Below are 55659 nucleotides of genomic sequence, written 5' to 3'. Positions count from 1 at the left end.
TGCCGCAGCGTGTGGTTGCCGATAACCGGCGGCACACCCAGCGGCAGCGGTACTTCCTTGCCCCAGGTGCGCTGCGGGCTAGAGCTCCAGGTGGCCTGCCAGTGTCCTTCTTCGGCCTGCGCCTGCGGCAGGGCCAGGGTGATCAGGGCGGCGAGCAGCAATCTTTTCATGGTGGTCCTCGACATCAGTGGTGGGTTAGGCCATAGGCTCGGCCATTCCCAATCACCACGGTAGACGGCATATTTGCAGACCCGCCATTCGATAAGCGAATAGGACATGGATACCCTCAAGGCGTTGCACTGTTTCGTCCGCGCGGTGGAGTTGGGCAGTCTTTCCGCTGTGGCCCGCGAGGCCGGCAGCAGCCAGCCGACGGTGAGCAAGACCATGGCGGCGCTGGAGCGCCAGGTCGGCGCACAACTGCTGATCCGCAGCACCACCCGCGTGCAGCCTACCGAGCAGGGCCGGCGCTTCTACGAGCACGCCCGGCAGACGCTGGAGAGCTATGCCGAGGGCGTCAGCGAAGCCCGTGGCGAGACCGAGCAGGTGCGCGGCCGCCTCCGCGTCAGCGCACCAGTAAGCCTGGGCGTGCTGCGCCTGAACGCACTGCTGCTGGAGTTCATGCAGAGGCACCCGGAAGTCGAGGTGGAGCTACTGCTCAACGACCGCTTCGTCGACCTCGCCGAGGAAGGTATCGACCTCGCCCTGCGCCTGGGTGGCGAACTGCCCGATCACCTGATCGCCCGCCCACTGGCCCGCTCGCCACGGTATCTGGTGGCCGCTCCCGCGTGGCTCGCCCGTCTGCCACAACTGAACGGTCCCGAAGACCTGCCGCTGGCCGACTATCTGCGCTTCGCCTGGCTCGACGCCGGGCAGAACCTGCTGCTGCGCCACGTCGATGGCCGCGAGCTCAATCTCGCCACCCGCAGCCGCTACACGGTGAACAGCTCCCTGGCGATCCGCGAGAGCTACTGCCAGGGCGCCGGCTTCGGCCTGACGCCCGCCTGGCTGGTGGCCGACCTGCTGGCCGACGGCAGCCTGCGACGCATCCTTGCGCAGTGGCACGGGCCAACCCAGGAGGCCAGCCTGCTGTTTCCTTCGCGGCAATTTCTGCCGGCCCGAACCCGCGCGCTGATCGATTTCCTCATCGAGCGCCTGCCGCGCCTGCCCGGTTTCGAAGCTCTCTGACGCGTAGCGGCTATGCTGTTCGCCAATGAGCAGAACCGGCGCGCCCACTGCCCGGTCGCCCCCCTGACACTCGCCCCCGAGGGACTTGCATGGGCAAGCCACACACCCCTTGTATTCTGGCCGCTCTGGCCCTGCCACTGCTGTTGGCCGGCTGCTCCACATCCGCCACCAGCCCCTGCGACGAACCGCTGAGCGGCGAGGCCTGTCGCCAGGAGCGCCTGCTCTACCAGAACGACATGCTGCAGGCGAAAATGCTGATCGCCAGCGGCGACCTGGCCAACTACGAACTGGCCGATGCCCTGCTCAGCCGCGCCCTGGAGAGGGACAAGCGCGGCGAGGCGAGCTTCTACATGGCGCTGCTGAAGATCAAGGAAGGCCCGCAGGTGGACGAAGTGCTGCCGCTGCTGGAGAAGGCCGCCGATGCCGGCCAACCCTACGCCGTGGCGCTGCTCTACAAGATCTGGTCGGAACCCTTCCTGGTGGACCAGGCCAATCCGCAGAAGGCCCAGCGCTACAAAAACGCCTACGGCAGCCTGGATGTCGCCCGGAGCGGCTACCCGTCCTTCGAGAAGGCCACCGCGCTGGTCGACGCCCTGCTCAGCGAGCCGCCCGCCGTCGCAGGCCAATCGGTACGACCCTAACCCTCCTCCGGCGCCGGCGCGGCCGGGTCGAAGGTCTTTTCGCCGGCATCCTTGCCGTGGGGCAGATGGTGCTCGATCACCGCGTTGAGTTCCGCGCCCAGCAGCAGCACCGCCGACGAGATGTAGAAGTACAGCAGCAGCACGATGATCGCCCCGACGCTGCCGTACATGGCGTTGTAGTCGGCGAAGTTCTTCACGTAGTAGCCAAAGCCCAGCGAGGCGGAAATCCACAGCACCACGGCGAGCACCGAGCCGGGGGTGATGAAGCGAAAGCGTTGCTGCACGTTGGGCGTGACGTAGTAGATGATCGCCACCGCCATCATCATCAGCAGCACGATCACCGGCCAGCGCAGGATGCTCCAGAGGATCACCACGAAGTCCTCCAGCCCCACCTTGGCGGCGATCCAGCCCATCACCTGCGGCCCCAGGATCATCAGCGCGGCGATCAGCATCAGCATGGCCACCAGGCCGAAGGTGTAGAACAGCGACAACGGAATGCGCTTCCACGCCGGGCGCCCCTCGCGCACGTCATAGGCGGCGTTGAGGGCGATCATCAGCGAACGCACCGCCGCCGAGGACGACCACAGCGCCACCACGATACCGATGGACAGCAGCCCGCCCTGGCGCTGCTGCAGCTGGTCGATCACCGGATTGACCAGCTCCAGTGCCTGACTCGGCAGCACGTAATTGGCCTGCTGGCGGAGGAAGTCGAAGAACTCGGGCAGGTGCAGGAAACCCAGCAATGCGATGAGGAACAGCAGGAAGGGAAACAGCGAGAACAAGCCCTGGTAGGCCAGCGCGGCGGCATAGGTGGACATCTCGTCATCGAGAAATTCCTTCACCGTCAGGCGGATCAGTTTCCAGGGCCCCAGACTGAGCCCGCGCATGTCCATGAATCGCATCCCGCACCGTCCTCCCGATGAGCGTCCCGCCCGCCGGCGGCTGCAGGGTGGACCCGCGCAACGCCGGCAAAGTTGCAACAAAAGTGCGACGCAGAGCGCCGGCCAGCACAGACCATAGCCGTTGACGGCCGATGGAGGCCAGCGCGGGGAAGGATTACTCGGCCAGGCGATAGACCTTGGCGAAGCGCTCGGCCTTCACCACGCCGTAATCGCCGGGAGCGTACTGCATGACCCAGTCGCCGGCCGCGCCGGTGAGGCGGTCGCTACCCGCCGAGCGCAGCAGGGTGAAGGGCTCGTCCATACGCCGGGCGAGCACCGGGCTGGGGATGTTGCGATAGGCGCCCGGCTCGCCATGGGCGAGCGTCGCCTCGGCAGGCCGGTACTTGGGATCGAAGCGCTCGCGGGAGACGACCCAGCGCTCACCGGTCGCGCCGCTGATGATCGCGTCACCCACGGCGTACCGGTTAGGGCCTTCCAGGCTGATCAACTCTCCCGCTGCGGTGGCGAATTCGACGGTGACGGTTTCGTCCTTTACCACGCGTTGCGCAGCGGAGTCAGTGGTGAGGTCGAGTTGGCTCAGTTCGATCATGACGGGACAGAAACCTGCGGGAAAGTTGGGGGAAAGTTGGGGGAAATGACCGCGCGAAAGCCTACCCGGAAAAGAATGGCCCCGCGAGCGGCCAGCGGCTGACGGTGCTCTACACTCACAGACCATGAGCGCGCCGTCACCGCACGCTTGTCAGTACCCGGCCATACCTTGGCTTCGCACCGACTGAAACCCTCCTTCGCAGCACGCCCATCAGCCGTACAGGAATCCCCCATGCCGTTTGCCCGCCTCGCCCTGCCCTTGCTGTTGCTCGCCAGCCTTGCCGTTCACGCCGAAGATTCCGCCGAAGAGGCGAAATTCCTCAAGGACTCGGTGGACTATTTCGACCAGGTGACCAAAGCCAACCTGCCGCGCCAGGTGGACAAGGTGACTACCCTCAACAGCGTGCAACTCGACCCGGCGAAGAAGATGCTGTATTACCGCTACGGCATCTCCAACCTGAGCCTGGCCAGCATGGACCTGGGCGCCCGCGCCAAGTTCGAGAACGGCCTGAAGAAGCAGCTCGAAGACACCACCTGCCAGCAGACCGAGCTGCTGCAGCGCTTCCGCGAGCACCACCTGAGCGTCACCCACGAATACACCGGCAGCGACGCCAAACCGCTGGCCAGCATCACCATCGACCCGCAGACCCTGAGCTGCTCCAAAACCTGACGCTCTGCCGAAGCCCCGTACCGATGAGCCGTGCCGACTACCACCAGGAACACGCCCAGCGCGCCGAGGCAGAAGCCCGGCGCCTGCTGGCCGAACGCGAACACCTCGGCTCGCGCTGGCTGCCCTGGGTGGCCAGCGAGCTGTACCACCTGAGCCCGCCTCCCTACGCCAACATGGTGCGCCGCGAGCTGGAGCGTCTGACCGCCGGCTGAACGGCCGCCTGCCACGGGACTATGCTGAAGCAGTCAGCTCTCGGCCCGAGGGCGTCTGTCGGAGGACAGGCTCATGAAAGGTCTCGACGCGAAGAAACAAGCGAAGAAGAAGCCGCTGAAAACCGCGCACGAAAAGCGCATGTCCAAGCGGCAGAAGAAAACCGGCAAGTCGCTGCTGGGCACTCCGCAGCAACCGTCCTGAGGGTTCGGCCCTCGTCCTGCGGATGGCCTCGGCGAGGGGCTGTCCGCGCTCATCGTCTCACCCGAAACGACACAGCGCTCCTTGAAGCCTCACGCCAGGGCCTTTCAGAGGAAAGCAGTGCTTGCCGAATCAGCTCCACGCCTGCTTTTCGCAGGAGATTCTTTGTCTACCCCAGCGCCGATCTCGCCGACGGGCCTCCAACGTAGGATGTGGTGGAGCGCAGCGATACCCATGCTGTCGGTGCCCGGAATCGATGGGTATCGCTGCGCTCCACGCCATCCTACGACGTGTTCCTCCTGACGCTTGTGTGAAAGGCGACACCCTTCAATCAAACGCCACAATCGCCTCCAGCTCGTGTAGTGCGTAGGGCGGATAACCCGGAACGGGTTATCCGCCGATGCCACGGCGGCGAATAACGCTGGCGCGTTATGCGTCCTACGGTCTGTAGGAGCGAGCTTGCTCGCGAATGAGCTCGCCGCGTATGACAGGGCCAAGCGGTTCGCGAGCAAGAACTAGGCGTCCCCCTCGCTCCTACAGCCCGGCCCACCGACGGCAATTAACCGATCAGACCAACCCCGCCCGCAGGTTCAGCAGCATCCGCTCACCCTGGGCAAGAATCAGCCCGCCGGCGCGATAGCCGGCAGCGCCGATGCACAGGAAACGCTCCGCCTCGCCCGGCTCCACCTGCTCCACCGCACGGCTGCCGGGGTGCCAGATGACACTACCGGCGCTGGTGTTCTTGTCGATGCGCAGGCGGCGCTGCCAGCCGGCATCTTCCAGCACCAGGGAACCGGTGTTGTAGAGCACCTGCTTGACCGCGCCACGGGGCGCCCAGGTGTTAGGCAGGCCGCTGGCCTTGCCGTCCAGCTCCATTCCGTGGACCACCGAACGACGCAGGGAACCCACGCGCCAGTAAGGCTGCAGGGCAAAGCTGAAGAGGCAGTCGCTGTCATCCTCGTGGTAGCTGGAGAGTTCCATGTCGAGCTCCTGGCCCAGGCGCGCTTCCAGGCGCACATGCCAGTCCTCGATATCCAGCTGCCAGCTGACCACCACTTTCTGGTCGTCCGCCCAGGCGTCGAGCATGCGCCACTCGCGCTGACGCGCCCAGCCGTGCTGCGGCCAGTCGGCTTCCACTGGGTGGCTACCGAACCAAGGCCAGCAAACCGGGATACCACCACGGATCGGCGCCGTGCTCAGGCTCGGCCACTGGCTGGAGCACCACAGCAGCGGGCGCGCGCCGCGTGGCTGGAAGTGCAGCAGTTGCGCGCCCTGGCGGCTGAAGACCGCCTGGCATTGCGGGTGATCGATGAGCAGCAGGTCGCGACGCTGGAAGCGCACCCAGTCGAAGGGGCGCTTGCCCCGCATGGAATGAAAAAAGCGCTGCAGCGGATGCTCGAGCATTATCTGGATGTCCTGATCCAATCCCTGCCCGGACATTCCGGGGCGTGAAGTTCTCTGTAGTTTCACTACATCGTACAGAAAAGGCCGCGATTCTAACCGCAAAGCCTAGTCACGCGCAGCGCTTGCGCCAACGGAAAATAAGATCCTCACGCGCTCCATGTCCGAGCGTTTTCTGCGGATGCAGGAGCGAGCTTGCTTGCGAACAACCCGTGGCACAGGTGCCAAGCGGTTCGCGAGCAAGCTCGCTCCTACAAAAAGCTGTCTCCTCAATCCGCGCACTCGCCCCTTGAAGCTGGCAAAAAAGGCCCGTCACAAGGACAGGCCAGGTTCGCACCAGGGAGCAATCAGAAACTGGACTGGATCTTCAGGCCGGCCACCACGGCGTTGTTGACCTCGTCCACCCCGCCCGGATGGCGGATGTACTGCAGGCTCGGGCGCACGGTGAGCCAATCGGTCGCATGCACGCCGTAGTACAGCTCGGCGTTGTACTCGGCGTCCTGAATGGGCTGGTTCACCCGGCGCTGGCGATGGTGTCGCGATCGAGAATCTGCCGGGGATTGTCGAGGAATACGGCGCCGCTGAGGAAATGCTCCTCGCCATCTTCGTGGAACAGCCGGTGGCTGATGGTATCCAGCCGCCAGTCGTCGAAGGCGATGATCTCGCCACCGCGCACCTGGGTGAACTGCGCGCGGCACAGGCTGAAGCCATCCTCGTCGGGCAGCATCACGTCGAGGATCGCCAGGGCGGCGTCCTCGTTTCACAGCGCGCGGCGGAAGCTCTCGCCATCGGCGACGCTGCGCACCTGGAAGACGGCGCGGCTGAGGTAGGTTTCCAGCAGCTCGCGGATTTCCTGGTCGTCATCCACCAGCAGGATGGAGCGGGCAGGCTGGTTCACTTCGGGCGTCCCTTCTTGTTGTTATTCAGGGGTGGAGCGACAAATCAGCCTTCGTTGCGCAGTGCCTGCTCCAGGGCCACACCGGCACCGAACAGCCCCGGATGATCCGCCGTCATGACCCACACCGGCACCGGATCGAGGTACGGCCCGCTGGTCTTGCCACGGCTGCGGAAGGCCTCGGCGAAGCCGCTGCGCTGGAAGCGTTCGAGGAAGCGCGGGACGATGCCGCCGGTGATGTACACGCCACCCAGCGCGCCGACCGTCAGCACGGCGTTGCCGGCGACCCGCGCCAGCCAGACGAAGAAGTGTTCCAGCACCGCGTCGGCGTAGGTGTCGCCGGCCATGGCGCGCTCGCCGATTTCGGCGGCGCTGGCGCATTTCGGCTCCACGCCATCGAGCTGGCAGCTCATGCGGTAGAGGTTTTCCAGGCCGCTGCCGGAGAGCACGCGCTCGGCCGAGACATGGCCGTACTTCTCGCGCAGCAGTTGCCAGATAGCGAAGTCGCGCTCGGAGGTCACCGGCAGGTCGACGTGGCCGCCTTCGCAGGGCAACACTTCCCAGCCACCGCCCGGCAGCGGCATCAGGCTGCCGACGCCCAGGCCGGTGCCCGGCCCGATGATCAGCCGGGCGCGACCTTCCAGCGCCTGGCCAGGACGCACCTGCACCAGGTGTTCCTCCGACAGCCGCGAAGCGGCCCAGGCCATGGTGCTGAAGTCGTTCACCAGCAGCAGGTGGCTCAGGCCCAGCTCGGCGCGGAAGGCGTCGCGGCGGATCACCCAGTGGTTGTTGGTGAACTTGAAGTCGCCAGCGCCCACCGGCCCTGCACAGGCCAGGCACACGTTGTCGATGGCCGACAGCGGCTGACCGACGCGCTGCAGGTAGTCGCGCACGGCATCTTCCGGGCGCGGGTAATCGGCGCAGGCCAGGACCTGGATGGATTCGAGGACTTCACCGCGCCACAGGGCGAAGCGGGCGTTGGTGCCGCCGATGTCGCCGACCAGGGCGAAACCGTTCGAGGCGTGCTGAGCATTGTTGGAATTCATGGCGAGCTCGGGCCTGGACGTGGGGAAAAAAGCGCTGCGCGAAGTCATGCCGACAGGGGCGGCGCGGTGAGCGCTCCCACGCGGCGGACAGGCAGTCACACCGCGCGGAAGATTCCATCAGGTAGGCGTCTTAGCGCAAGCCGTCGAGCTCGGCGGTGAAGCTGCACGCGCCCTGCTCGGCTGAACTGAAAGCATTGCGCATGAAGGCGAACAGCTCGCGGCCCATGCCGATGTTATCCAGCGCCGGGGTATCGACGAGCGGACGGGCATCCCATTCCGCCGCTTCCACCAGCACGCGCAGTTCGCCGGTGGTGCCATCGACACGCACCACGTCGCCGTCGCGCAGCTTGGCCAACGGGCCGCCGTTGAGTGCTTCGGGGGACACATGGATCGCCGCCGGCACCTTGCCGGAAGCGCCGGACATGCGCCCGTCGGTGACCAGCGCCACCTTGAAGCCACGGTCCTGCAGTACACCGAGGAACGGCGTGAGCTTGTGCAGCTCCGGCATGCCATTGGCGCGCGGGCCCTGGAAGCGCACCACGGCGACCAGGTCACGCTCCAGCTCGCCGGCCTTGAAGGCGGCGGCCAGGCTCGACTGGTCGTGGAAGATACGCACCGGGGCCTCGACGATCTGGTGCTCCAGTGCCACGGCGGACACCTTCATCACGCCGCGACCGAGGTTGCCTTCCATCAGGCGCAGGCCACCTTCGGCGGAGAACGGCTTGTCGATGGGGCGCAGGATGTTCTCGTCCAGGCTCGCCGCCGGGCCTTCGCGCCAGACCAGCTTGCCATCGTCGAGGAAGGGTTCCTGTAGATAGCGGCGCAGGCCCTTGCCGACCACGGTCTGCACGTCTTCATGCAGCAAGCCGCCATCGAGTAGCTGGCGGATGAGGAAGGACATGCCGCCCGCCGCCTGGAAGTGGTTGATGTCGGCCTGACCGTTGGGATAGATGCGCGCCAGCAGTGGCACGACTTCGGAGAGGTCGGCCATGTCCTGCCAGGTCAGCTGGATGCCGGCAGCCTGGGCGATGGCCAGCAGGTGCAGGGTGTGGTTGGTCGAGCCGCCAGTGGCGAGCAGCGCCACCACCGAGTTGACCAGGGCCTTCTCGTCGACGATTTCCGCCATGGGCACGAACTGGCCGTTCTCCGGCGCCAGTCGCGCGGCCTGGCGAGCGGCTTCGCGAGTCAGCTCGTCGCGCAGCGGGGTGTTCGGGTTGACGAAGGAGGCGCCCGGCAGGTGCAGGCCCATCACTTCCACCAGCAGTTGGTTGGTGTTGGCGGTGCCGTAGAAGGTGCAGGTGCCCGGCGCGTGGTAGGAGGCCATCTCCGAGGTCAGCAGTTCCTCGCGGGTGGCCTTGCCTTCGGCGAACAGCTGGCGCACCGCGGCCTTCTCCTTGTTGGAGATGCCGGTGGGCATCGGCCCGGCGGGCACGAACACCACCGGCAGGTGGCCGAAGCGCAGCGAGCCGATCAGCAGGCCGGGAACGATCTTGTCGCACACGCCCAGGCACAGCGCGGCGTCGAACATGTTGTGCGACAGCGCGATGGCGGTGCCCATGGCGATCACGTCGCGGCTGGCCAGGGACAGTTCCATCCCCGGCTCGCCCTGGGTCACGCCGTCGCACATGGCCGGTACGCCGCCAGCGAACTGGCCGACCGAGCCGATCTGCCGCAGGGCGTCCTTGATCAGCTCGGGGAAGCGTTCCAGCGGCTGGTGCGCGGAGAGCATGTCGTTGTAGGCGGAGACGATGGCGACGTTGGCCTGGTTCATCAGCCGCAGCGCCTGTTTGTCGGAATCACCACAAGCCGCGACGCCGTGGGCGAGGTTGCCGCAGGGCAGCGTGCCACGGTGCGGGCCCTTGGTGGCGGCTGCCTTGACCAGGTCGAGGTAGCGCTGGCGGGTGGCCGCGCTGCGGGCCTGGATGCGCTGGGTGACTTCAAGCACACGAGGGTGCATGGCAGCATTCTCCTACCGACTATCGGTTGTTGTTTTTACAACATAATCATCGATTACTGGGCGTTTACTTTTCATCGACAGCGAAATTTAATGGTTTTTACCACAACAAAAGAAAAGAGACGACCTTCATGACTATACGCCTGGCAATCAACGGATTTGGCCGCATCGGTCGGAACGTCCTCCGCGCGCTCTACTCGGGCCCCTACCGCCAGCACCTGAAAGTGGTAGCGATCAACGATCTGGGTGACGCCGCGATCAACGCCCACCTGTTCCAGTACGACAGCGTGCATGGGCGTTTCGCCGGCCACGTCGAGCATGACGCCGAAAGCCTCAGGGTAGAGGGCGACCGCATCGCCGTCACGGCGATCCGCAATCCGGCGGAACTGCCGTGGGAAGCCCTGGGGGTAGACATCGTGCTGGAGTGCACCGGTCTCTTCACCTCCCGCGACAAGGCCGCCGCGCATTTGCAGGCCGGCGCCCGCCAGGTGCTCATCTCCGCTCCCGGTCAGGGCGTGGACGCCACGGTGGTGTTCGGCGTCAATGACAGCATCCTGCGCGCGGAACACCGCATCGTCTCCAACGCTTCCTGCACCACCAACTGCCTGGCGCCAGTGGCCCAGGTGCTGCAGCGCGAGCTGGGCATCGAGCACGGGCTGATGACCACCATCCACGCCTACACCAACGACCAGCACCTCACCGACGTCTACCACAACGACCCGTATCGGGCGCGCTCGGCCACCCAGTCGATGATCCCGACCAAAACCGGCGCCGCCGAAGCGGTGGGCCTGGTGCTGCCGGAGCTGGCCGGCAAGCTGACCGGGCTGGCGGTGCGGGTGCCGGTGATCAACGTATCGCTGGTGGACCTCACCGTGCAGGTCGCCCGCGACACCAGCGCTCAGGAAGTGAATGCACTGCTGGAGCGCGCCAGCGAAGGCTCGGCGATCCTCGGCTTCAACCGCCAGCCGCTGGTCTCGGTGGACTTCAACCACGACCCGCGCTCCGCCATCTTCGACGCCAGCCACACGCGGGTGAATGGCCGGCTGGTGAAGGTGATGGTCTGGTATGACAACGAGTGGGGGTTCTCCAACCGCATGCTGGATACGGCGCGGGCGATGGTTTCGGCGCGGAGTTGAACAGGGTTCGCGAGCAAGCTCGCTCCTACGAAGAGCGCGTCTGCCGCACCTGTAGGAGCGAGCTTGCTCGCGAACATCCACCACGCCGCCGTCTCATCAGCGATAAAGCCTTTTCCCCTGCGCCTCCAGCACCAGCAGGCGCATGTCCGCCTCGGCCAGGATCGCTTCCTGGCCCAGGTGATCGACACGCTTCCACTCTTTGATTTCCTCGCGGCTGCGGCCGCAGCCCAGGCAGATGCCCTGTTCGAACTCGCAGACCTTGATGCACGGACTCTTCACTGACTTCCTCTCGACTCGATGGGTGAACGTCAGTGGGCCTGCACAATGGACACCCGCGCGGTGCCAAGGTCCAACTCGATTTCCCCATCGACGCCATCGAGCCAGGCAATCGAAGCGGGCAATCGAAGGCTGCGCGCCTTGCTAGAATCCGCCCTCCACGCTTTTCGACTGCGCCCATGCTCGCCCTCAAGCTCACCCTGGTTCCGCTGTTCCTGCTGCTGGTATCCCTCTCCGGGCGCTGGTGGGGGCCGACCGTTGCCGGCTGTCTGGCCGCCCTGCCCGCCATCGCCGGTCCCATTCTCTACCTGATGACCGTGGAGCACGGCCGCGACTTCGGCACCCAGGCCGCGTTGCTGGCGCTGGCGGCGATCTTCGCTTCGGAAGCGTTCAACTTCGCCTATGCCTGGCTGTGCCGGAAGCACCGTTGGCCGCTGGCCCTGGGCGGCGCGATGCTCGCCTGGCTGGTGGCCGCCTGGGCATTGACGCAACTTCCCGCTCAACCTATTTCAAGGGCAGCCGTCTGGGCTCTTCTCGCCGCAACACTGGGCGCACTGACCAGCCAGCTGTTCATGCCCCGCGCCGAGCTGCCGGGCACCGTCGCCGCGCTGGGCCGCTTCGAGCTGGGCCTGCGCATGCTCGCCGGTGCGCTGCTGACGCTGGCCGTCACGGCCCTCGCCGGCCGGGCCGGGCCGAGCTGGAGCGGCCTGCTGGCGGTGTTCCCGCTGCTCTCCATCGTGCTCTGCGTTTCGTCGCAGCGGCTGCACGGCGCGGGCTTTGTTATCGCCCTGCTGCGCGGCATGGTCAACGGGCGCCCGGCCTTCGCGGCGTTCTGCCTGTGGCTGGCGCTGCGCCTGCCGGCCAACGACACCCTGCCGAGCTTCGCCGAGGCGGCGCTGCTCGCCGTGCTGGTGCAGGGCGCAGTGCGCTGGCTGATCGGGCTGCGCTCCCGACAACCAGCCAAAGCCGCCTGAAAGTAAAACGCCACGGCTGGATCAGCCGTGGCGTTTTCGTTTGCAGCAGCGAATGACGCTTAGAGCAGCGTGAAGCTCTGCTCCTTCACGTTGTCCGAGTCCAGGCCGACGTAGACCTTGAACTCGCCCGGCTCCGAGGCGTAGCGCAGTTGGCTGTCGTAGAAGCGCAGGTCTTCCTCGCGGATCGGGAACTGCACCACCTTCGACTCGCCCGGCTGCAGGAGGATCTTGCTGAAGCCCTTGAGCTCCTTGACCGGGCGGCTGATGGACGCGGCGACGTCGCGCAGGTAGAGCTGCACGGTGGTTTCGCCGGCGACCTTGCCGGTGTTCTTCACGGTCACGCTGGCGGTCAACTGGTCACCCTTCTTCAGCTTGCTGCCCGACATCTTCACGTCCGAGACGCTGAAGTCGGTGTAGCTCAAGCCGTAGCCGAAGGGGTACAGCGGGCCGTTCTGCGAGTCGAAGTAGCGCGAGGTGTACTTGTTCGGGTGCTCGTGGTCGAACGGGCGGCCGGTGTTCAGGTGGTTGTAGTAGATCGGCACCTGGCCCACCGAACGCGGGAAGGTCATGGTCAGCTTGCCCGACGGGTTGTAGTCGCCGAACAGCACGTCGGCGATGGCGTTGCCGCCTTCGGTGCCGCTGAACCAGGTTTCCAGCACGGCGTCGGCGTTGGCGCTTTCCCAGCGCAGGTCCATCGGCCGGCCGTTCATCAGCACCAGCACCAGCGGCTTGCCGGTCGCCTTGAGGGCCTTGAGCAGCTCGATCTGGCTCTGCGCGATGTGCAGGTTGGTCTTGCTCGACGCTTCGTGGGCCATGCCCTGGGACTCGCCGACCACGGCCACCACCACGTCAGCCTGCTTCGCCTTCGCGACCGCTTCGTCGATCATGGCCTTCGGGCTGCGTGAGTCGACCTTCACGTCCTCGCTGTACTCGTTGAGGTATTTGACGATCTCCGGATCGTCGGTGACGTTGGCGCCCTTGGCGTAGAGCAGCGCCGCATGGCCACGGGTGGCGGCGCCCATGCCTTCGAGCACGGTCACGGCCTGGAAGGCCTTGCCGGCAGCGGACCAGCTGCCCATCACGTCGCGCTTGCTGTCGGCCAGCGGGCCGATCAGGGCGATTACGCCGTCACGCTTGAGCGGCAGCACGCCACCTTCGTTCTTCAGCAGGACCATGCCCTTGCGCGCGATCTCGCGGGCGTCGGCGCGGTGCAGACGCTCCTCGGCGTCGGTGTCGACCGGGTCCTGGCCCTGCAGGTAGCGGTACGGGTCCTGGAACAGGCCCATGTCCCACTTGGCGGCGAGCACGTCGCGGCAGGCACGGTCGATCTCGTCCTGGCTGATCAGCCCGGCCTTGAGCAGCTCGGGCATGTGCTTGCCGTAGAGATCGTCGTTCATGTTCATTTCGACGCCGGCGTTGATCGCCGCCTGGGTGGCGTCGCGCTCGGTGGCGGCCACGCCGTGCTTGATCAGCTCCAGCACCGCGCCGTGGTCGCTCAGGGTCAGGCCCTTGTAGCCCCACTGGCCGCGCAGCAGGTCCTGCAGCAGCCACTTGTTGGCGGTGGCCGGCACGCCGTTGATGCTGTTCAGCGAGACCATCACCGCGCCGGCGCCGGCGTCGATGGCCGCGCGGTACGGCGGCAGGTAGTCCTGGAACATGCGCTGCGGGCTCATGTCCACGGTGTTGTAGTCGCGTCCGCCTTCGCCGGCGCCGTACAGGGCGAAGTGCTTGACCCCGGCCATGATGGTTTCCGGCTGGTTCAGACCCTTGCCCTGGTAGCCCTTGACCACTGCGGCGGCGACCTTGCTGGTCAGCCAGGCGTCCTCACCGAAGCCTTCGGAGACACGGCCCCAGCGCGGGTCGCGGGCGATGTCGACGGTGGGCGAATAGGTCAGGTTGAGGCCGTCGGCGCTGGCCTCGATGGCCGCGACACGGGCGCTGCGCTCGATGGACTCCATGTCCCAGCTCGCCGCCAGGCCCAGACCGATGGGAAACACGGTGCGGTGGCCGTGGACCACGTCATAGGCGAAGAACAGCGGGATCTTCAGCCGGCTCTTCATGGCCGCGTCCTGCAGGTCGCGGATGCCCGGACGGACCACGGTGTTGAACACCGCGCCGGTGGTGCCCTCGGCGATTTCCTTCAGCAGTACCGGCTTGGGATGGTCCGGCCCGACGCTGACCAGGCGCAGCTGGCCGATCTTCTCTTCCAGCGTCATGCGCTGCATCAGGCTGTCGATGAAGGCGTCCTTCGACTGCCCGGCCAGCGGCACGGCGGGTGCGGCGGCAGGCGCCTGGGCGGCGGAAAGCGAAGCGCTGCTCAGGCCCAGCAGGAGGCCGAGCCAGCAGATACGGCTGATTGGAGTTCTTTTCATATGGGTACTCAGCAGCCTGCGCGAGGCGCCAGGCCACTGTGGATTGTTATCGAGAGGCATCGCGGGACGGGTAAATGGGCGGCATCCCCGGGTGTTGCCGCCTGCGCCCTGCGAACGCGGCACATAAGGTCGTCGCGCCCGAGGCGGAAGTCAATCACCGAACGGCTGGAAAGCCTCGGTCGGATACGCAAAAGGCTGGGCTCAATGGTCGCGATTGCGCGCGTTGAACTCCATTTCCTCGAGCATCGCTTCGCGCAGGGCGCGCTCTTCGTCCCACTCTTCTTCCTGCGCGGTAACCGGCGGTGGCGGAGCAGCCTCAGGCGGCACGGGCGCTGCGGCTTCGGATGCGTCTTCGACGGCACCCTCGATTGCATCGGGCGACTCGACCTCGGGCAACGCATGCACGCCACTGAAGTCGGCGTCCACGCCGGTGTCTTCGTCGTCACTCGGCGGGCGGTCGATCAGGTCGTCGAAGTCAGTCTTCAGGCCTTGCTCCATCTCGTCCAGCTCAATGAGCAGGCTGCGGAAGCTGGTTTCCTCCTTCGGCTCTTCCGGCGGCGCAGGTTCGGGCTCTTCGCCGGCATCGCGCACGGCCTGGTCGGCCAAGGCCTGAAGGGACGCGGGCACGTAATCCTCGTCGTACTCCTCGGGGTTCGGCAGGCTGGCCACCGGTGCCATGTCCTCGAGGATCGGCTGCGGCTCAGGCTCCATCAACTTCAGCTCGGCCAGCGGCGGCAGCTCTTCCAGGCTCTTGAGGTTGAAGTAGTCGAGGAAGGTGCGGGTGGTGGCGAGCATCGCTGGGCGGCCGGGAACTTCGCGGTAGCCGACGATGCGGATCCACTCGCGCTCCATCAGCGTCTTGACGATCTGGGTGTTCACCGCGACGCCACGGATCTCCTCGATTTCGCCACGGGTGATGGGCTGGCGGTAGGCGATCAGCGACAGGGTCTCCAGCAGCGCACGGGAGTAGCGCTGCGGGCGCTCCTCCCAGAGCCGGCCGACCCAGGAGGCGAACTTCTCGCGCACCTGCAGGCGGTAACCGGTGGCAACTTCCTTCAGCTCGAAGGAACGCCCGGAACAGGACAGGCTCAGCACCGCCAGCGCATCGCGGAACTGCTGCGGCTCGGGGCGCTCGGCCTCCTCGAACAGCTCGCCGAGGCGCTCCAGCGACATGGGCTTGCCGGCAGCCAGGAGGATGCCTTCGAGCAGGGTCGCCAGTTCTTGCGGGTCGGAGAGATTCATCGGGGGCTCGGGTCAGGGTCGGAATACGAAGGTTTCACCGTTCAGGCGGGAAAGCTACTCAAAGCGCGGCGCCAGGGCAACGCTGGCGGATCAGAGCGGCTCGTCTTCCGGCTCGCCATCCAGGGCCTGGTCGAGCACTGCCTCACCTTCCGGGCCGTCGAAATGGCCGTCCTCGAAGGTCAGTTCGGCCGGCGCTTCCTCGCGCGGCTCGAACGCGCCTTCACCGCCGTCCTCCAGCACCTCTTCCGACACTTCGCCAAAGCGTGCACCGCCCTCCTGCACTTCCGTGCGGGCGCGGACATGGATGGGAGCGAAGGCTTCGTTCTGCACCAGCTCCACCAGTTGCTCCTTGACCAGTTCCAGCACCGCCATGAAGGTCACCACCACGCCGAGCTTGCCCTCCTCGACACGGAACAGGCTGATGAAGGGCACGAAGCCCTCGCCCTTCAGGCGTTCGAGAATCTCCGTCATGCGCTCGCGGGTGGAGAGCATCTCGCGGGTGACCTGGTGGCTTTCGAACAGGTCGGCGCGGCGCAGCACCTCGGCCATGCACAGCATCAGCTCCTGCATGTCGACTTCCGGCAGCAGCCGGCGCGCCCGCGCATCCGGCGCGGCAACGGTGGGCACCACGTAGTCGCGGCCCAGGCGCGGCAGGTCGTCGAGGTCCTCGGCGGCCTTCTTGAAGCGCTCGTACTCCTGCAGGCGACGGATCAGCTCGGCGCGCGGGTCTTCCTCTTCTTCCTCGGCCTCGGCAGAGCGCGGCAGCAGCATGCGCGACTTGATCTCGGCGAGCATGGCCGCCATCACCAGGTACTCGGCAGCCAGTTCCAGGTGCGCCGACTTCATCAGCTCGACGTAACCCATGTACTGGCGGGTGATCTCCGCCACGGGAATATCGAGGATGTTGATGTTCTGCTTGCGGATCAGGTAGAGCAGCAGGTCGAGCGGGCCCTCGAAGGCTTCGAGGAAGACTTCGAGGGCGTCCGGCGGGATGTACAGGTCCTGCGGCAGCTCGGTCAGGGCCTCGCCGTACACGAGCGCCAGCTGCACCGGCACCTGGTATTCAGGGGCGGCGGCGGGGGCATCCGGCTCGGTCAGGTCACTCATCGGCCACTCGTCAGGCGCTGGGGATCGAAGGCGGCATTATCCCTGCTTTTACCGGCGGTGCGAGGGGCTTTTGGCTCAAGGGATGGGTGGTGTCACATCACAGCGCATGAAGGTTGGCATTGCTGTAGGAGCGAGCTTGCTCGCGAACCACCCCAACGGCGGAGCCAGGTTCGCGAGCAAGCTCGCTCCTACAAAGAGCAAAAGCAGCTCTATCGGTACGACAAGCCCATCGCATGCCGCACTTCCACCAGCGTCTCCCGCGCCGCCTCGCGGGCGCGCTCGGCGCCCTCGGCGAGGATGCTGCGCACCAGCTCGGGGTTGTCCTCGTAGTCCAGTGCGCGCTCCTGGATCGGCGCGAGTTCCTGGAGGATCGACTCGATCAGCGGCCGCTTGCAGTCCAGGCAGCCGATCCCGGCGCTGCGGCAGCCTTCCTGCACCCACTGGCGGCAGCCGTCGTCGGAGTAGATCAGGTGCCACTGCCACACCGGGCAACGCTCCGGCTCGCCGGGGTCGCGCCGATGTACGCGCGCCGGGTCGGTGGGCATGCGCGCGAGCTTCTCCTCGATGGCCGCCGGGCTGTCGCGCAGGGCGATGGTGTTGTGGTGCGACTTGGACATCTTCTGCCCGTCCAGCCCCGGCATCTTTGGCGCATGGCTGGTGAGAGTCTGCGGCTCGGGCAGCAGCACGCGGCTGCTGCCTTCCAGGTAGCCGAACAGTCGGTCACGGTCGCCCAGGGTCAGGCTCTGCTGCTCCATGAGCAGCGCACGGGCGGTTTCCAGCGCCTGCGAATCACCCTGTTCCTGCCAGGCGCGGCGCAGGCTGCTGTAAAGCTTGCCGGTCTTCTTGCCCAGGCGGGTAATGGCCGTCTGGGCGCGGTCCTCGAAGTCCACCTCGCCGCCATACAGGTGGTTGAAGCGGCGGGCGATCTCGCGGGTGAATTCGACGTGGGCGAACTGGTCCGAGCCCACCGGCACCAGGCCTGCGCGGTAGATCAGGATGTCGGCGGCCTGCAGCAGCGGGTAGCCGAGGAAGCCGAAGGTGGAGAGGTCCTTGTGGACCAGCTTTTCCTGCAGCTCCTTGAAGGTCGGCACGCGCTCCAGCCACGACAGCGGGCAGATCATCGACAGCAGCAGGTGCAGCTCGGCGTGCTCGGGCACCTGAGACTGGATGAACAGCGTCGCGGCGCTGGGGCTGACACCCACCGCCAGCCAGTCGATGGCCATATCGCGCACGTGCTGGCGGATGCTGGCGGTCTCGTCGTACTCGGTGGTCAGCGCATGCCAGTCGACGATGGAGAAGTAGCATTCGTACTCGTGCTGCAGCTTCACCCAGTTCTGCAGCACACCGTGGTAATGCCCCAGGTGCAGACGCCCGGTGGGGCGCATGCCGGAGAGCACACGGCGCAGGGATTCGACGCTGGTCAAGCGATCAACCTCGCGGGTTCGGCAATCGGACGACGGAGTATAGCCAGCACGCCGGGCGTGCTCAGGCGTTGACCATGAAGGGTTCCGGGTCGCCGCAGCCAACGCGCACCACCACCGGGTCCTCGTCAGTCAGGGCAATCACCGTGGAGGCCTCGCCACCGCCGAAACCACCGTCGATGATGAGGTCGACGAAGTGCTCGAGCTGGTCACGCATCTCGTAGGGGTCGTTCAGCGGCTCGCTCTGGCCGGGCAGGATCAGGCTGACGCTCATCAGCGGCTCACCCAGCTCCTCCAGCAGCGCCAGGGCGATCGGGCAGGCCGGCACGCGCAGGCCGATGGTGCGGCGCTTGGGGTGCAGCAGCATGCGCGGCACTTCGCGCGTGGCGTTGAGGATGAAGGTGTAAGGGCCGGGGGTATGCGCCTTGAGCAGGCGGAACAGGCGGGTGTCGACCTTGGCGTAGAGGCCCAGCTCGGAGAGGTCGCGGCATACCAGAGTAAAGTTGTGCTTGTCGTCCAGCCGGCGCAGGTGGCGGATGCGCTCCACCGCGGACTTCTCGCCGATGCGGCAACCCAGCGCGTAGGACGAGTCGGTGGGATAGGCGATCACCCCACCCTGCCGGACGATCTCCACCGCCTGCTTGATCAGGCGCGCCTGGGGATTTTCCGGGTGGATCTGAAAGAACTGGCTCATGGAGTCTCCTTGATCCCGATGGCGTTCTCGGCGCTGGCGAAGCGCGGCCAGAGCGGCGGCAGGTCTTCCGGCACGCTCCGGTAAAGGCCCAGCTCCGACCAGTCGCTGGGGCCGTGGAAGTCGCTGCCGGCGGTGACCATCAGGCCGAACTCGCGGACAAGGATGCTCAGCACGCCGACCTGCTCGGCCGGTTGCGGGCCGTTGCAGACTTCCAGCGCATGGCCGCCGGCGGCGATGAAGTCGGCCACCAGCTTGCGTCGCTTGGTACGGGTGAAATCGTACTGGTAGGGGTGCGCCAGGCTGATCCAGGCGCCCGCCGCGCGCAGCGTGCCGACGGCGTCGGCGAGGCTCGGCCAGTGCTGCTTGACGTCACCCATCTTGCCGGCGCCCAGCCACTTGCGGAAGGCCTCCGCGCGATCCTTGACGTAGCCCTGGCGCAGCAGGAACTCGGCGAAGTGCGGGCGCGCCGGGGCGTTCTCGCTGTCGCCCAGCTCGGCCTGCACCGCCCGCGCGCCCTCGAAAGCGCCGGGCATGCCCTTGGCTTCCAGGCGCCGGCCGATCTCCTCGGCGCGGGTCCAGCGGGCGCGGTGCAGGTCGTCCAGCGCCTTCACCAGCGGCTCGGCCGTCGCATCGAAGCCATAGCCCAGCACGTGAATGGTCGCCCCGCCCCAGGTGCAGGACACCTCGACGCCGTCCACCAGTTCCATGCCCAGCGCCTGCGCGGCGCGGCGCGCCTCGGGCAGGCCATCGAGGGTGTCGTGGTCGGTCAGCGCCAGCACGCGCACGCCGCGCCCGTGGGCGCGCTCGACCAGGGCCGTCGGGCTGAGGAGTCCGTCGGACGCGGTGCTGTGGCAATGCAGGTCGACTCGCATGGGGCTTCCAGGGAATGCAGGGATGAGTTTCGATCCGGATAACTTTCTGTATAGACGCTTCTGTGCCAACGCTCCCGCGGCAACGGCTTGAAACCATGATCTGACGCAGCGTTGGGCGGATGGCCCTTTCAGTTAATCCGCAGGTTGGTATTATGCCGGCTCTACTGGGCTCTGGCTGCCGTAATGAAGCAATTCATCGATTTCATTCCCCTCATTCTCTTCTTCATCGTCTACAAGCTCGACCCGCGCAACGTCGAACTCGCCGGCCAGAGCTTCTCGGTCGGCGGGATCTACAGCGCCACCGCGGTGCTGATCGCCACTTCCGTGGTGGTCTACGGCGCCCTGCTGATCAAGCAGCGCAAACTGGACAAGGGCCAGTGGGTGACGCTCGCCGCCTGCCTGGTGTTCGGCGGCATGACCCTGGCCTTCCACAGCGAAACCTTCCTCAAGTGGAAGGCGCCGGTGGTGAACTGGCTCTTCGCCCTGGCCTTCGCCGGCAGTCACTTCATTGGTGGCCAGCCGCTGATCCAGCGCATCATGGGCCACGCGGTACACCTGAACGATTCCCTCTGGGCGAAGCTGAACGTCGCCTGGGTGCTGTTCTTCCTGATCTGCGGCTGTGTCCAGCTGTTCGTCGCCTTCAACTTCCAGGACTACTGGGTGGACTTCAAGGTGTTCGGCAGCCTGGGCATGACCCTGCTGTTCCTGATCGGCCAGGGCGTGTTCCTGGCCCGCCACATGCACGATGAACCTACCGGCGAAAAACCCAAGGACTGACATGCTCTACGCGATCATTGCCCGTGACATCACCGCCTCCCAAGAACGTCGCCTGGCTGCCCGCCCCGCGCACATCGCCCGCCTGGAGCAATTGAAGGAAGAGGGCCGCCTGGTCCTGGCCGGCCCGCACCCGGCCATCGATAGCAACGACCCGGGCGCCGCCGGCTTCACCGGCAGCCTGATCGTCGCCGAGTTCGACTCCCTGGCCGCCGCGCAAGCCTGGGCCGACGCCGACCCGTACCGCGCCGCCGGCGTCTACGCCGAAGTCGTGGTCAAGCCGTTCAAGAAAGTCCTGCCCTAACAGCGCGCCAGCGTTGCACCCCGCGGCACGGAGCGCTACGGGGCATCGCGGCCGGACAGCGCCGGGATGGCCATGGACGGCGGCACATCATCGAACAAGGAGTCCCGATGCGCCGTTTGCCCCTGCTCGCCTGCCTCGCCCTACCGCTACCCGCCCTCGCCGAAGAGCCCGTCACGGAGCAACCGGCGCAATCCGCTGTCCAAGAAACAGCTCAACCGCCGACCGCTGATCCTGAACTGGAGCAGCGCCTGGCGGAAAGCGAACGGCAGCGTGCCGAACTGGCCGCACAACTCGCCGCGCAACCCGCAAATCAGGACAACAGCCAGGACGAAGCGCGTATCGCCCGCCTGACCCAGGAAAACCAGCGCCTGAAGCTGCAACTGCGCGAGGCCCAGGCCAACCAGCCGCCGCGTCTGCTCACCGAGCAGCAGACCTGGTACCTGACCGGCGCCGGCACCGCCCTGCTGGCGTTCATCCTGGGCATGTTGAGCCGTGGCCGACGCCGCGGGCGCCGCGAATGGATCAACTGAAAGAAGCCTCTTCATGAGTGAACTGCTGCTGATCGACGACGATGTCGAGCTCTGCGAACTGCTGACCACCTGGCTGACCCAGGAAGGCTTCAGCATCCGCGCCGCCCACGATGGCGCACAGGCCCGTGCCGCGCTGGGCAGTCGCGCGCCGGACGCGGTCGTGCTCGACGTGATGCTGCCCGACGGCAGCGGCCTGGAACTGCTCAAGTCGCTGCGCAGCGACCACCCCGACCTGCCGGTGCTGATGCTCTCCGCCCGCGGCGAACCGCTGGACCGCATCCTCGGTCTGGAACTGGGCGCCGACGACTACCTGGCCAAACCCTGCGACCCGCGCGAACTGACCGCCCGCCTGCGCGCCGTACTGCGCCGCAGCCACCCGGCGCAGCCCGCCGCCCAATTGGAACTGGGCGACCTGGCGCTGAACCTGTCGCGTGGCGTGGCCACCATCGGTGCCGAGGAAATCAGCCTGACCCTCTCCGAGAGCCGCATCCTCGAAGCCCTGCTGCGCCAACCGGGCGAGCCGCTGGACAAGCAGGCCCTGGCGCAGCTCGCGCTGGGCCGCAAGCTGACCCTGTACGACCGCAGCCTGGACATGCACGTCAGCAACCTGCGCAAGAAGCTCGGCGGCCACCCCGACGGCCGCCCGCGCATCCTCGCCCTGCGCGGGCGCGGCTATTTCTACGCGCCCTGAACCTTCGTCGTTTTTCCGCCCGGGCCGCTCTGGCCCGGACTTCGTAAATATTCCAGCAAGACCTCACGCAATCTTTACCGAAGCTTTACGTGGGACTGACCGCCCTTGACCTTGCCGACCCTAGACTGGGCTCATCCGGTAACGACCGGCCCCTGAAAGGAGAAACACCATGCGCAAGACCCTGACCGCCCTGCTGATCGCTGCCGCCCTGCCGACCGTCGCGCTGGCGGCCACTCCGGCGCCGACCGACGCTCCGCCACCGGCCCCGTTCATGAAGGACCACGGCCCGGGCATGCACCGCGGCGAACACGGCGGCGCGTTCCGCGAACTGAACCTGACCCAGGATCAGCGCCAGCAAGTCGGCAAGCTGATGGGCGACTCGATGAAGGATCGCCGCGCGATCACCGAGAAGTACTGGAACAAGCTGCCCGAGGCCGACCGCAAGGCCATGCAGGAAGAACTCAAGGCCAACCGTGACAAGGCCGACGCCGGCATCCGCGGCATCCTTACCCCCGAACAGCAGAAGAAGTTCGACGAGCTGAAGAAGCAGCGCGAACAGCGCAAGGCCGAATGGGCCGAGTTCCAGAGCTGGAAGGCTCAGAAGGACGGCGCCAAGACCAACTGATAGCGCAAGCCACGCAGGCGCCGGGTCATGACCCGGCGTCTGCCGTGGAGCCCCTGACAACGGATAGACCATGCGGCTGAACAGGAAGACCATGCGTTCACTCTTCTGGCGGATCCTCGCCGCCTTCTGGCTCGCCCTGTTGCTGGTGGCCGGACTGTCGATCCTGCTGGGCCGCGCCCTGAACCAGGACACCTGGGTCATCGCCCGTTATCCGGGGCTGCACGACATCGCCAAGCAATGGACCCTGCGCTACGAGACGCAAGGCCCGGACGCCGCACAAAAGTTGCTGGAAAGCCGCCGGCAGCAATACGAACTTTCGGTGCAGGTCCTCGACGAGACCGGCCAGCGCCTGGTCAACGGCACCAACCTGCCCCGCCCGCCACGCCCGCGCGGCAACTTCGACCGCGAGAACCTGCCGCGCTTCCCCTGGCGCCAACTGAGCCAGGAATACACCAGCAGCCGCACCGACCAGACCTACCTGTTCATCTACCGCATACCACACCCGACGCTGCAGGCCTGGCACCGCAGCAGCCTGCTCTGGCCGCTGAGCGCGCTGGGTATCGCCCTGGTGGTGCTGACCGTATTCAGCCTGTTGCTGACCCTGTCCATCACCCGCCCGCTGAACCGCCTGCGCCGCGCCGTGCATGACCTCGGCCAGACCAGTTACCAACAGGACAGCCTCGCCCGCCTCTCACGCCGTGGTGACGAACTGGGCGTACTGGCCCGCGACTTCAACCGCATGGGCGACCGCCTGCAAAGGCTGATCGGCAGCCAGCGCCAGCTGCTGCGTGACGTGTCCCACGAACTGCGCTCGCCGCTGGCACGCCTGCGCATCGCCCTGGCCCTGGCCGAACGCGCCGGGCCCGAACAGCGCGCCGCCATGTGGCCGCGGCTGGAGCAGGAATGCGACCGTCTTGAGGCGCTGATCAGCGAAATCCTCACCCTCGCCCGCCTCGATGCCGAGCCCGGCCCGACCAGCCACATCGATCTGCTGCCGCTGTTCGAGCGCCTGCGCAATGATGCGCAACTGCTCCATCCCGAACAGCACATCCAACTCGACATCGCCCCGCCACTGGCCCTCGACGGCTGGCCGGACATGCTCGAACGCGCCCTCGACAACCTGCTGCGCAACGCGCTGCGCTTCAACCCGGCGGAGCAGCCGTTGGAAGTGCGGGCCGAGGTCGCTGACGATCGCTTGCACATCAGCATTCGCGATCATGGTCCCGGCGCCAGCGAGGAACACCTGGCGCAACTGGGCGAACCCTTCTTCCGCGCTCCCAACCAGAGCAGCCCCGGCCATGGTCTGGGCCTGGCCATCGCCCGTCGCGCCATCGAGCGCCACCACGGCAAGCTGCGTCTGGCCAACCATCCCGAGGGCGGTTTCCTGGCCAGCATCGACCTGCCGCTGCATCGGCGAGTCAGCTGATTCGAGCGCACTTTCGGAGAGCAACCATGAGCCTTCCCGCTTTCGCTACCCCGATCCCCACCCCGCCATTGCCGCCGCCGGCCGCCCTGCTGCGCAGCGAGCCCTATGATGATCCGCAGTATCTGGTGCTGGCGGTGGAACTGGCGCGCCTCGCGAGCCAGTGGCGCGCACGATGGCCCGGCTTGCGTCTGAGCCTGCCGCAAAGCGGCACCTGGCCGCTGGAAAGCTGGCCGGATGCGCTGGGCGATGCATTGGATTCGCTGCTGGAAGCGGCGCTGGTGCGCCATCCGCATGCCGCGCTGGAGCTATCGCTCGGTTCAGCACACGGTGAGCTGCGCCTGGATTTACAGGGTCGCGACCCGCAGGCGCGGGCCTGGCTGCCGGAGGCCCTGCCCCCGGCGCGGCAACTGGCGGCCTGGCAAGGCGGACACCTGCTCTGGCGCGCCCGCGCCAGCGGCTGGAAGGTTCGCCTGGAACTGCCGCTCAGCCCCGCCAGGCGCTGACGAACCCGGCCGGGTCCAGCGGCGCCGGGCGGCGCAACTCACCGATCGGCGTGCCGAGGTAGATGAAACCGACGATGCGCTCGTTCTCGGCCAGGCCCAGGCCCTCACGCACCAGCGGGTCGAACGCCATGGCGCCGGTCCGCCACATCGCCCCCAGCCCTTCGGCGTAGGCCGCCTGGATAATGCCGTGGGCGGCACAGCCCGCCGCCAGCCACTGTTCGATTTCCGGTACCTTGGGGTGATCCTGCAGGCGCGCCACGGCGACCACCAGCAGTGGCGCGCGCAGCGGCATGGCGCGTGCCTTGTCCAGCGCCTCGGGCTTGCCGTCCGGCTCATTGGCGGCCAGTGCGCGGGCGAACAGCTCACCCAGCGCCTTGCGCGCCTCGCCTTCCACGGTGAGGAAACGCCAGGGCCGCAGTTGCCCGTGGTCCGGGGCGCGCAAGGCGCTGCGGAACATGCGGTCCAGTTGCTCGGCGGACGGTGCCGGCTCGCTCAGGCGGGCGTGGGACACACGGTTGAGCAACGCGTCGAGAGCCTCCATGGGCTGCCTCCAGTCAATCTCGAAAGCCGCCATTGTAGACGCAAAGGGTTCGCATTTTCCCAGGAAAGACTGCACCTGCCTTTCCCGCTCAACTTGTAAAGGGGAACGCTGTCACGCGGTTTACTCTCGCCAGACGGCAGGTAGAATGGCCGGTTCCCGTCCTTCCAGAACTCCAGCGCATGGCACTGCCGACACTCCGTACCCTTGGTTTCATCATCGGCATCTTCGTGATCACGCTGGCGGTCGCCATGCTGGTCCCCATGGCCACGCTGCTGTATTACGGCCGCGCCAACGAACTGCACCCGTTCATCTGGTCGGCGATCATCACCTTCACCTGCGGGCTGGGCCTGGTCATCCCCGGCCGCCCGGAGCAGGTGCACCTGCGCCCGCGGGACATGTACATGCTCACCGTGTCGAGCTGGGTGATCGTCTGCTTCTTCTCTTCCCTGCCGTTCATGTTCGCCCGGCACATCAGCTTTACCGACGCGATCTTCGAGAGCATGTCGGGCATCACCGCCACCGGCTCGACCGTCCTTTCCGGCCTGGACAAGATGTCCCCGGGCATTCTCATCTGGCGCTCGCTGCTGCACTGGCTGGGCGGCATCGGCTTCATCGCCATGGCGGTGGCGATCCTGCCGATGCTGCGCATCGGCGGCATGCGCCTGTTCCAGACCGAATCCTCCGACCGCTCAGACAAGGTCATGCCGCGCTCGCACATGGTGGCCAAGTACATCGTCGGGGTTTACGTGGCCATCACCATCGCCGGTACCCTGGCATTCTGGTGGGCCGGCATGGGCCTGTTCGACTCGCTCAACCATGCCATGTCGGCGATCTCCACCGGCGGCTTTTCCACCTCCGACCAGTCGCTGGCCAAGTGGCATCAGCCGGCGGTGCACTGGGTCGCGGTAATGGTGATGATCCTCGGCAGCATCCCCTTCGTGCTCTACGTCGCCACCCTGCGCGGCAACCGCAAGGCGCTGCTGCGCGACCACCAGGTGCACGGCTTTCTGGGCCTGCTGGTGTTCACCTGGCTGGTGATGGGCACCTGGTATTCGGTGAACTCCGGCCTGCCCTGGTTCGACGCCTTCCGCATCGTCGCGGTGAACGTGACCTCGGTGATGACCACCACCGGCTTCGCCCTGGGCGACTACGGCCTGTGGGGGCATTTCTCGATCATGCTGTTCTTCTACCTGGGCTTCATCGGCGGCTGCTCCGGCTCCACCGCCGGCGGCATCAAGATCTTCCGCTTCCAGGTGGCCTATACCCTGCTGCGCGCCAGCCTGTACCAGCTGATCCACCCACGCGCGGTGATCAAGCAAAGCTACAACGGCCACCGCCTCGACGAAGAGATCGTGCGCTCGATCCTGACCTTCTCGTTCTTCTTCGGCGCCACGGTCGGCGGCCTGGCGCTGGGCCTGTCATTCCTCGGCCTGGACTGGATGACCTCGCTCACCGGCGCCGCCAGCACGGTAGCCGGCGTCGGCCCGGGCATGGGCCCGATCATCGGCCCCTCGGGCAACTTCGCCTCGCTGCCGGACGCCGCCAAGTGGCTGCTCTGCGGCGGCATGCTGCTCGGGCGGCTGGAGATCATCACCGTGCTGGTGCTATTCACCCCGGCCTTCTGGCGGCATTGAACGCCCCCACAGCCGCTTAGTGGGCCGGATGAATACGCCGTAGGATGGCGTGGAGCGCAGCGATACCCATCGAATCCGCGCACCGACAGCATGGGTTGCGCTCCAGCCATCCTACAAATCGATATACCGGGAACGCCGGCACACGGCGCTGCCCTTGTAGGAGCGAGGGGGACGCCCTCGTTATTGCTCGCGAACCGCTTAACGCTGGAGCAGGCGGGAACTCCTTCGCGAGCAAGCTCGCTCCTACAACAACTTAAAGCCCCTCGCGGTACTCCCCCGGCGTCTTGCCGAACCAGCGGCGGAAGGCGCGGAAGAAGTTGCTCGGCTCCGAGAACCCCAGCAGGTAGGCGATTTCCAGCAGCGTCATGCGCGGCGTGGCCAGGTACTGCTGGGCCAGTTCGCGGCGGGTGTCATCGAGCAGTTGCTGGTAGCTGCTGCCCTCCTCCTGCAGGCGACGCTGCAGGGTGCGCTCGGAGAGGTGCAGCGCCTGCGCCACGCTTTCGCGCTTAGGCTCGCCCTGGGGCAGCAGGCGGCACAGCACCTGACGGGTCTGGTGGCTGAAGCGGCTGCTGACGAAGCGCGCCAGGTACTCCCCGGCGAATCGATCATGCAGACGCGCCAGCTCCTCGTTGGCGGTGGGCAGCGGTGCGCTCATGTCCTCGTGGGAGAACAGCATCGCGCAGTCCGTGTGACCAAAGCTCAACGGCGCCTGGAACAGCTCGCGGTAGGGTTCCAGGTTCTGCGGCGCGTCGCCGGCCAGGCGCACTTCCAGTGGCTTGATCGCCCGCCCGGTGATCCAGCGCAGCATGGCGATCAGACTGGCCAACGAGCACTCCGCGCTCTGCCGTGGCACGGGCAGGCGGTCGCCATGCACCACGATGCGGTACAGGCAGCCTTCGGGCAGGCGGCGGAAAGTCAGGTCGGCACCCTCGGCAATGATCCGCTGGTAACGCTCCAGGCGCTCGAAACCCTCGCCCAGGTTGCGGCTGGACATCAGCGCATAGCCGACCACGGGGAACGCCGGCGTGTGCACGCGGGCGATGTTCAGGCCGATGGCCGGGTTGCCGGAAAGTGCCACGGCGCGGTTCCACAGACGGCTCATGGCGTCCTGCGGGAAACGTGCGTCGGGGTCGTCGAGGGCGGCGAAATCAAGCTCTAGTTCAGTGAACAACGCGCGGCAGTCGAGGCCCTCCAGCTCCAGGGACTGGACGATCCCCCGCACCCAGCTGGACAAGGTTGTACGCTCAGGCATGCAATTTCTTCTGGTTATGGTGGTGATCCGCGCCGAACGGCCGGATAAGCCGGCGGCACAGGGGGATACTAAACTGGCCCCCACTGTCATCCGCAAGTCTGAAGGCACCAGCCTACACTGGCGTCATCACAACAACAGGAGGTGCGCCATGAGCACCCAGACCGCCGATCGATTCCAGAGCTTCGCCGAGTTCTACCCGTACTACCTGCAGGAACACAGCAACGCCGTGTGCCGCCGCCTGCATTACGTGGGCAGCCTGCTGGTGCTGTCCATCCTCGCCTACGCCATCATCAGCGGGCACTGGCTGTGGTTGCTGGCCATGCCGCTGGCCGGCTACGGCTTCGCCTGGGTCGGCCACTTCGTGTTCGAGAAGAACCGCCCGGCCACCTTCAAGTACCCACTGTGGTCGCTGATGGGCGACTGGGTGATGCTCAAGGACGCCTTCACCGGGCGCATTCGTTTCTGAGCCCTCAGCGCGCGGCGTTTCTCAGCGCCACGCGTTCGAACAGCAGCGCCTGCACTTCCCCGCCGGCATGCTGGGCGACTCGCCGCCAGCTGGCGGGCACATCGGGGATCTCGTTGTCGTTGTAGCGACTCATTACCAGCCAGACGCGGCCATCGTCCTGCGGCAGGTCGGCCAGGCGATCGACGAAGCTGTGCTGGCGGTCATCGATCAGCGAACCGAAACCATAACGGCCCGGCCGCCCGGAAGAGCCGTCCGGCGCCGGCGCGGTATACAGCAGCGGCTCGCTGCCGGTGCCGTTGTAATAACGGAACGCCAGGTACCAGAGGATATCGTCCACCACCACTCGGTCGCCGGCGCGGTAATGGACGTTGACGTACGCGACCATGCCGTCGAACTGTTCGTCCGGGTCCGTCTCGTAGGCGCGCGCCAACCCCAGGCCCTGCAGGCCGAGCAGCGTCGCCAGCGCCACTGCCCCCAGCGCACGCCGCACCTCCAGCAAGCGGTCCAGCGCCAGCGCGAACAGCAGCGGCAGGCCCAGGGCAAATGCCGTCAGATAGCGCTCGACGAACACCGACGAAACGAAAGACACGCCATACAGCGCCAGCAGCGGCAGGCCGACATACAGCACCAGCAGAACGCCGATGCGCTGACGGCTGCGGTCGCTGCGCAGCACCAGCAGGATCGTCGCCAGCACCAGCAGCGGCACGCCCACCAGCAAGGGCCAGGGCAACTCGTTGCCGTCGGATTGCGCCAGCCATTGCCAGAGCATCGAGGGTACGGAGCGGGCATCTACCGGTGGCTCCCAGCCCACATCACCGCCCGCGACCAGCACACCCATGTGGCGAATCAGATCGAGCAGGCCGGGCAACCAGGGCAGGAACAGCACGACGATCGCCAGGTTGGCCAACCACCAGTCGCGCCGACGCAACGGACTGTGCGGCAGCGACGCCAGCCACAGCCAATGCACCAGCAGCCCGAGCAGGCTGAAATAGTGGGTATAGAGCGCCGCCGTCATCAGCAGCGCGTAGGCCAGCAGATAACGCCGCCGCCCCGCTTCCAGCCAGTACAGCAGGGCCAGGGTCGCCGCCAGCAGCCAGCAGCCCAGCAGTGAGTACATGCGCACTTCCTGGCTGTAGCGCACCGCCGTGGGCAGCACCGCCAGCAGCAGGACGGCGAGCCAAGCCGCGCGACGATTGGTGATCCGCCAGGCCAGCCAGCCGCCGAGAAATACCGCGAGCGTGCCGAACAGCGCGCTGAGCAGGCGCAGCGACAGAACGCCCTCGCCAAACAGTCCGGTCCACAAGTGCAGCAGGTAGAAGTACAGCGGCGGATGTACGTCGTGGGCGGCGTGCTGCCAGAGTTGCAGCGGCGCATAGCGGGCAAGGAACAGACTGGAGCTTTCGTCACCCCAGATGGCCGAGCCGGTCAGTTCATGCAGACGCAGGCACAGCGCAAGCACCAGCAGTGGCAGGAACCACCACTGGCGCAGCAGGGCAGGCAGGCTCGGGGGCTCGCGGGAAGACATCACAGCCTCACTAGGAGAAACTTCCGTGCCGCTGAGTGTAAGCCAGCGTCAGCGGCGGATCAGCAGTTCCCGCGCGCGGGCCTGGTCTTCCGCCGCCAGCTCCGCGAACAGCTCCACCTCGCCCGCGATCAACGCGCCCACCGGCACGCCATCGCGGTAGAGCACGCGGTTGCTACTCAGCGCCGGCACCTTGCGCCCCGGCAGCAGCGTGCCGGCGAGGTTCAGCGGGTCGACCGCCGAGACCACCAGCCATTCGCCGCTCACCTCGCGGCGGCGCACTTCGCGCAGCAGGCCGACGGCTTCGGGCAGGGCGAACTGCTCGCCGGTCAGCCCGGCGACGAAGCGCCCGCCACGGATTTCCCCGCGCGCTTCCAGGCGGTGGTAGACCCGCAGCAGGTCGCGCCAGGGCGGCAGCCAATCGGCTTCACGGTCGAGCAGGCGCCAGCAGACCACGCCGTAGCGGCGCAGCAGGGTCATGGCGACATGTTCAAGCACTTCCGCCGGCAGCCGCGCTCCCGGCTCCAGCGAGGAGCGGCGCAGCAATGCCCAGCGCCCGGCATCGGCCATGCCGAACAGCGGTGTGCGTGAGCGCCGCTGCGGATGGCGCCTCGCTGCGGGCATCAGCAAGGCACGCAGGCCGGCAAAGCTGTCGGCGTTCACCCGCTCCGCCGCCACCAGCTCACCCAGCACCGTTTCCAGTTCGGTGCGCAACAGGTGGCTGTCGCTGACCAGTTCCTCGAAGAACGACGCGCCGTGTTCCTTGAGCACCTCCAGCACCTTGCTGGCCTTGGCGGACAGCTCCGCCTCCGCCTGCCCCGTGCTCAGCACGCTCCACTGCGCCATTTGCGCGCGCGGCAGCAACACGATGGGCGTGCTCTTCAGCGGGCCACCACGGCCCTTGGCGACGGCTCGGCCCGGCAGGCGCGCCCAGACGATGCGCCCGGCACGGCACAGGTCATCCAGCCAGTTGATCCCGTAATCGGCCACGCGGCTGGGCAGGAGGTCGCTTTCCCAGGCGCTGGCGGCGGCCTGGAAACCTTCCAGCTGGCTGAGCACCCCAGCCAGGGATTCCGCACCGCGCACCCGCGTTCCAGCAGACACACGCTGCCAGTCGAACAGGAAGCGCATGAAATCCGCCCGCGCCACCGGCTCGATCTCCCGGCGCAGGCGCTTGACCGTGTAGCGGTGGATGCGCGCCAGCAAGTGGCGCTCGCACCATTCCTCTTCGCTCGCTCCCGGCGTAAAACGACCGCGCAGCACATAGCCCTCTCGCTCCAGGCTGGCCAGGGCGAAGCCGGTATCGCCGATGGCAATGCCCAGGTCCTGCGCCAGCTCACGCAGCAGGCGCGGGCCGAAACCAGTCAGGCGCGCCCGCACCAGTTCGACCTGCGCCTCGTCCACCGTGCAGGGTTCGCACAGCGCCGGCGGCAGATCGAGCAGCGGCGTCATCGCGACCTGTGGATGCAGCGCCAGCCACTGGCTGAGCCGCTCCGCCGCCACCCAGACAGCGCCCACGGGCAGTTCCAGGCGCGTCGCCCGCCCCGCCTTGGCCAGCGACTGGAGCAGGAAGGGCCAGCCCTCGTTGGCCTGCACCTCGCTCTCGCGGATGCCGCCCAAGCCAGTCAGCGCCTCGTGCATCTCGTCGGCATCGCGGGCTTCGGGCCAGGATTCGGCGCGCACCGCATCGATGGCTTCAACATCCAGCGCACCAAGATCGTCGGCGCTTTCCGGGTCGGTCCAGCGGCGGCTCTGCACGGCCTGGGTGCGGCGCTCTTCCAGCGGCGCGTCGTCGAGGAATGAATAGGGGCTGGCGGACAGCACCTCCGCCGCCAGCGGCGACGGCGCCGGCAGGTCGCGCGCCAGCAGGGTCACTTCGCCACGCTCCATGCGCCGCAGCAAGGCGAGCCAGCCTTCGCTGTCCATCGCCTCGTGCAGGCAGTCGTCGAGGGTCTGCGCCACCAGCGGGTGATCGGGAATCTCGCGCTCGCCGACGATGTTTTCCAGGCACGCGACCTGGTCGGGGAACACCGAGGCCAGCAGGTCCTCGCTGCGCATGCGCTGCAACTGCGGGGCGACTTTGCGCCCGCCGCTGTAGCGCGGCAAGGCCAGCGCCGTGGTGGCGTTCCAGCGCCAGCGCACGCCGAACAGCGGTGCATCGAGCAACGCCTGGATCAGCACCTGCTCGGCACTGTTGGAGTGCAGGTAGCGCCACACTTCGTCCAGCGGGAAGCTGTGGCTGGTGGACAGCGAGAGGATGATCGCGTCTTCGGTGGCGGCGGCCTGCAGCTCGAAGTTGAAGGTGCGGCAGAAGCGCTTGCGCAACGCCAGGCCCCAGGCGCGATTGATGCGGCTGCCGTAGGGCGAATGGATGACCAGTTGCATGCCGCCGGATTCGTCGAAGAAGCGTTCGAGGATCAACGTCTTCTGCGTCGGCAGCGCGCCGAGGGCGTGGCGCGCGCGGGCCAGGTACTCGACCAGTTGCCGCGCCGCCGCATCGTTCAGGCCGAGCTGGCCTTGCAGCCAGTCGATGGCCCGCGCCAGCGGCTCAGCGTCGCTCTCGCCCTGGGCCAGCAATTCGTCCAGTTGGCCGCGCAGGCGCGCGACGCTGGTGGACAGCTCGTCGGTGCGTCCCGGCGCCTCGCCGAGCCAGAAGGGAATGTTCGGCGGCTGGCCCTGGGCGTCCTCGACGCGTACGCGGCCCGGCTCGACCCGGAGGATGCGGTAGGAAATATTGCCCAGCTGGAACACGTCGCCGGCCAGGCTTTCGACAGCAAAATCCTCGTTCACCGTGCCCACCGTCAGCCCCTGCGGCTCCAGCAGTACGGCGTAATCACCGGCGTCGGGAATGGTGCCGCCGGAAGTCACGGCGGTGAGCTTGGCACCGCGCCGGCCGCGCAGGCGCTGGTGCACGGCATCGCGGTGCAGGTAAGCGCCGCGCTGGCCGTTGCGGCTGGCGTAGCCCTCGGCGAGGGTGCGCAGCATGGCGTCGAACTGCTCGCGGCTCAGGTCGGCGTAGGGCTGCGCGGCGGTGAACAGTTCGAACAGCGCGTCCTCGCGCCATTCCTGGCAGGCCACCTCGGCGACTATCTGCTGGGCCAGCACGTCCAGCGGCGCGTGGGGAATACTCAGGGCGTCCAGCTCGTTCTGCCGCACGCTGTCGAGCAATGCCACGCACTCGATCAGGTCGTCCCGCGAGGTGGGGAACAGCCGCCCCTTGGGCGTGCCGCCAACGCTGTGGCCGGAGCGCCCGACGCGTTGCAGGAAGGCAGCGATGGAACGCGGCGAGCCGATCTGGCAGACCAGTTCGACATCACCAATGTCGATGCCCAGCTCCAGCGAAGCGGTGGCCACCAGCACCTTCAGTTGCCCGGCCTTGAGGCGCCGCTCGGCGCCCAGGCGCAGCTCCTTGGACAGGCTGCCGTGGTGCGCCGCCACCCAGCCGGCGCCGATGCGCTCGGCCAGGTGCCGGGTAATGCGCTCGGACAGCCGCCGGGTATTGACGAAGACCAGCGTGGTGCGATGCTCGCCGGCCAGCTCGGCGAGGCGGTCGTAGACCTTGTCCCAGACATCGTGGGACATCACCGCCTCCAGCGGCGCCGCCGGCACTTCCAGGTTCAGGTCGCGCTGGCGGCTGTAGCCGATGTCGACGATGCGGCAGGCCTGATGGCGCCCGACCAGGAAAGCGGCCACTGCCGCGATGGGCTTCTGCGTGGCGGACAGGCCGATGCGCACCAGCGGCGCCTCGCACAATGCCTGCAGACGTTCCAGCGACAACGCCAGGTGGCTGCCTCGTTTGCTTGCCGCCAGCGCATGGATTTCATCGACTATCACGCTGCGCGTGCCAGCCAGCATGGCGCGGCCGGAATCCGAGCCGAGCAGCACGTAGAGCGATTCGGGGGTGGTGACGAGGATGTGCGGCACCTGCCGGCGCATGGCCTCGCGCTCGCTGGAGGTGGTGTCGCCGGTGCGCACCGCCGTGCGGATATCCACCTCCGGCAGACCCAGTTCCACCAGCGCCGCGCGGACGCCGGCCAGGGGCTCCTCGAGGTTGATGCGGATGTCGTTGGACAGCGCCTTGAGCGGTGAGACGTAGACCACCGTGGTGCGGTCCGGCAGCTCGCCGCCGTGTTCCAGCCCCTCGCGAACCAGTGCGTCGATGGCCGAAAGAAACGCCGTGAGCGTCTTGCCCGAGCCGGTGGGCGCCGCCACCAGCGTCGACTCGCGCGCCTGGATCGCCGGCCAGGCCTCGATCTGCGCCTGGGTCGGCGCAGGGAAATGTGCGCGGAACCAGCCGGCCACCGCCGGGTGGAAAGCGGACAGCACATCGGCTCGCTGGGCGCGAGAGGAGATTCGAGGGGCAGTCATGCCAACCAATATGGTGGTGCGCGAAGCCCGTCACAAGGACCACTGATCGCACCTCGCCGCAGGCCGCGCCAGCCGTTACTCTTCCTCCATCCACAAGGCGAAAGAGCACTCGATGAGCGACCGTGATCGCGACTACTACTGGGAACAGGTCAGGCAGCAGAATCGGCGGAAGCCGCCCGAAGACCCGAAGCGCAATTGGCGGATGCTGGTGAAGCCGCTGCTGTGGTTCCTCATCCCACTGCTGATCATCGCCGCCGGCACGGCCCTGTGGCGCAACCCGGCCAGCCATGCCTGGGTGCAGGAACGCTGGATGGTCCTGCAGAGTCGCCTGGGCCTTTCCCCTGCCGGAATGGAAGCGGCACCGGCGGCCTCGCCCTACAGCGACAGCCCGCGCAAGCTGTCGGACTGCATCAAGCCGGGGAATGTGATCGACGACGAAGTCCGGGCCTGCGTAAAGGGGTACCGGCCGAAAACCTGGTAACGGAAATCAGTCGGGCCAGCCGACGGATTGCGGGCGTGGCGCTCTCCTGCAATCGAAGCCCCCGCCCGGACAGGCCAATCACTTGGCCTTGTAGATGATCCCCGGGCTGCACTGAACCATCTGGTAGTGATCCGGCAGCGCGTTGAGCGCCTCGGAAGCGCCGAGGAACAGGTAGCCGCCCGGTTTGAGCGTGGCATGGATGCGCAGGAGGATGTCGCGCTTCACCTCGGCCGAGAAATAGATCAGCACGTTGCGGCAGAACACCATGTCGAACTTGCCCAGCGTCGCGTAGCTGTCCAGCAGGTTCAGCGCGCGGAACTCCACGCGGCTCTTGATCGCCGGCTTCACCGTCCAGCGGCCCGGGGTCTTCTGGTCGAAGTAGCGCGCCAGGCGCTCCTGCGACAGGCCGCGGCCGATCGCCAGGCTGTCGTACTCGCCGCCCTTGCAGGCGGTGAGCATGGAGCCGGACAGGTCGGTGGCGACGATCTGCACGCCCGCCTTCAACTGGCCAAGGTTGCTGCGCTCGAACTCGTCGATGGTCATCGACAGTGAATAAGGTTCCTGCCCCGAGGAGCAGGCCGCCGACCAGATACGCAGGCGCTGGCCGGGCGCAGCCTTGATCGCCTCCGGCAGCACGCGGCTCTTCAGCACCTCGAAGGGATAGGTATCGCGAAACCACAGGGTCTCGTTGGTGGTCATCGCGTCGACCACCTGCTCGCGCAGCTGGCTGCGCATCTGGACCTTCTGCACCAGTTCGCCCAGGGACTTGATGCCCTGCTGTTCCATCAACTTGTTCAAGCGGCTGGCGACCAGGTACTGCTTGTTGGCACCCAGGAGGATGCCGCAGGTCTTCTCCAGGAAATCCCGGAACAGCTCGAATTCAGAATGGGTGGATGTCACAGATACGCCTCTTTGCTCGTGGGCGGCTGCCGACGGTACGCCGACAACTGCCTGACCGGTGTTCAAAAAACCTTAGACGATGCGGACGGCACCGGCGCCACCCGCAACTTGTCACGCTGGATCAGGCCGACGCACCATCCACCGCCTTGATCCGGTCCGACACACGGGCTGCCAGGTCGTCGGGACGGAACTTGGCGAGGAAGTCGTCAGCGCCGACCTTCTTCACCATGGCCTGGTTGAACACCCCGGACAACGAAGTATGCAGGAGAATATGCAGGTCCTGCATGCGCGGGTCGTGACGGATTTCCGCCGTGAGCGTGTAGCCGTCCATTTCCGGCATCTCGATATCCGAGATCACCATCAGCAGATCACTGCCCGGATGCCCTCCGGCTTCCACCATCTGGTGCAGGTAATCCAGCGCCTGGCGGCCATCGTTGAGCGCCAGCACCTCGACGCCGACAGTTTCCAGGCAACGCACCAGCTGTTTGCGCGCCACCGAGGAGTCGTCCACCACCAGCACGCGCTTGCTCACCGCGCGGGCCTGGGTCTCGGCATCCAGCACGCCTTCGGAGATGTCCTCCGAGGTTGGCGCCACTTCGGCGAGGATCTTCTCCACGTCGATGATTTCCACCAGTTGGTCGTCCACCCGCGTCACCGCCGTCAGGTAATGGTCGCGGCCGGTGCCCTTGGGTGGCGGATGGATCGACTCCCAGTTCATGTTGACGATGCGCTCCACCGAGTGCACCAGGAAGCCCTGCACCTTGGTGTTGTACTCGGTGATGATCACGAAGCTGTTGGCGATGTCCCGCAGGGCGTAACGCCCCGTGGCCAGCGCCAGGTCGAGAATCGGAATGGTGCCGCCACGGATGTTCGCCACCCCGCGTACCACCTGGCTGGATTTGGGCATCACGGTCAGGCGGGGGCACTGCAGCACCTCCTTTACCTTGAACACGTTGATCCCGTACAGCTGGCTGCCGTTCAAGCGGAACAGCAGCAGTTCGAGACGATTCTGGCCAACCAGCTGCGTACGCCGATTGACCGAATCCATGACTCCGGCCATTGAGCCTCCTGTGCACGCAACGCCGCCCGACTCACAAAGGCGGCATGACCATTGCTTGGATCGTTGCATGAAACACGCAACGACATTTTTCCGACAGCCGAGACCCGCGCGCGCCCTGCTGGCTGCGCTGCTCGGCATGACGGGTGCGCTGACCCTCTCCCCGGCTGGGGCGGAAGGCTTCACCGCGCCTGAGATCCTTATCGGCTCCACCCAGGGCTTTCTTGAGTTCAAGGTGGAAGATTATCTGCAGACTTCCGGCACAGACGCGCGCTACGAGATCGAAGTCGCCCGCATCGACCCCCGCCTGCGCCTGGCGCAGTGCGACAAAGACCTGACGCAGGCGCTGGAAAGCCCGGCGCAGCCCGTGGGTCGGGTCACGGTGCGGGTACGCTGCGACGGCAGCTCGCCCTGGACGGTTTTCGTCCCGGCCACGGTCAGGTTGTACCGTCAGATTGTCGTCACCACCCAGCCGCTCAAGCGCGACCATGTGATCGAAGCCGCCGACATCAGCGTCGTCGAGCGCGACGTCGGTCCGCTGACCCAGGGCTACCTGACCGACCCCGAGCGGGCGCTGGGGCAGAAGCTCAAGCGTGCCACGGTGAACGACCAGGTCCTGGCGCCGGTCTTCCTCGAGCAGGCCGCCGCCGTGCGCAAGGGCGAGCAGGTGGTGATCCGCGCCCGCACCAGCGCCATCAAAGTACTGATGCCCGGCGAGGCGCTGTCCGACGGCGTGCCAGGCGAGCAGATCCGCGTGCGCAACCTGCGCTCGCAGCGTATCGTCAAGGCACGGGTGATCGAGCCGGGGACCGTCGAAGTCACCCTGTAACCCTGCGGTTGGCAGCCGTTTCTGGCATGATGACGGCAGCGCTGCGCAAAATGTGTTCGGGCGCACAAAAATTCGGCCTAAAGTTTTCCTGCAGACGGCCGAAAAGCTTGGCAAGCGTCCAATACCTCCAGAGGTTTCCAACATGGTCATCGACTTCAACCGGCTGAACCCGGCCTCTACGCCAGCCACCACTGGCCGTAGCGGTGCCGCCCAGAGCGGTCGCAGCGAAACCGCCAGCGAATCCACCGTCAACGCCCCGGCCAAGAGCGGCGAACCGGTACAGCTCAGCGATACCGCGCAGCAGCTGCAGAAAGTGAGCGATCAACTGAAGGACCAGCCCGTGGTCGACAACGAGAAAGTGGCTCGCATCAAGGCGGCCATCGCTGACGGCAGCTATCAGGTCGACAGCCAGCGGGTGGCCGGCAAGCTGCTCGATTTCGAATCCCAGCACTGAGTCCGACTCGCGCTGGCCCCTTTCGTAGAACGCCGAGCCCAAGATGTCTGACGCCCTGCTTTCCCTGATCAATGGCGACATCGAAGCCGCCCGCGCGCTGCTGCAACTGATCGACGACGAGTTCCAGGCGCTGCAGGTGCGCGACCTGGCCCAGTTGCAGAAGCTGCTTGATCGCAAGCTGCCGCTGCTCCAGCAGCTCGAGCGCAATGGTCGCGAGCGCACCGTCGCGCTGCAACAGGCCGGCGTCAGCGTCGATCGCGAAGGTCTGGTCCAGCTCGCCCAGGCCAGCGCCAACGGCGAACTGCTGGCGCGCGGCGACGAACTCGCCACCCTCCTCGACCAGTGCCAGGAAGCCAACCAGCGCAACGGCAAGGTCATCCGCGCCGGCCAGGCCAGCACCGGGCGCCTGCTCGATATCCTGCGCGGCCAGGACACTCCCAATCTCTACGACCGCCGTGGCGGCTCGACCCAGAGCAGCCGCCAGCGCCCGCTCAGCCAGGCCTGATCGCCTCTGGCCTGAAGCTCCGCCCTGGGGCAAAATGCCATCACCCGCCCTGCCCCGTGCACGACTCATAACAAACACAATGGAGACCCGCGGACCGTGTCCAATCTGTTCGCCGAGGAAAATGGCCCTCAACCGCCGAAGGTGTTGAAAGCTCCGGTGGAGATCCACGCCAGCCTGAAAATGCTGATGGACAGTCACGATCCCCTGGTGATCACCTTCGAAGGTCGCAGCCAGCGCTTCCAGAGCTTCGTCGTCGAGGTCAACCGCGAACGCAACCTCGTAGCCCTCGATGAACTCATTCCCAACGACGGCGAGCGTTACCTGCAGAACGGCGAGCAATTCCGCATCGAGGCCTTCCATGAAGGCGTGCGCATCGCCTGGGAAAACACCCAGAACGCCTTCTTCTCCGAAATCGACGGCGCCCGCTGCTACTGGCTGCCGGTACCCGCCGAGATGCTCTACCACCAGCGCCGCAACGCCTTCCGAGCCCCCGTGGGCCAGGGTCAGCCGGTGGCCGTGGAAATCGGCGGCAGCAAACTGAAATCCCCGCTCAAGGGCAGCCTGATCGACATCTCCGCCACCGGCTGCAAGATTCGCCTGGAAGGCAACGCCGCCGAGCGCCTGCAGCCCGGCCAGATCTATGAAGAATTCACCGCCCGCCTGCCCTTCGGCGCCCTGACCCTGGAAGTCGAACTGCGCCACGTGCATTTCGAGGAAAAGGTCGGGTACAGCTTTGCCGGCGTGCGCTTCCATCAGATGAGCGGCCTGACGCAGCGCAACATCGAGCGCCTGGTCTACCAGTTGCAACGCGAAGCCCGACGCTTCGAGAAGGACGAACTGTTCTAGCCCCTGCCGGGCGGCAAGCGCCTGCCGCCCTGGCCTCCTGGCCTCCTGGCCTCCTGACCTCAAGCAGGCCGACTTTCTTCCTCTGCTTCCGTCTCCGTCTCGGGTACCGGCGCGCTGCTGTCGTTACCCTTCATCTGCTCTTCCACGGCCGCTTCGTCAACGCGCGGATCGAGGGCGGCGGACAACGGCGAGGACGCCAGGCTGTCCGGCGTGGCGACATGCTTGACCGGCGCCTCGTCGACCCGGTGTAGGCCGCTGACCTTCTCCGGGCGCACCCGCAGGATCAGAATCAGCGAACAGGCGCAGACGAACACGTAGAGCATGTTGGCGCCGAACAGCTTCATCAGCGCGCCAGCGGCCAACGGGCCGATACAGGCGCCCACGCCGAAGGTCACCAGCAGCATCGCCGTCAGGGAAACGCGGCGCTCGCCCTCGACGTGGTCGTTGGAGAACGCCACCGCCAGCGGATACAGGGTGAACTGCACCAGGCAGACCACGAAGCCCATCGGCAGCAGCCACGCCAGTGAAATCGGCGGCACCGGCAGCAGCGGCAACAGCGCCAGCGGCAAGGCCACCACCAGCAACAGGATGGCCGCATTGCGGATCAACACGGCACGGTCGATGCGGTCCGACAGCCAGCCCAGCGGCCACTGCACCAGCAGCCCGGCGAAGATGCAGCCGCCCATGAACAGACCGATCTCCTCGGTGCTCAAGCCCTGGCGCACCGCATACAGCGGCGCCAGGCCGTAGAACGACCCCACCACCAAGCCGGACACCAGCACCGTGGTCAGCGACTGCGGCACGCGCTGGATGAAAAAGCGAGGCTCCAGCGGAGCCGGGCGCAGCGGCGCGGGGTGAACCTTGTGGGTGATCGCCACCGGGATCAGCGACAGCGCAAAGCACAGCGCGATCAGCATCGGCAGCTCCGGCCCCAGCCCCGGATGCACCACCAGCACCAGTTGGCCGAGCACCAGCCCCAGGTAGGACGCGACCATGTAGCCGGCAAACACGGCGCCGCGCTGGCGTGCCTCGGCCTGCTCGTTGAGCCAGCTCTCGATGACCATGTACTGGCACATCATCCCCAGGCCGATGGCGACCCGCAGCAACAACCAGAAGCCCAGCCAGGGCAACAGACCGATGCCCAGCACGGCGGCGGTCACCAAACCGCCGCAGGCCACGTAGGCGCGGATGTGTCCGACGCGAGCGATCAGCCGGTGGCCGATCTTGCCGCCCAGCACCAGGCCGAGGTAGTAGGCCGCCATCATGGCGCCGATCCACAGCCCATCGACCTTTTCTGCGCCCAGGCGCAAGGCGAGGTAGGTACTGAGCAGACCGGAACCGGTCAGGAGCATGACGGCGGCGAAGTACAGAGCGCGGAAGGCAGTGACGATCCGAAGCATTGGAGCTCCTGGTCCAGGACAACCCCGGTACAACGTCCGGGCAGCGGAAAGCGGGACTTGCGCTGACACCTTAGAGCCTGCCAATCGGCGCGTCGAGAGGCCTGCCGGGCCTGGAATAACGCGCGTCGCATGCGGTCATGCGGGGCGTTTTTCAGGATCTCGGCCCGATGAACGAGGATGACTTGAAGATCGCCTGGAGATGGCCGCCGATCGCAGCCGCGTCGTACTTCGACGCAGCTGTGTCGGCGTGCCCGCGAATCAACCCATTCGCATCAGGCCTGGGCGGCGAGGACGCGGCGCTCCCACGGGGTGATTTCGTCGAAGAAGCTGGTCAGCTCCAGTGACTTGGTCGCGCAGTAGCCGTCGATGAACTCGTTGCCGAACACCTCGCGGGCCAGCTCGCTGCGCTGCAGGCGCTGCAAGGCGTCGACCATCGTGCAGGGCAACAGCAGTTCCGGCGGCACCTCGAACTCCCCCTGGATCGGCGCGGTAGGTTCCAGCGCGCGCTCGATGCCGTGCAGGCCGGCAGCGAGGCTCGCGGCAATGGCCAGGTAGGGGTTGGCGTCGGCGCCAGGCAGGCGGTTTTCCACGCGGCGGGCCACCGGCGCGCTGGCCGGAATGCGCAGGCCGGCGGCGCGGTTGTCATGGGACCAGCAGGCGTTGTTCGGCGAAGCGTACGGGTGGCACAGGCGCTGGAAGGAATTCACGTTCGGCGCGAACAGCAGGGTGAAGTCCGACAGGCAGGCCTGCTGGCCGCCGATGAAGTGGCGGAAGGCCGGTGTGGCCTCGCCCTGGGCATCGCTGAAGATATTGCGGCCCTCGCCATCGACGATGCTCTGGTGAATATGCATCGAGCTGCCCGGCGTGTGCGCCAGCGGCTTGGCCATGCACACCACGATCAGCCCGTGCTTGAGCGCGACCTCCTTGAGCAGGTGCTTGAACAGGAAGGTCTGGTCGGCCAGCAGCACCGGGTCGCCATGCAGGAAGTTGATCTCGAACTGGGTGGTGCCCATCTCGTGCATGAAGGTGTCGCGCTCCAGCCCCACCGCCGCCATGCAGCGGTAGACGTCCTGGAAGAACGGGCGCAGGCCGTTATGGGAGGACACGCTGAAGGCCGAGTGGCCGATCTCGCGGCGGCCGTCGAGGCCGACCGGCGCCTGGAAGGCTTCCAGCGGATCGGGGTTGGGGGCGAAGACGAAGAACTCCAGCTCGGTCGCCACCACCGGGCTCCAGCCACGCTCGGCGTAGCGCGCGACAACCTGCTTGAGCAGGCCGCGGGTGGACAGGCCGGAGGGCTTGCCGTCGAGTTCCACCGCGTCGCAGATGGCGAAGGCGCGGGGTTCGTCGCTCCAGGGCAGGCGGTGAATCTGGGTCGGCTCGGCGATCAGGGCGAGGTCGCCGTCATCGCTGCCATAGAACTTCGCGGCCGGGTAGCCGCCCATGATGCATTGCAGCAGGACGCCGCGCGCCAGTTGCAGCCGGCGCCCGGTGAGGAAGCCCTCGCCGGTCATCACCTTGCCACGCGGCACCCCGTTGAGGTCGGGGGTGACGCACTCGATCTCTTCCACTCCAGCCAGACGCTCGGCGAGTGGGATTCCTGGATCGCTACTCATGACTTCTTATCCTTGTTCTTTTGTCCTTGTCACAGGACGCCGCGCGAGGCGCGCGAGCCCGTACAAAATACGCACCACGCGTTCGATATTTCAAGCAGCCCTCGATGGGAGTTTGCACATGCGCGGCATGTGTAGGAGCGAGCTTGCTCGCGAACCAGCCCAGTTCCGAAGTCGCCGGATGATCTGTTCGCGAGCAAGCTCGCTCCTACAAGGGAGTGCCAATGAAAACGCCGCTCAAGAGAGCGGCGTTCTCGTTGCATCACCCACGGTCAGAACAGGTGGGTGAACAGCCAGTACAGCGACGCCGAAAGCACGATGGCCGCCGGCAGGGTCAGCACCCAGGCCATCAGCAGGTTGCGGATGGTGCGCATCTGCAGGCCCGAGCCGTTGGCGGCCATGGTGCCGGCCACACCGGACGACAGCACGTGGGTCGTCGACACCGGTAATCCGTACAGGTCCGCCGCGCCGATGGTCAGCATCGCCACCAGCTCCGCCGAGGCACCCTGGGCGTAGGTCAGGTGGGTCTTGCCAATCTTCTCGCCGACGGTCACCACGATGCGCTTCCAGCCGACCATGGTGCCCAGGCCGAGGGCGATGGCCACGGCGACCTTCACCCACAGTGGGATGAAGCGCGTCGACTCGTCGATCTTGCCCTTGAACGCGGCCAGTTTGCTGGTGGTGTCCGTGTCGAAGTTGCCGACCTTGTCCTTGTCCATCAGGCGGATCGCCTCGCTGGTCAGGTACATGTCGTTGCGCACGTTGCCCATGGCTTCGGCCGGCACACGGGCCAGGCTGCCGTAGCCCTTCACTTCCGCGCCGATGGCGCCGGTCAGCGCCGCCAGGGAGGGGATCAGCTCCGGCTTGGCTTCCTTGGTGCGCACGTACTCCGACAGCACCGCGCGCGGGTCGGCCGGGGCCGGCTGCGGCACGGCGCGGACCAGCGCCTGCTGGGTAACTTCGGCGACGGCGACGAACTGCACGGTCTGGTCCGCCGGCATGGTGCGGTTCAGCGCGTAGGCCATCGGCAGGGTGCCGACCAGGATCAGCATGATCAGGCCCATGCCCTTCTGCCCGTCGTTGGAGCCGTGGGCGAAGGACACGCCGGTGCAGGTGAGGATCAGCAGGCCACGAATCCACCACGGTGGCGGCGTCTTGCCCTTGGGCGCCTTGTACAGCGCGCGGTTCCTCACCAGCAGGCGCAGCGCCAGCAGCAGGAGCGCGGCGCAGACGAAGCCGATCAGCGGCGAGAGCAGCAGCGAGTAACCGACCTTGGTCGCCTGCGCCCAGTCCACGCCGCTGGTGCCATCGCGCCCGTGCATCAGCGCGTTGGCGATGCCGACACCGATGATCGAGCCGATCAGGGTATGCGAGGACGACGCCGGCAGGCCCAGCCACCAGGTGCCGAGGTTCCACAGGATGGCGGCGATCAGCAGGGCGAAGACCATGGCGAAGCCGGCCGAGGAGCCGACCTGCAGGATCAGCTCCACCGGCAGCAGGGCGATGATGCCGAAAGCCACCGCGCCACTGGAAAGCAGCACGCCGAGGAAGTTGAAGCAGCCCGACCAGACCACCGCGAAATGCGGCGGCAGCGAGTGGGTATAGATGACCGTGGCCACGGCGTTGGCGGTGTCGTGGAAGCCGTTGACGAACTCGAAGGCCAGGGCGATGAACAGCGCAACTCCCAGCAGCAGGAACGGCGTCCAGGTGGTGACCGCAGTGGTCACCTCATCGACGTCGCGCACCAGGCTCCAGGCCGAGAACAGCAGGCCGACGGCGAGCACGGCAAAGAAGATGAAGGCGGTCATGCGGCCGGGCTTGTGTTCCAGATGGGGCCGTCCTTCGGCGGGAAGGTCGCTGGCGGCCAGGGTATCGGTGGTCATGCTGGGAGTCCGCGTGGAGGGGTGTCCCGGTCATGATCGGCGGGGAATGTTACAGGTTGTGTCTCATCGCTTGAGGCCCGACATTGTAGGAGCGAGCTTGCTCGCGAACGGATTTCCCGGCGGCGCAGGCGCTGGGCCGGTTCGCGAGCAAGAACTAGGCGTCCCCCTCGCTCCTACGAAGAGCAGCGTTCTCAGTAAACTTCGGGCACCACGATCTGCTGCGGCGTCGGGGTGCGCGCGTAATCCTCGTGGCGCTGACGCTGTGGCAGTACCACCGGCGCCTGCTCGACGTCTTCGTAAGGGATCAGCTTCAGCAGATGACTGATGCAGTTCAGCCGCGCGCGCTTCTTGTCGTCCGCCTGCACCACCCACCAGGGCGCCTCGGCGATGTGGGTGCGTTCGAGCATGATTTCCTTGGCCTTGGTGTAGGCCTCCCAGCGCCGCCGCGACTCCAGGTCCATGGGGCTCAATTTCCACTGCTTGAGCGGGTCGTGGATGCGGCTGAGGAAGCGCAGGTGCTGCTCGTCGTCGGAGATGGAGAACCAGTACTTGATCAGCTGGATGCCCGAGCGCGCCAGCATGCGCTCGAACTCCGGCACGCTGCGGAAGAACTCCTCGTACTGGTCGTCCGAGCAGAAGCCCATCACCCGCTCGACCCCGGCGCGGTTGTACCAGCTGCGGTCGAACAGCACGATCTCCCCCGCCGCCGGCAGGTGCGAGACGTAGCGCTGGAAGTACCACTGGGTCTGCTCGCGGTCGTTCGGCGCGGGCAGCGCGGCAACTCGGCACACACGCGGGTTCAGACGCTGGGTGATGCGCTTGATCACCCCGCCCTTGCCGGCCGCATCGCGACCTTCGAAGAGGATCACCACCTTGTGCCCGGTCTTCACCACCCAACTCTGCAGCTTCACCAGTTCGCCCTGCAGGCGGAACAGCTCGCTGAAGTAACGGCGGCGGGCGAGCTTTTCCTCGTCGACGTCGGCGTGTTCATCGAACAGTTCGTCGAGGTTGCGCACATCTTCCAGCAGCTCCAGTTCCAGCTCTTCGTCGCTGTGGTCGAGCAGTTCGCGGTGGATGCGGCGGATCACGGACTCTTGGGTCAGGGGCATGGCGGCGGCCTTCACGCAGGGGCTTTGGCGCCAGACTAGGGGCGCTCGGTGTCAGGCTGGTGACAGCGGCCCCCTGGAATTCCCTGCGCTCAGGGATTCCCCTCCTTCTTCAGGAAGTGCGCGAATTCAATCCGTAACCGATAGCCATCGGCCCTATGACAAGGCTCTATCCTCGCGGCTTTCACCCACTCCAAAGGCCTCGCGGGCGGTTCGATTTCAGTGCGCCGGGAGGGTTCCGGACAGACGTTTCCAACGCCCCGGCGACAGCCCCGTCCAGCGCTGGAAAGCGCGGGAAAAACTCGCCGCCTCGGCGTAGCCCAGGCACTGGGCGATACCGTGCAGGTCCATCGGTGACTCGCGCAGCAGGCGTTCGGCAAGACGCTGCTTGATGCCGTCGTTCAGCCCCTGGAGGCTCTCTCCCTCCTGCGCCAGACGCCGTTGCAGCGTGCGCTCGGAAAGGCCCATTCGCTCGGCCACCAGCGCTGCCCCGAGCAGGCTCGCGGAGTCACGCAACAGCACTTGCTGCACCTGCCGCGCAGTTGGCGTGGCGGCCAGTGTCAGCGCCAGTTCGCCACAGAGGCGCTCGCAAAGTTGCTCACCGCTGTCGCGGGCGCTGATCTGCGCCTGGGGCAACGGCGTCTGCAAATCCTCCCAGGCGAACAACATGGCATTGCGCGGTGCCGCGAAGCTCGGTTCGATGCCGAAGGTCTCACGGAATACGCTGGCATCGCTCGGCGCCGGGCAGCGCAATTCGATAGCCAGGGGTTGCAGTGGCCGCTGCAGCAATTCGCCGGAGAGTTGCCAACATCCGGCGATGCCGCGCTCAACCACAAAGGCGCGGGCATCTTCGGGCAGCACGCGGTCGTCGAACACCAGCCACAGCCCGCGCACCTCCTTCTCGCTGCTCACTGGGCACAGTGTCAGCGCCAGGCTCTGGAAGCGCCCGAAGGTCTCGAAGGCTTCCTGTAGTGAGCGGCTGGCGAGCATGGTGAAACCCAGCAGGCCCAGCGAGGTGAGGTGGTAGCGCCGCCCCGTTGCCAGCCCCAGGCCCGGCCGGTCGATGTGCTGCAACAGGTTGCGGATCACCGCCAGCTCCTGCCAGGCCTGGATGCGCCCGGCGCGCGCTTGCAAGTCAGCCTGGGAGATGGCGCTGCCTACCAGGCAGTCGTCCACACCCAGGCCCTCGTCGCGGGCGCTGTCGAGCAGGTAATGCACTCCGGTGATCTCGCGGGTCTGGCGCCAGTCCATTGCAGGCTCCTGCAGGCGGGAAAGAACAATGTGGCGGAAATCATCAATTTTTGGCGGACTTAATCATGGAAGAAAGCGCCAGCGCTGACCATGCTGGAAGTGCCAATAACACCCACAAGAGGCTTCCCCATGTTCGAGTTCTTCTACGCCCTGCCGAGCCAGAACCGCGCGGCCGACTACCGCCACTTCCGCATCGTCCCCGCCACCGGCGCGATCGGCGCGGACGTCAGCGACCTCGACCTCACCACCCTGGGCGAGGAAGGCTACGCCGAGCTGCGCCAGGCGCTGCTGGCGCACAAGGTGCTGTTCATTCGCGGGCAGAACCTGAGCGTGGAGAACCTCGAAGCCGTGACCCTGCGCTTCGGCGAATTCGGCCGCGAGCCATACGTGGTCGGCATGGACGATCACCCGCACGTGGTGCGGGTGGTGAAGGAAGCCAACGAGAAGACCCCGGTGGTGTTCGGCGGCGCCTGGCACAGCGACTGGTCGTTCCAGGAGCTGCCGCCGGCCTTCACCCTGCTCTACGGCCACGACATCCCGCCGTTTGGCGGCGACACCCTCTACGCCAACCTGGCGCTGGCCTACGAATGGCTGTCACCGAAACTGCGCGCGCAACTGGAAACCCTCGACGCCATCCACAGCCCCGAGCGCGCCTACGGCGCCGAGGCCAAGCACAACGACCTGATGGAAAACATGGCGGTGCGCTACGGCAGCCACGACGGCGAGGTGCGCTCGCATCCGCTGGTGACCAAACACCCGGAAACCGGCAAGAAGATCCTCTACATCAACCCGGCCTACACCAGCGGTATCAAGGGCATGCGCCCGGCGGAGTCGCAGCCGTTGCTGGACTACCTGTTCGGCATTGCCACCCAGCCGGCCTTCACCTGCCGCATGCGCTGGACTGCGGGCACCCTGGCGATCTGGGACAACCGCAGCACCTGGCATTACCCGGTGTCGGACTACCATGGCATGCGTCGGGAGATGTACCGCACCACGGTGGTGGGCGAGGTGCCGAGCCGCTGAACACGCGCTTTGATCGTAGGGCGCATAACCTGGAACAGGTTATCCGCCGCATGCATCGCGGCGGATAACGCTGGCGCGTTATTCGCCCTACGGAGCCACGCCCAACTGTAGGAGCGGGCCATGCCCGCGATCCGCCGGCAGGGCCGGCGTTTGCCCTTTGCTCCGGTGTTGCAGGTTTGTTGCGGCGGTCCGGATCTTTCCGCGCCGCTTCGGCGTGCGCTCGGACTTCCTGTTTCGCCCCCTCGGGCGAGTTACTTTTCCAAACGCCGAAAAGTAACCAAAAGGCTTGCCCCGGACATCCGGTTTTTCGCCTAGGCGAAAAATACCCTCGTTGAACCGCAGTTTCAGGGGCACGCGTCGAAGGGCCATCCCTGGCCCATCGCCGCTCTCGCGACATCCATGTCGCTCAACCCCTGAAACTCCGATTCAACGAGGCCTCCTGAACGGGGCATTCGGCGCGTGCGGATGTTTCTCTGGAAGTCTTCAAGAGCCAAAGCCAAAGCCAAAGCCAAAGCCAAAGCGCTGACTGTGGCGCTTTCGTAGGAGCGAGCTTGCTCGCTCCTACGAAAAACCTACAGCTCCGTGCCATAACGCTGTGCATGCTCGCGCAGCATGCCCCGCAGCAATTGTGCGGCAGGAGAAAGGTAGGCGCCCTCGCGCACCGCCAAGCCGATGGTCCGCGTCAGCGTCGTCTCAGCAAGCTGCACCTCGCGCAGCTGGTCCATGCCGTGCCCGCCGGCCAGCGCCTCGCGGGCGATGAAGCTGAGCAGGCGGGTGCGGGCGATCAGGTTGGGCAGCATGGGAATCGCGTTGGTCTCGATCTGCACCTGCGGCATCGGCAACTGGTGGGCCTGGAAGGTGGCGTCCATCCAGCGCCGCGACGACACCCCGGTGGCCGGCAGTACCCAGCGGTAACGGCACAGGTCAGCCATGGCGACGGGGGCGTCGAAGATCGGATGGTCGCGGCTGGCGACCACCACCACCTGGTCCTGCAGCAAAGGCTCGCTGCTCAGTTGCGGGTCATCGACGATCCGCGAACAGATCGCCATGTCCAGCCGCCCGTTACGCAGTGCCTCGCGCAGCACGTCGTCCTGGCCCAGCACCAGGCTCATGGTGATCTCCGGCGCGCGCGCCAGCAGGTCCTCGGTCAGGCGCGGCAGCAGGTACTCGGCCATGGTCGCGGCGCAGCCGAGGCGGATGTTGCCCACCACGCCACTGGCGAAGTCGCGCACCTCGCGGCGGGTTTCCTCGACGTCCTGACGCAACTGCCGGGCGCGTTGCAGCATGAGTTCACCGGCCGGCGTCAGGCGGATGCGTCGGCCATCGCGCTGGAACAACCGCGCGCCGAGGGATTCCTCCAGGCGCTGGATGCTCTTGGTCAGCGCCGGCTGGCTGCGCCCCAGGCGCTCGGCGGCGCGCCCCAGGTGGCCAAGCTCGGCGATGGTTTCGAAGTAAGCGAGATCACGCAGGTCCATGGCGGCCAACCGATAGATTTCAGGAATGGATTCATGACTATTAGAAAATAGACTTGATCGATTCGGCTACCGATAATTCTTCCGTCTTCCCCGCCCGGAGCCGTCCGTGTCCAGCCGCCCTGCCCTGTCCGTCGCCCACATCCCCGTCAGCCTGCAATGGCTGGCCCTGGCGCTCGGAGCCGGAGGCGCCGGGCAGTTGCTGACCTGGCTAGGGATCCCTGCCGCGCTGTTCCTCGGCCCCATGCTGGTGGCCATCGTCTTCGGTGTCAGCGGCGCGCAGATCCGCCTGCCGCGCCAGGCCTTCCGCCTGAGCCAGGGCTGCATCGGCCTGCTGGTCGCCCACGCCATGAGCTGGTCGGTGCTGCAGGCGATGGTCGCCTCCTGGCCGCTGATGCTCAGCGCCACCCTGCTCACCCTGCTGCTCTCGGCCGTGGTCAGCTACGCCATGGTGCGCTTCGGCGGCATCCCCGGCAGCACCGCCGCCTGGGGCACCGCGCCGGGCGGCGCGGCGGCCATGGTGTCGATGGCCGAAGCCAACGGCGCCGACCCCCGCGTGGTCGCTACCATGCAGTACGTGCGGGTGGTCTGCGTGGTCATGGCCGGCGCTCTGGTCGGCCGCCTGCTGGGCATCGAAGGCGGCGGTTCGGCGGCGCACAGCACACCGATCATCGACACCGCCACCCTGCCCGACCTGATCAACTGCCTGCTGCTGATCTTCGTCTGCACCACCGTCGGCGCCAAGCTGCCGGCCGGCCCATTGCTGGTGCCGCTGGTGGCCGGCGCCGTGCTGCAACTCACCGGCGTGCTGCACATCACCCTGCCGCACTGGTTGCTGGCCGCCGCCTACGGCGTGATCGGCTGCTACATCGGCCTGCGCTTCGACCGCGAAAGCCTCGCCTACGTCGGTCGCCACCTGCCCGCCATGCTGGTCAGCGCCCTGGCCCTGATCGCCAGCTGTGCGCTGTTCGCCTGGGCATTGGCGGCCATCACCGGGATGGACTTCCTCTCCCTCTACCTCGCCACCAGCCCCGGCGGCCTGGACGCCATGGCGATCATCGCGGTGGACACCCACTCCGACGTCGGCCTGGTACTGGCGATGCAGACGCTGCGGTTGTTCGTGGTGCTGTTCACCGGGGTATCCGTCGCCCGCACGGTGATTCGCCTGAGCCGGGCTTGAATCCTGTAGGAGCGAGCTTGCTCGCGAAAAGCCCAGCATCGGGGCTGCCGGTTGACTCGGTTCGCGAGCAAGCTCGCTACTACAGAAAAGCGCCCCCTTGAATCGCAGCTCAATCCAACACTAAGGTCGTCGCTCTTTCACTGAGCGAGCACGACATGGACAGCCTTCGCCACCGCCCCACCGCCTTTCATGTCACCCACTGGAGCGACGACCCGTTCAGCCGCGGCGCCTACAGCACCCTGCTGCCCGGTGCCACGCCGGAGCATCGGCGCCGGCTCGGTGAACCGCTGAATGGGCGATTGGTGCTGGCCGGCGAGGCCTGCAATCCGATCGCCCCGGCCATGACCCATGGCGCCTGGAACGACGGCCTGCGCGCCGCCGACATCGCCATCGAATCCGCTGCCCGTCGCGTGTTGGTAATCGGCGCCGGATTCGCAGGCATTGCTGCCGCGCGGCGGCTGAAAGAGACGGGCATCGAGTGCTTGATACTGGAAGCCCGCGACCGCCTCGGCGGCCGCGTCCACAGCATCTCCCTCGGCCCGGTACGGGTGGACGAAGGCGCCGCCTGGCTGCAGCAATTCGACAACAACCCGCTGGCCGTCCACGCCCAGCGACTCGGCCTGCCGTTGCGGGAAACCGATTTCGGCCAGCCCCTGGCTGCGGCGGCGGATGGCCCGGTGCCCGACATCGATGCGGCCTGGGAAGCCCTGCGCGCCGGGATCGACCGCAGCCTGCCACTGGCGGAAGGTGTCGCGCGCTATCTCGAAGATCGCGATGAGGAAACTCGCCGCGCCACCCGTTTCGCCCTGGACGCCAACCTGATCCTGGAAGCCTGCCTGCCGCTGGAATCGCTGTCGGTCGATGCGCTCGACGAAGAAGGCGTCGGTGCCGGCGACCGCTTCCTGCCGCAGGGTTATTCACAGCTGGCCGTGCATCTCGCCGAAGGGCTGGATATCCGACTGAACCAGGTGGTGACCGCCATCGACTGGTCCGGAGACAAGGTGCGGATAGGTGATGAAAGCGCCGACTTCTGCGTCTGCACCGCGCCCATCGGCGTGCTGCGCGATATCCGCTTCACCCCGCCCCTGCCGGCGGCGCAGCAGGGTGCGCTGGCGCACCTGGGCATGGGTCAGCTGGAGAAGGTGGTGCTGCAGTTCGACGAGCGATGGTGGCCGGTATCGCCGTCGGGTTACCTGCGCTGGTACGACACGCCGGCCAGCTTCGGCGAGTGGCTGGACCTCACCGACGCCGTGGGCACGCCGACCGTCGCCGGATTGATCGCGGCGGATGCGCTGGAGCGGGTGTTTGCCGGGCGCAGCGACGAGGAGATTGCCCTCAAGGCCTGTGAAGCTCTGCAGGCATGGGCGGACGCCGTACGGACATTGTAGGAGCGAGCTTGCTCGCGAATCAGCACCGCTCCGGTGCTGGGGGAAAATCCGTTCGCGAGCAAGCTCGCTCCTACAGATACGTGCTCGGCGTCGTCCCCGAAATTCGCGGGCAAGCACCGTCCGCTAGAGAACGAACCCACAGCAGCGATTACAACCCTTCCAGCGTAAGATCCACCAGCCGCTCGACATACGCCACCTCCAGCTCCTCGCCGGAAAACAGGATGCGGTACACCAGCGGCGCCATCAGCCGGTCGACGATGCGGTCGACCTCCGGCAGCTTCTCGCCGCGCTCCCTGGCGCGCAGCAGGATGATGTCGAACTGGCCGCAGGCGATGGCCATGCAGCGCCCGGAGCAGCCGCCGCCGGCCGCCAGCAGGTCGAGCACCACCGCGCGGCCGGGCACCGAGGCGGTTTCCTCCATGTACTGCTCGCCCCAGGCCAGCAGGTCGCCGCGCAGGCTGCCGGTATCCGCCGGCTCGGCGTCGGGGCGGATGCGTTGCAGGGCGACATCGCCGAGCAATTCGCTGAGGTCACCCCAACGCCGGTAGATGGTCGACGGCGTGACGCCGGAGCGCGCGGCGATCAGCGGCACCGTCAGTTCGGCGCGATCGCGTTCTTCCAGCAACTCCTCGACCGCCTTGTGCACCGAGGCCTGCACCCGCGCGCTGCGGCCACCCGGTCGAACACCCTGATTGATTGCCATAAGCACCTTAAAGCAAAGAATTTGCTTTTATCCGGAAACGGGTCCAGCATCTCGCAAAAGCAAAATCTTAGCCTTTGCGAGCTGAATCATGGCACACACCCAATCGAAAAGCGCGTCCGGCTTCTCACCCAAAGCCTCCGCCCTGCTGCTGACGGTCATCCTCATGACCTTCCTCGCCGCTGCGGCCGCACCCACGCCGCTGTATGCGCTGTACCGCGAGTCCTGGCACTTCTCCCCCGCCCTGCTGACCCTGGTGTTCAGCATCTACGCCGGTGGCCTGATGTTGGCGCTGCTGGTGTTCGGCTCGCTGTCCGACCACCTCGGCCGGCGCCCGCTGATCCGCGCTGCATTGATCCTCGAACTGCTGGCGATGGCCGTATTCCTCTACGCCAACTCGGTCGAACTGCTGATCATCGCGCGCCTGCTGCAAGGCTTCGCCACTGGTATCGCCACCAGCGTGCTGGGCGCGGCGATGCTGGATATCGACCGCGAGCGCGGCCCGCTGATCAACAGCGTGGCGCCCATGCTCGGCATGGCCATGGGCGCGCTGGGCAGCAGCACGCTGGTGCAGTTCGGCGCTGACCCGCTGCACCAGGTTTACTCGTGGCTATTGGCGCTTTTTGCCCTGGGCATCGTGCTGCTGCGCTGGCTGCCGGAAAGCATCACCCGGCAACCCGGCGCGCTGGCCTCGCTGAAACCACGCATCCGCATTCCTCCGCAGGCGCGTCGTGCGTTCTGGAGCGTGGCGCCGCTGAACGCCAGCCTCTGGGCCCTGGGCGGTTTCTACCTGTCGCTGGGGCCGACGCTGGCGCGCCAGGTCACCGGCCTGCAAGTGCCGATGATCGGTGGCGGGCTGGTGTCGCTGCTGTGCCTGTGCGGCGCGCTGGCGATCTTCGCCCTGCGCAACCAGCCGGCGGCGGTGATCCTGCGCCGTGGTGGCCTGGCGCTGATCATCGGCCTGCTGATCACCCTGCTCGGCGTGGACAGCGCCAACCTCTGGCTGTTCTTCCTCGGCACCGCGGTGGCCGGGCTCGGCTTCGGTGGCGCCTTCCTCGGCGCACTGCGCTCGGTGGTACCACTGGCCCACGCCCACGAACGTGGCGCGCTGATGGCGAGCTTCTATGTGCTCAGCTACCTGGCCTTCAGCGTGCCGGCGATTCTCGCGGGGCTGTCGATCCAGCGCTACGGCCTGGTCGCCACCACCAACGGCTATGCCAGCCTGCAGATTCTGGCGGCTTCGCTGGTCCTGCTGCTGTCCTTGCGCGCGCCGGCCGCGCAGAAGGCGCAAGCCTGAGTCAGGACGCCTCGCGGGCTCGCAAGAAGTCGTAGAGCCCGCGCACCGCCGGATGCTCCAGCGCCTGGGCGGAGTGGCAGAGACCGATGCGGCGGATCGGCAGCGGCAGATTCAAAGTGCCGCTGCGCACTGTCGGCGCGCCGTTCAGCAGCGATGCCGGCAGGATCGCCGCGCCGACGCCCGCGCTGACCAGCCGCAGCGCCAGGTTCAGGGTGCTGGCCTGGGCGACCACTGGCGCGCCGCCATAAACCGTCATCAGGCGCTGATGGGAGGGATGCGTCGGACAGGTGATCCAACCGCTGCTCTGCGCATCCTCCTCGCCCGGCGGCAACGCCAGCACGTACGGGTCATCCCAGACCGGTACGAAGAGTTCGTCCTCGCAGCAGAATTCCTCCACCGCCAGCCGCGCATCGCCCACGCAGCCCTCCTCCAGGTGCAGCAGCAGATTGGGCACGGCCTGCTGTGCCAGGCTGACGAAGCCCTCGACCTGCTCGGCGCTGACATCCCCCTCTACGCCCAGGTGCAGTGGCTGGCGCGCCGAGGCCTGGCGGAACATGTTGCGCAGGCCGTCGGCCTCGGCCAGCAAGGCGCGGGCGCGCGGATACAAGGCCCGCGCTGCTTCGCTGACTTCCACCCCACGCGCCTGGCGCAGGAACAGCGCGGTGCCCAGCGCCTCTTCCAACTGGCGGATGGTCACCGACAGCGTCGGCTGGCTGACGAACAGACGCTGGGCGGCGGCGGTGATATTGCGTTCTTCAAAGACCGCGACGAAGGCGGCCAGCTGTCGGATATCCATAGACAAACCCGATACCAGGCACAGGAATAAGCCATTTTTCAGGCGTAATTCCACTCAATATACTTCACCGCATCGCCCAGTCATCCAGATTTCCGATAGCAGGAGAGTCCCCATGAGCAAGCCCCTGATCATCGTCACCGGCGCCAGTTCCGGTATCGGCGAAGCCACCGCCCGCCTTTTCTCCCAGCAGGGCCACCCGCTGCTGCTGCTCGCCCGCCGCATCGAGCGCCTGGAGGCGCTGCAACTGCCGAACGCGCTGTGCCGCACCGTGGACGTGACCGACCGTGACGCCCTGCTGGCCGCCGTGGCAGAAGCCGAGAAACGCTTCGGCCCGGCCGACGCGCTGGTGAACAACGCCGGCGTGATGCTGCTGGGCAACATGGTCGAGCAGGACCCGGCCGAGTGGGAGCGCATGCTCGACGTCAACGTGAAGGGCCTGCTCAATGGCGTACACGCGGTGCTCAAGGGCATGGTGGAACGCAACCGCGGCACGCTGATCAACGTCAGCTCGGTGGCCGGGCGCAAGACCTTCCCCAACCATGTCGCCTACGTCGGCACCAAGTTCGCGGTGCATGCGATCTCCGAGAACCTGCGCGAGGAAGTCGCGGCACACAACGTCCGCGTCGTCACCATCGCCCCCGGTGCGGTGGAGACCGAACTGCTCAGCCACACCACCGACGAGGCGATCAAGAGCGGCTACCAGGACTGGAAGCGCGAGATGGGCGGCAAGGTGCTCAGCGCCGAGGACGTGGCCAACGCCATCCGCTATGCCTACGACCAGCCGCAGGGCGTGTGCATCCGCGAGATCGTGCTGGCGGCGACGCGGCAGCCGGCGTGATCGACGCCAGCCTTTCCTATCGAGGGGAAGGGTTCTCGTAGGAGCGGACTCTGTCCGCGATAGGCTGATCCAATCGCAAGGCTCATCATCAGCGCGGCCGGCCAGACATCGCGGACGGAGTCCGCTCCTACGCCGGACCGTAGGATGGGTGGAGCCTAGGTGTTCTGCCGGGAGACATAGGTAACGGTTGTCGGGGGACATGGGTAACGGTTTCCTATCA

52 protein-coding genes and 3 pseudogenes (1 of these 55 only partly in view) are annotated in these 55659 nt (G+C 66.6%); 26 read left to right on the top strand and 29 right to left on the bottom strand.

From position 1 onward, the window contains the following. On the bottom strand, nt 1-170 hold the 5' end (the start) of the coding sequence (locus CTR55_RS05125; protein WP_296284472.1) for an SGNH/GDSL hydrolase family protein. Its footprint begins 1063 nt before the window's first position; the window shows 170 of its 1233 coding nt (coding positions 1-170); its start codon is at nt 168-170; the stop codon falls past the left edge of the window. 106 nt (nt 171-276) lie between these two features. On the opposite strand from CTR55_RS05125, the gene CTR55_RS05120 reads away from it, so the two are divergent. After that, entirely contained in the window at nt 277-1185 is a 909-nt protein-coding gene (locus tag CTR55_RS05120) for a LysR family transcriptional regulator (RefSeq protein ID WP_296284471.1), read from the top strand. Between the two features lie 89 nt (nt 1186-1274). Beyond that, nucleotides 1275-1826: a hypothetical protein gene (locus tag CTR55_RS05115; protein WP_296284470.1), complete on the top strand. Its 552-nt coding sequence runs from the start codon at nt 1275-1277 to the stop codon at nt 1824-1826. On the opposite strand, the gene CTR55_RS05110 is transcribed toward CTR55_RS05115, so the two are convergent. Both CTR55_RS05110 and CTR55_RS05105 read right to left on the bottom strand, forming a co-directional pair. Continuing rightward, the gene (locus CTR55_RS05110; RefSeq protein ID WP_296284469.1) at nt 1823-2728 is read right to left on the bottom strand and encodes a YihY/virulence factor BrkB family protein; all 906 of its coding nucleotides are present in this window, start codon (nt 2726-2728) and stop codon (nt 1823-1825) included. The genes CTR55_RS05115 and CTR55_RS05110 overlap by 4 nt on opposite strands. A gap of 154 nt (nt 2729-2882) precedes the next feature. Continuing rightward, entirely contained in the window at nt 2883-3317 is a 435-nt protein-coding gene (locus CTR55_RS05105) for a PGDYG domain-containing protein (protein ID WP_296284468.1), read from the bottom strand. 231 nt (nt 3318-3548) lie between these two features. Between CTR55_RS05105 and CTR55_RS05100 the strand changes: the two genes are divergently transcribed. From CTR55_RS05100 to CTR55_RS05090, 3 genes are all read left to right on the top strand, one after another. Continuing rightward, the gene (locus CTR55_RS05100; protein WP_296284467.1) at nt 3549-3986 is read left to right on the top strand and encodes a hypothetical protein; all 438 of its coding nucleotides are present in this window, start codon (nt 3549-3551) and stop codon (nt 3984-3986) included. Nucleotides 3987-4009: 23 nt separating this feature from the next. Then, nucleotides 4010-4198: a hypothetical protein gene (locus CTR55_RS05095; RefSeq protein ID WP_296284466.1), complete on the top strand. Its 189-nt coding sequence runs from the start codon at nt 4010-4012 to the stop codon at nt 4196-4198. 73 nt (nt 4199-4271) lie between these two features. Further along, nucleotides 4272-4400, top strand: a complete 129-nt coding sequence (locus CTR55_RS05090; protein WP_296284465.1) for a hypothetical protein — start codon at nt 4272-4274, stop codon at nt 4398-4400. Between the two features lie 564 nt (nt 4401-4964). On the opposite strand, the gene CTR55_RS05085 is transcribed toward CTR55_RS05090, so the two are convergent. The 5 genes and pseudogenes from CTR55_RS05085 to edd form a co-directional block, all read right to left on the bottom strand. Beyond that, the gene (locus CTR55_RS05085) at nt 4965-5801 is read right to left on the bottom strand and encodes a D-hexose-6-phosphate mutarotase (protein WP_296284464.1); all 837 of its coding nucleotides are present in this window, start codon (nt 5799-5801) and stop codon (nt 4965-4967) included. Between the two features lie 344 nt (nt 5802-6145). After that, nucleotides 6146-6310, bottom strand: a pseudogene (locus tag CTR55_RS05080) (carbohydrate porin); the annotation flags it as partial. Between the two features lie 8 nt (nt 6311-6318). Continuing rightward, nucleotides 6319-6696 (bottom strand): annotated as a pseudogene (locus tag CTR55_RS05075) (response regulator); the annotation flags it as partial. Between the two features lie 44 nt (nt 6697-6740). After that, nucleotides 6741-7739 carry a glucokinase gene (locus tag CTR55_RS05070; protein WP_296284463.1) on the bottom strand — a complete coding sequence of 333 codons (999 nt, stop codon included), beginning with the start codon at nt 7737-7739 and terminating at the stop codon, nt 6741-6743. Nucleotides 7740-7869: 130 nt separating this feature from the next. Continuing rightward, nucleotides 7870-9696 (bottom strand): phosphogluconate dehydratase, encoded by a 1827-nt coding sequence (gene edd / locus CTR55_RS05065; protein ID WP_296284462.1) that lies wholly within the window; start codon nt 9694-9696, stop codon nt 7870-7872. Nucleotides 9697-9824: 128 nt separating this feature from the next. On the opposite strand from edd, the gene gap reads away from it, so the two are divergent. Beyond that, nucleotides 9825-10829 carry a type I glyceraldehyde-3-phosphate dehydrogenase gene (gene gap / locus CTR55_RS05060; protein WP_296284461.1) on the top strand — a complete coding sequence of 335 codons (1005 nt, stop codon included), beginning with the start codon at nt 9825-9827 and terminating at the stop codon, nt 10827-10829. A gap of 96 nt (nt 10830-10925) precedes the next feature. On the opposite strand, the gene CTR55_RS05055 is transcribed toward gap, so the two are convergent. After that, nucleotides 10926-11108 carry a DUF1289 domain-containing protein gene (locus tag CTR55_RS05055; RefSeq protein ID WP_296284460.1) on the bottom strand — a complete coding sequence of 61 codons (183 nt, stop codon included), beginning with the start codon at nt 11106-11108 and terminating at the stop codon, nt 10926-10928. A gap of 176 nt (nt 11109-11284) precedes the next feature. On the opposite strand from CTR55_RS05055, the gene CTR55_RS05050 reads away from it, so the two are divergent. Continuing rightward, the gene (locus CTR55_RS05050) at nt 11285-12079 is read left to right on the top strand and encodes a hypothetical protein (RefSeq protein ID WP_296284459.1); all 795 of its coding nucleotides are present in this window, start codon (nt 11285-11287) and stop codon (nt 12077-12079) included. A gap of 59 nt (nt 12080-12138) precedes the next feature. Here CTR55_RS05050 and bglX read toward each other — a convergent pair whose 3' ends face one another. From bglX to CTR55_RS05020, 6 genes and pseudogenes are all read right to left on the bottom strand, one after another. Then, nucleotides 12139-14436: a beta-glucosidase BglX gene (bglX, locus tag CTR55_RS05045; RefSeq protein WP_296284875.1), complete on the bottom strand. Its 2298-nt coding sequence runs from the start codon at nt 14434-14436 to the stop codon at nt 12139-12141. Between the two features lie 216 nt (nt 14437-14652). Beyond that, complete coding sequence (gene scpB / locus CTR55_RS05040) at nt 14653-15693, bottom strand: SMC-Scp complex subunit ScpB (RefSeq protein ID WP_296284458.1); 1041 nt, start codon at nt 15691-15693, stop codon at nt 14653-14655. 288 nt (nt 15694-15981) lie between these two features. Beyond that, nucleotides 15982-16800, bottom strand: a pseudogene (locus CTR55_RS05035) (ScpA family protein); the annotation flags it as partial. 209 nt (nt 16801-17009) lie between these two features. Further along, entirely contained in the window at nt 17010-18224 is a 1215-nt protein-coding gene (locus CTR55_RS05030) for a tryptophan--tRNA ligase (protein ID WP_296284457.1), read from the bottom strand. Between the two features lie 61 nt (nt 18225-18285). Further along, nucleotides 18286-18915 carry an L-threonylcarbamoyladenylate synthase gene (locus tag CTR55_RS05025; RefSeq protein WP_296284456.1) on the bottom strand — a complete coding sequence of 210 codons (630 nt, stop codon included), beginning with the start codon at nt 18913-18915 and terminating at the stop codon, nt 18286-18288. After that, nucleotides 18912-19787 (bottom strand): PHP domain-containing protein, encoded by an 876-nt coding sequence (locus tag CTR55_RS05020; RefSeq protein WP_296284455.1) that lies wholly within the window; start codon nt 19785-19787, stop codon nt 18912-18914. Before CTR55_RS05020 ends, CTR55_RS05025 begins: the two co-directional genes overlap by 4 nt. Before the next feature lie 183 nt (nt 19788-19970). Between CTR55_RS05020 and CTR55_RS05015 the strand changes: the two genes are divergently transcribed. The 7 genes from CTR55_RS05015 (at nt 19971) to CTR55_RS04985 (ending at nt 24640) form a co-directional block, all read left to right on the top strand. Next, nucleotides 19971-20564 (top strand): septation protein A, encoded by a 594-nt coding sequence (locus tag CTR55_RS05015; RefSeq protein ID WP_296284454.1) that lies wholly within the window; start codon nt 19971-19973, stop codon nt 20562-20564. 1 nt (nt 20565) lies between these two features. Continuing rightward, nucleotides 20566-20865, top strand: a complete 300-nt coding sequence (locus tag CTR55_RS05010) for a YciI family protein (RefSeq protein WP_037011035.1) — start codon at nt 20566-20568, stop codon at nt 20863-20865. 107 nt (nt 20866-20972) lie between these two features. Continuing rightward, nucleotides 20973-21395 (top strand): translation initiation factor 2 (IF-2, GTPase), encoded by a 423-nt coding sequence (locus tag CTR55_RS05005; protein WP_296284453.1) that lies wholly within the window; start codon nt 20973-20975, stop codon nt 21393-21395. Nucleotides 21396-21408: 13 nt separating this feature from the next. Next, nucleotides 21409-22086 (top strand): response regulator transcription factor, encoded by a 678-nt coding sequence (locus CTR55_RS05000; RefSeq protein WP_296284452.1) that lies wholly within the window; start codon nt 21409-21411, stop codon nt 22084-22086. A 169-nt stretch (nt 22087-22255) separates the two neighbouring features. Then, complete coding sequence (locus tag CTR55_RS04995) at nt 22256-22711, top strand: Spy/CpxP family protein refolding chaperone (RefSeq protein WP_296284451.1); 456 nt, start codon at nt 22256-22258, stop codon at nt 22709-22711. Between the two features lie 91 nt (nt 22712-22802). After that, nucleotides 22803-24137, top strand: coding sequence for a HAMP domain-containing sensor histidine kinase (locus CTR55_RS04990; protein ID WP_296284450.1), 1335 nt, complete (start codon nt 22803-22805; stop codon nt 24135-24137). Nucleotides 24138-24163: 26 nt separating this feature from the next. After that, nucleotides 24164-24640 (top strand): hypothetical protein, encoded by a 477-nt coding sequence (locus tag CTR55_RS04985; RefSeq protein WP_296284449.1) that lies wholly within the window; start codon nt 24164-24166, stop codon nt 24638-24640. Here the strand turns inward: CTR55_RS04985 and CTR55_RS04980 are convergent. After that, nucleotides 24621-25181, bottom strand: a complete 561-nt coding sequence (locus CTR55_RS04980) for a nitroreductase family protein (protein WP_296284448.1) — start codon at nt 25179-25181, stop codon at nt 24621-24623. The two genes, CTR55_RS04985 and CTR55_RS04980, sit on opposite strands and share 20 nt — an antisense overlap. A gap of 179 nt (nt 25182-25360) precedes the next feature. Here CTR55_RS04980 and CTR55_RS04975 point away from each other — a divergent pair, with 179 nt between their 5' ends. Beyond that, a complete protein-coding gene (locus CTR55_RS04975) occupies nt 25361-26815 on the top strand; it encodes a TrkH family potassium uptake protein (RefSeq protein WP_296284447.1) in 1455 nt (484 codons plus the stop codon). A gap of 253 nt (nt 26816-27068) precedes the next feature. Here CTR55_RS04975 and CTR55_RS04970 read toward each other — a convergent pair whose 3' ends face one another. Further along, nucleotides 27069-28067: an AraC family transcriptional regulator gene (locus CTR55_RS04970; protein ID WP_296284446.1), complete on the bottom strand. Its 999-nt coding sequence runs from the start codon at nt 28065-28067 to the stop codon at nt 27069-27071. Nucleotides 28068-28215: 148 nt separating this feature from the next. On the opposite strand from CTR55_RS04970, the gene CTR55_RS04965 reads away from it, so the two are divergent. Beyond that, nucleotides 28216-28533 carry an Mpo1-like protein gene (locus tag CTR55_RS04965; RefSeq protein ID WP_296284445.1) on the top strand — a complete coding sequence of 106 codons (318 nt, stop codon included), beginning with the start codon at nt 28216-28218 and terminating at the stop codon, nt 28531-28533. A gap of 4 nt (nt 28534-28537) precedes the next feature. Here CTR55_RS04965 and CTR55_RS04960 read toward each other — a convergent pair whose 3' ends face one another. Both CTR55_RS04960 and CTR55_RS04955 read right to left on the bottom strand, forming a co-directional pair. Next, a complete protein-coding gene (locus CTR55_RS04960; protein WP_296284444.1) occupies nt 28538-30058 on the bottom strand; it encodes a glycosyltransferase family 39 protein in 1521 nt (506 codons plus the stop codon). 48 nt (nt 30059-30106) lie between these two features. Next, entirely contained in the window at nt 30107-34423 is a 4317-nt protein-coding gene (locus tag CTR55_RS04955) for a DEAD/DEAH box helicase (RefSeq protein WP_296284443.1), read from the bottom strand. Between the two features lie 112 nt (nt 34424-34535). Between CTR55_RS04955 and CTR55_RS04950 the strand changes: the two genes are divergently transcribed. Next, the gene (locus CTR55_RS04950) at nt 34536-34904 is read left to right on the top strand and encodes a hypothetical protein (RefSeq protein WP_296284442.1); all 369 of its coding nucleotides are present in this window, start codon (nt 34536-34538) and stop codon (nt 34902-34904) included. A 78-nt stretch (nt 34905-34982) separates the two neighbouring features. On the opposite strand, the gene cheR is transcribed toward CTR55_RS04950, so the two are convergent. Both cheR and CTR55_RS04940 read right to left on the bottom strand, forming a co-directional pair. Then, nucleotides 34983-35804: a protein-glutamate O-methyltransferase CheR gene (gene cheR / locus CTR55_RS04945; RefSeq protein WP_296284441.1), complete on the bottom strand. Its 822-nt coding sequence runs from the start codon at nt 35802-35804 to the stop codon at nt 34983-34985. A gap of 121 nt (nt 35805-35925) precedes the next feature. Beyond that, nucleotides 35926-36864, bottom strand: a complete 939-nt coding sequence (locus tag CTR55_RS04940; protein WP_296284440.1) for a chemotaxis protein CheV — start codon at nt 36862-36864, stop codon at nt 35926-35928. Between the two features lie 136 nt (nt 36865-37000). On the opposite strand from CTR55_RS04940, the gene flgA reads away from it, so the two are divergent. From flgA to CTR55_RS04920, 4 genes are all read left to right on the top strand, one after another. Continuing rightward, nucleotides 37001-37690, top strand: coding sequence for a flagellar basal body P-ring formation chaperone FlgA (gene flgA, locus CTR55_RS04935; protein WP_296284873.1), 690 nt, complete (start codon nt 37001-37003; stop codon nt 37688-37690). Nucleotides 37691-37832: 142 nt separating this feature from the next. Beyond that, on the top strand, nt 37833-38144 hold the full coding sequence (gene flgM, locus CTR55_RS04930; protein WP_296284439.1) for a flagellar biosynthesis anti-sigma factor FlgM: 312 nt from the start codon (nt 37833-37835) through the stop codon (nt 38142-38144). 43 nt (nt 38145-38187) lie between these two features. Continuing rightward, a complete protein-coding gene (gene flgN, locus CTR55_RS04925) occupies nt 38188-38649 on the top strand; it encodes a flagellar export chaperone FlgN (RefSeq protein ID WP_296284438.1) in 462 nt (153 codons plus the stop codon). 96 nt (nt 38650-38745) lie between these two features. Beyond that, nucleotides 38746-39495 (top strand): flagellar brake protein, encoded by a 750-nt coding sequence (locus tag CTR55_RS04920; protein ID WP_296284437.1) that lies wholly within the window; start codon nt 38746-38748, stop codon nt 39493-39495. Nucleotides 39496-39554: 59 nt separating this feature from the next. On the opposite strand, the gene CTR55_RS04915 is transcribed toward CTR55_RS04920, so the two are convergent. From CTR55_RS04915 to CTR55_RS04895, 5 genes are all read right to left on the bottom strand, one after another. Next, nucleotides 39555-40895 carry an MFS transporter gene (locus CTR55_RS04915; protein ID WP_296284436.1) on the bottom strand — a complete coding sequence of 447 codons (1341 nt, stop codon included), beginning with the start codon at nt 40893-40895 and terminating at the stop codon, nt 39555-39557. 272 nt (nt 40896-41167) lie between these two features. Continuing rightward, a complete protein-coding gene (locus tag CTR55_RS04910) occupies nt 41168-42406 on the bottom strand; it encodes a glutamine synthetase family protein (protein ID WP_296284872.1) in 1239 nt (412 codons plus the stop codon). Nucleotides 42407-42777: 371 nt separating this feature from the next. Then, nucleotides 42778-44388 carry an inorganic phosphate transporter gene (locus CTR55_RS04905; RefSeq protein WP_296284435.1) on the bottom strand — a complete coding sequence of 537 codons (1611 nt, stop codon included), beginning with the start codon at nt 44386-44388 and terminating at the stop codon, nt 42778-42780. 191 nt (nt 44389-44579) lie between these two features. Continuing rightward, entirely contained in the window at nt 44580-45497 is a 918-nt protein-coding gene (ppk2, locus tag CTR55_RS04900) for a polyphosphate kinase 2 (protein ID WP_296284434.1), read from the bottom strand. A 216-nt stretch (nt 45498-45713) separates the two neighbouring features. After that, the gene (locus CTR55_RS04895; protein WP_296284433.1) at nt 45714-46745 is read right to left on the bottom strand and encodes an AraC family transcriptional regulator; all 1032 of its coding nucleotides are present in this window, start codon (nt 46743-46745) and stop codon (nt 45714-45716) included. A 129-nt stretch (nt 46746-46874) separates the two neighbouring features. On the opposite strand from CTR55_RS04895, the gene CTR55_RS04890 reads away from it, so the two are divergent. Beyond that, nucleotides 46875-47768: a TauD/TfdA family dioxygenase gene (locus CTR55_RS04890; RefSeq protein ID WP_296284432.1), complete on the top strand. Its 894-nt coding sequence runs from the start codon at nt 46875-46877 to the stop codon at nt 47766-47768. A gap of 572 nt (nt 47769-48340) precedes the next feature. Here CTR55_RS04890 and CTR55_RS04885 read toward each other — a convergent pair. Continuing rightward, nucleotides 48341-49243 carry a LysR family transcriptional regulator gene (locus CTR55_RS04885; protein WP_296284431.1) on the bottom strand — a complete coding sequence of 301 codons (903 nt, stop codon included), beginning with the start codon at nt 49241-49243 and terminating at the stop codon, nt 48341-48343. A gap of 106 nt (nt 49244-49349) precedes the next feature. Between CTR55_RS04885 and CTR55_RS04880 the strand changes: the two genes are divergently transcribed. Together CTR55_RS04880 and CTR55_RS04875 are read left to right on the top strand one after the other, a co-directional pair. After that, nucleotides 49350-50420, top strand: coding sequence for an AbrB family transcriptional regulator (locus CTR55_RS04880; protein ID WP_296284430.1), 1071 nt, complete (start codon nt 49350-49352; stop codon nt 50418-50420). A 155-nt stretch (nt 50421-50575) separates the two neighbouring features. Further along, nucleotides 50576-51808, top strand: coding sequence for an NAD(P)/FAD-dependent oxidoreductase (locus CTR55_RS04875; RefSeq protein WP_296284429.1), 1233 nt, complete (start codon nt 50576-50578; stop codon nt 51806-51808). Between the two features lie 148 nt (nt 51809-51956). Here the strand turns inward: CTR55_RS04875 and CTR55_RS04870 are convergent, their stop codons facing one another. After that, nucleotides 51957-52511, bottom strand: a complete 555-nt coding sequence (locus CTR55_RS04870; protein WP_296284428.1) for a TetR/AcrR family transcriptional regulator — start codon at nt 52509-52511, stop codon at nt 51957-51959. An 88-nt stretch (nt 52512-52599) separates the two neighbouring features. Here CTR55_RS04870 and CTR55_RS04865 point away from each other — a divergent pair, with 88 nt between their 5' ends. Beyond that, nucleotides 52600-53805 carry an MFS transporter gene (locus CTR55_RS04865; RefSeq protein WP_296284427.1) on the top strand — a complete coding sequence of 402 codons (1206 nt, stop codon included), beginning with the start codon at nt 52600-52602 and terminating at the stop codon, nt 53803-53805. Nucleotide 53806: 1 nt separating this feature from the next. Here CTR55_RS04865 and CTR55_RS04860 read toward each other — a convergent pair whose 3' ends face one another. Then, complete coding sequence (locus tag CTR55_RS04860; protein WP_296284426.1) at nt 53807-54601, bottom strand: LysR family transcriptional regulator; 795 nt, start codon at nt 54599-54601, stop codon at nt 53807-53809. 112 nt (nt 54602-54713) lie between these two features. Here CTR55_RS04860 and CTR55_RS04855 point away from each other — a divergent pair, with 112 nt between their 5' ends. Continuing rightward, entirely contained in the window at nt 54714-55439 is a 726-nt protein-coding gene (locus CTR55_RS04855; protein WP_296284425.1) for an SDR family oxidoreductase, read from the top strand. The last annotated feature ends 220 nt before the right edge of the window (nt 55440-55659 follow it).

Source organism: Pseudomonas sp. (genome assembly GCF_002796985.1).
Lineage (GTDB): Bacteria > Pseudomonadota > Gammaproteobacteria > Pseudomonadales > Pseudomonadaceae > Pseudomonas.
The sequence above is the reverse complement of the archived record's forward strand: the minus strand, read 5'-3'. Positions and strand labels throughout refer to the sequence as shown.

Excerpts from the sequence above, each read along its gene's own strand:
- CTR55_RS04985 (WP_296284449.1), top strand. The coding sequence starts at position 24,164 with ATGAGCCTTCCCGCTTTCGCTACCCCGATCCCCACCCCGCCATTGCCG.
- CTR55_RS05025 (WP_296284456.1), bottom strand. The coding sequence starts at position 18,915 with ATGAGCCAGTTCTTTCAGATCCACCCGGAAAATCCCCAGGCGCGCCTG.
- CTR55_RS04965 (WP_296284445.1), top strand. The coding sequence starts at position 28,216 with ATGAGCACCCAGACCGCCGATCGATTCCAGAGCTTCGCCGAGTTCTAC.
- CTR55_RS05050 (WP_296284459.1), top strand. The coding sequence starts at position 11,285 with ATGCTCGCCCTCAAGCTCACCCTGGTTCCGCTGTTCCTGCTGCTGGTA.
- CTR55_RS04855 (WP_296284425.1), top strand. The coding sequence starts at position 54,714 with ATGAGCAAGCCCCTGATCATCGTCACCGGCGCCAGTTCCGGTATCGGC.
- CTR55_RS05110 (WP_296284469.1), bottom strand. The coding sequence starts at position 2,728 with ATGCGATTCATGGACATGCGCGGGCTCAGTCTGGGGCCCTGGAAACTG.
- CTR55_RS04905 (WP_296284435.1), bottom strand. The coding sequence starts at position 44,388 with ATGACCACCGATACCCTGGCCGCCAGCGACCTTCCCGCCGAAGGACGG.
- flgM (WP_296284439.1), top strand. The coding sequence starts at position 37,833 with ATGGTCATCGACTTCAACCGGCTGAACCCGGCCTCTACGCCAGCCACC.
- CTR55_RS05120 (WP_296284471.1), top strand. The coding sequence starts at position 277 with ATGGATACCCTCAAGGCGTTGCACTGTTTCGTCCGCGCGGTGGAGTTG.
- CTR55_RS05070 (WP_296284463.1), bottom strand. The coding sequence starts at position 7,739 with ATGAATTCCAACAATGCTCAGCACGCCTCGAACGGTTTCGCCCTGGTC.
- CTR55_RS04885 (WP_296284431.1), bottom strand. The coding sequence starts at position 49,243 with ATGGACCTGCGTGATCTCGCTTACTTCGAAACCATCGCCGAGCTTGGC.
- CTR55_RS04915 (WP_296284436.1), bottom strand. The coding sequence starts at position 40,895 with ATGCTTCGGATCGTCACTGCCTTCCGCGCTCTGTACTTCGCCGCCGTC.
- CTR55_RS04980 (WP_296284448.1), bottom strand. The coding sequence starts at position 25,181 with ATGGAGGCTCTCGACGCGTTGCTCAACCGTGTGTCCCACGCCCGCCTG.
- CTR55_RS05095 (WP_296284466.1), top strand. The coding sequence starts at position 4,010 with ATGAGCCGTGCCGACTACCACCAGGAACACGCCCAGCGCGCCGAGGCA.
- CTR55_RS05015 (WP_296284454.1), top strand. The coding sequence starts at position 19,971 with ATGAAGCAATTCATCGATTTCATTCCCCTCATTCTCTTCTTCATCGTC.
- CTR55_RS05010 (WP_037011035.1), top strand. The coding sequence starts at position 20,566 with ATGCTCTACGCGATCATTGCCCGTGACATCACCGCCTCCCAAGAACGT.
- CTR55_RS05100 (WP_296284467.1), top strand. The coding sequence starts at position 3,549 with ATGCCGTTTGCCCGCCTCGCCCTGCCCTTGCTGTTGCTCGCCAGCCTT.
- scpB (WP_296284458.1), bottom strand. The coding sequence starts at position 15,693 with ATGAATCTCTCCGACCCGCAAGAACTGGCGACCCTGCTCGAAGGCATC.
- CTR55_RS05105 (WP_296284468.1), bottom strand. The coding sequence starts at position 3,317 with ATGATCGAACTGAGCCAACTCGACCTCACCACTGACTCCGCTGCGCAA.
- CTR55_RS04940 (WP_296284440.1), bottom strand. The coding sequence starts at position 36,864 with ATGGCCGGAGTCATGGATTCGGTCAATCGGCGTACGCAGCTGGTTGGC.
- CTR55_RS05085 (WP_296284464.1), bottom strand. The coding sequence starts at position 5,801 with ATGCTCGAGCATCCGCTGCAGCGCTTTTTTCATTCCATGCGGGGCAAG.
- ppk2 (WP_296284434.1), bottom strand. The coding sequence starts at position 45,497 with ATGCCCCTGACCCAAGAGTCCGTGATCCGCCGCATCCACCGCGAACTG.
- CTR55_RS04870 (WP_296284428.1), bottom strand. The coding sequence starts at position 52,511 with ATGGCAATCAATCAGGGTGTTCGACCGGGTGGCCGCAGCGCGCGGGTG.
- CTR55_RS04910 (WP_296284872.1), bottom strand. The coding sequence starts at position 42,406 with ATGACCGGCGAGGGCTTCCTCACCGGGCGCCGGCTGCAACTGGCGCGC.
- CTR55_RS04960 (WP_296284444.1), bottom strand. The coding sequence starts at position 30,058 with ATGTCTTCCCGCGAGCCCCCGAGCCTGCCTGCCCTGCTGCGCCAGTGG.
- CTR55_RS05115 (WP_296284470.1), top strand. The coding sequence starts at position 1,275 with ATGGGCAAGCCACACACCCCTTGTATTCTGGCCGCTCTGGCCCTGCCA.
- CTR55_RS05005 (WP_296284453.1), top strand. The coding sequence starts at position 20,973 with ATGCGCCGTTTGCCCCTGCTCGCCTGCCTCGCCCTACCGCTACCCGCC.
- CTR55_RS04875 (WP_296284429.1), top strand. The coding sequence starts at position 50,576 with ATGGACAGCCTTCGCCACCGCCCCACCGCCTTTCATGTCACCCACTGG.
- flgN (WP_296284438.1), top strand. The coding sequence starts at position 38,188 with ATGTCTGACGCCCTGCTTTCCCTGATCAATGGCGACATCGAAGCCGCC.
- CTR55_RS04970 (WP_296284446.1), bottom strand. The coding sequence starts at position 28,067 with ATGCCTGAGCGTACAACCTTGTCCAGCTGGGTGCGGGGGATCGTCCAG.
- CTR55_RS04995 (WP_296284451.1), top strand. The coding sequence starts at position 22,256 with ATGCGCAAGACCCTGACCGCCCTGCTGATCGCTGCCGCCCTGCCGACC.
- CTR55_RS05000 (WP_296284452.1), top strand. The coding sequence starts at position 21,409 with ATGAGTGAACTGCTGCTGATCGACGACGATGTCGAGCTCTGCGAACTG.
- edd (WP_296284462.1), bottom strand. The coding sequence starts at position 9,696 with ATGCACCCTCGTGTGCTTGAAGTCACCCAGCGCATCCAGGCCCGCAGC.
- CTR55_RS04895 (WP_296284433.1), bottom strand. The coding sequence starts at position 46,745 with ATGGACTGGCGCCAGACCCGCGAGATCACCGGAGTGCATTACCTGCTC.
- gap (WP_296284461.1), top strand. The coding sequence starts at position 9,825 with ATGACTATACGCCTGGCAATCAACGGATTTGGCCGCATCGGTCGGAAC.
- CTR55_RS04990 (WP_296284450.1), top strand. The coding sequence starts at position 22,803 with ATGCGTTCACTCTTCTGGCGGATCCTCGCCGCCTTCTGGCTCGCCCTG.
- CTR55_RS05020 (WP_296284455.1), bottom strand. The coding sequence starts at position 19,787 with ATGCGAGTCGACCTGCATTGCCACAGCACCGCGTCCGACGGACTCCTC.
- CTR55_RS04950 (WP_296284442.1), top strand. The coding sequence starts at position 34,536 with ATGAGCGACCGTGATCGCGACTACTACTGGGAACAGGTCAGGCAGCAG.
- CTR55_RS04860 (WP_296284426.1), bottom strand. The coding sequence starts at position 54,601 with ATGGATATCCGACAGCTGGCCGCCTTCGTCGCGGTCTTTGAAGAACGC.
- CTR55_RS04975 (WP_296284447.1), top strand. The coding sequence starts at position 25,361 with ATGGCACTGCCGACACTCCGTACCCTTGGTTTCATCATCGGCATCTTC.
- CTR55_RS04890 (WP_296284432.1), top strand. The coding sequence starts at position 46,875 with ATGTTCGAGTTCTTCTACGCCCTGCCGAGCCAGAACCGCGCGGCCGAC.
- CTR55_RS04955 (WP_296284443.1), bottom strand. The coding sequence starts at position 34,423 with ATGACTGCCCCTCGAATCTCCTCTCGCGCCCAGCGAGCCGATGTGCTG.
- CTR55_RS05090 (WP_296284465.1), top strand. The coding sequence starts at position 4,272 with ATGAAAGGTCTCGACGCGAAGAAACAAGCGAAGAAGAAGCCGCTGAAA.
- flgA (WP_296284873.1), top strand. The coding sequence starts at position 37,001 with ATGACGGGTGCGCTGACCCTCTCCCCGGCTGGGGCGGAAGGCTTCACC.
- CTR55_RS04865 (WP_296284427.1), top strand. The coding sequence starts at position 52,600 with ATGGCACACACCCAATCGAAAAGCGCGTCCGGCTTCTCACCCAAAGCC.